Here is a 57,671-nt window from a genome sequence, read left to right on the forward strand (position 1 = left end):
GACTGGCAGGTGTAATTTGCCGCAGACGTACATCACTTTGGTGACCAGCTCGACAATCAATGCCAGTTCCAGGCCGGTCTCGCGCACCGTTTTCGGTTGCGGCGGCATTCTGATCATGTCGTCCTGCCCATTCTCTTCCGCTGACGATTGCGCTTCGATCATTTGTCGCTCCCGATCACTGTTTCTGGATGTCACGAATTGATTTTAGCCACGCGTTTTTTGTTGCCTTTGACCCAAAGCAAGCAATGCCTGACCGCAAACTCAGCTGTGGCGCAGGACCATCACTGTCAGCGTGCCGGCACTGATTGCCAGCGCATACGGCATGCCGCCAACACTGATGGGCGCCGCTTCCGGCGCCAGCCGCACACCACCCAAACGCATCACGATCGGCAGCATCAAGGCCCGCACGTTGGCAAACGCGGCACGGCTGCGGCGCCTGGCCAGTACGATGACCAGCGCCATTAACCCGCCATAACAATAGGTGGCCAGGCTGCACTGACAAACCAGCGATGGCCCGACGAAGGCGCCAACGGTGGCCATCAACTTGACGTCGCCGGCGGCCATGCCACCGGCAAGGTAAAGGGGAAGAAACATGATCAGGCCCACGGCAAAGCCCGGCAGATAACTGGTGACGAGCGCGGCGGGATGGCCGGAGGCCAGCTGCAGGATCAAGGCCACCAGCAAACCCAGCGCCAGCAGGCGGTTTGGAATGCGGCGCTGGCGCAGGTCGAAGGCGCTGGCGCCGAGCAGCAGGAGGGCAAGGGCCAGATCGGACAAGAGGATGGTGGACATGGCGAACCTTCCGATGACAGGCAAAAAAATGAGCTTCCGGGGCGGGCCCGCCCGGGAAGCTCGACTTATTTATTTATGGCAGGGCATCGGCAATTTTTTGGAACGCGCCGTCGACCTTGCCACCCAGCACGCCGACGACGGTGACGATCACAGCCGCGATCAGAGCGGCGATCATGCCGTACTCCAAAGCGGTCACGCCATCCTCGTCAGCCATGAAGGACTGAACAGCCGAGACAAATTTGCTCATGACAAACTCCTTAAGTGTGGATAAGAGACAAACCCTGACGTAGCCTGGAACTGCCCGGGAAAGCAGCTACTCCATTGGAAAAACCAGCTTCGGTCGTCCCGTTGCTGCGCCATTGAGACCACTATAGGGGTGGCAAAACGGCGTGAACTTGAGACGAAACAACCTTTCTCCAGAGCACTACTTCGGGCTTGATCCAGGCAGACAAAGTAAAAAATTTCTCGCCTCATGCCTGCGGGGCAGCGGTCAAGGTAGAATCAGGGGAATAAACGTGGGATTTGTCGCACTTATTGCCAAATATGCAATACGCATGAGGATTTCGCCAGGCGAAGGCAGTGGACGACGCAAGTACAGGTAGATTACATTTCAAAGAACGACATGGATTCCCTTCTTAAACACATGGTGGACATGACTGGCCACCGCGATCACACGATGCTCGACATCTCGGTGATCTCGGCCGTCCAGGAATTGGCAGGGGCGTCGCAGACGCGCGTGCTGACCATTGTCAGTGTGCGAGGAAAGAAGTTTGTGCGTTCCCGGGCCATCATTTGCGCCGGGGAAGCAGCCCGCATGGAAGACCATCCTGACGCCAATTCGGTGGGCGACCCGATTGAATCCTTCCCGGAATTAAATACCTGCATCATCGAGCAAACCGCCAGCGCGACCGCACTGTCGCACGATGGCCGCTCTACCCTGTGGCTGCCGATCTGGATTGGCGACAAGGCCGACACCTGCCTCGAAATCGTGCACAACTCCCCTTACCACCCGGATACCATCCAGGTGATTGGCGGTATTGTCAGTGTGTATCGCAACTTCCAGAACTTGCTCGACTACAGCGAGCGCGACTCGCTGACGGGCTTGCTCAACCGCAAGACCTTCGATGACCAGCTGACCAAGATGCTGCAAGCGTCCACGGCCGAGCCAGAGGCGCCTTTGCCTGGACAGCCCGAGCGGCGCCAGCCTGCGGATGAAAACAAGCAATGGCTGGCGGTCGTGGACGTGGACCATTTCAAGGCCGTCAACGACAAGTTCGGCCACCTGTATGGCGACGAAGTGCTGATTCTGATCGCCAACCTGATGACGTCCTCGTTCCGCTCCCAGGACCGCGTGTTCCGCTTTGGCGGTGAGGAATTCGTGGTGCTGCTGCGCTCGACGACGCTGGATAACGCGCAGAAAATCATCGACCGCTTCCGCACCAATGTGGAAAGCCACGTGTTTCCGCAAGTTGGGCAGGTGACGGTCAGCGTGGGGTTTGTGTCGATCAGCCCGTACGAGTCGCCGGTGAACATTCTGGGCCGTGCCGACCAGGCGCTGTATTACGCCAAGAGCCATGGCCGCAACCAGGCCTGCCATTATGATCAGCTGGTGTCAGGCGGGATGCTGGAAGCGGCTGCATCGAACGATACGGCCGAGTTCTTCTAAGAACGGTTCAGCTTTGCAAAGCTGAACTCCTTAGTCGATCACAAGAAACTTCATCGGTGCAGCAGGGGCGCCTGCGGAACGGTTCAGCTTTGCAAAGCTGAACTCCTTAGTCGATCACAAGGAATTTCATCGCGTCGACATTCCACTTCTGCGGCGATTCCGGCCGCACAATCTTGTCACCGCCGCCAAAGCCCAACGCCTTGGACAAATCCACGGTTTGCGGCTTGACGTAGGTATTGCGCTTGGTGTCGAAGAACACGTTCACCTTTGGCGCCAGCAAATTGGTTTCGTGCGGCTCAATCACCACGCCCAGCCGGCCTGATTCCAGCATCACCATGGTGCCCACTGGATAGATCCCCACGCAGCGCATGAATTCCTGGGCGAACACAGGATTGAAGTGGAACTTGCTCCACTCATAAATTTTGCGCAAGGCTTCCGCCGCCGAGACACCCTTGTGATAGCAGCGGTCGGCCGTAATCGCGTCATACACATCGACAATGGCTGCCATCTGCGCCAGCTCGCTGATGCTGCCCTCACCTTGCTTGTCGGGATACCCGCTGGCGTCGCGCCGCTCATGGTGGTGCAAGGTGATGTCGAGCGGAATGGGGCCGACCTCGGGCGACCTCAGCAAGATGTCATAGCCATCGCGTGGATGCTTCTTGACGATGTCGAATTCTTCATCCGTCAGCCGCCCGGGCTTGTTCAGAATGTGGTCCGGGATCAGTGCCTTGCCTGTGTCGTGCAGCAGGCCGCCCAGCCCGGCCTGGTAAGTCGTTTCGGCATCCATCTTGCGCGAACGGCAGAAGGCAACCAGCAAGGTGCAGACACTGACGGAATGCAGGAAAGTGTAGTCATCCTTGTTCTTGATGCGCAGCATGCCGGTCAGGGCGCCGGGGTTGCGTAGAATTGATTCGGTGATGCTCTCGACCACGGGTGACACCTGGTCCAGCTCGATTGCCTTGCCCAGCCGCGCATCCTGCATCACCGTACGCACCAGACCCGAAGCCTGATGCCGGATCTGCGCCGCACGGCGCAATTCCTCCCCCAGCGACACGCGCGTGACGATCACGGGCTGTATGGCAATCTGCACCAGCTCGGATTCAAGCTGCGCATTTGATTCTTCCAGCGTGGGGGCATCCTGCACATCGAGACCCTTGTCGCTGTCGATCACCACATCGTGGATACCGGCATCGATGATCTTGCGGATTTCGTCATCCTTGGTGATCAGGAAGCGCTGACGGATGAACGGATGGGTCATCCAGTCACAACTCAGATCGTGGATGTACATACCTACTAGTAGTTGCGACGAATCGACTTTTTTCAGCATGTCATGCCCGGCTGTGCTTTAATCACTGCAACGTGAAGAGTGCGTTTCTTTTAAGAACTTTAAGTTTCCATTTTACATTAAAAATTAGTGTTGATCCTCAGCGACAACATTAGCACGAACTTCCATGGAATTACGCCAGCTCCGCTATTTTGTTGCCATTGTCGACCACGGTTCCTTATCCAAGGCGGCCCTGGTATTGCATGTTGCGCAGCCGGCCCTGACCCAGCAATTGCGTCAGCTGGAAGAAGAGCTGGGCGCCCAGCTGCTGCACCGCTCCGCCCAGGGCGTGCTCAGCACGGACGCTGGCAAGGTATTTTATGAACACGCGCAGGCCATCCTGAAGCAGGTCAGCGACGCGCGTTCCGCAGTGACCCAGTCGGCCACGCGCCCGTCCGGCAGCGTCACGCTGGGGCTGCCGCACAGCATTTCTGGCGCGCTGGCCCTGCCCTTGCTGATGGCCGCCCGCGCCAACTATCCTGAGATTACCCTGCAGCTGACGGAAGAACTGTCGGGCAACCTGCTGGAACAACTGAAATCGGGCCGCATCAATCTGGCTGTGCTGTTCGACGATGGTCAGCTCAGCCCGTTTGCAAGTACACCGCTGGTGGAAGAGACACTGATGTTCATTTGCCGTGCCGGTTCGCGCCCTGCCCCTGAACATGGTGAAGTGCGGCTGGCCGAAGCGCTGGCCACAACCTTGATTTTGCCGGCCCAGCAGCAAGGCGTGCGCCCCCGCATCGAAAGCGTGGCCCGTGGCGCTGGCCTGGCGCTGGGCCCGGTCATCGAAATCAACTCGATTGCGATTTTGAAGTCGGCATTGCTGGCAGACATGGGCGCCACCATCCTGCCGCTGGCCCCCTTGCTGACCGAGGTCGGCAGCGGCGCCCTGCAGGCCTGGCCCATCAGCGATCCGCCAATCGCCCGCAGCGTCACCCTGTGCGCCTCCAAGAACATTCCACTGACCAATGCGGCCGCTGCCGTCAGCCGGCTGGTGCATCAGGTGACGCGCGATCTGTGCGACAGCGGCACCTGGATCGGCGCAAGATTGCCTGATTAAAAGGCAGCAAGCTGAGCCGGCCCGGCAGGCCATCGTTTTTTCTTATACCCCTATCCCGAATCGCTATTTCCCCTTCTGGCGACAAGGACATACACTCCACGCCTCAGGTAAAACCCGCGTGGTCTGCCTGTAAAATAGTCGTACCCACGACGCCCTGCCCTGCCATTCCGGCGCCTACCCGGCGCCCTCGTGACGGGGGAAATTCCCGAATACCCTTTGGAGCCTCACCATGCCAGATACCACGGCGACCCAACCTGTCAGCGCGCAGGATGTCTCGAACCGCCTGACCACCGTCAGCCTCGACGATAAATACACTGCGACTTCAGGCAATATTTTCCTCTCAGGTATCCAGGCGCTGGTGCGCCTCCCGATGATGCAGCGCGAGCGTGACCTTGCCGCCGGGCTCAACACGGCCGGTTTCATCTCCGGCTATCGCGGCTCCCCACTGGGCGGGCTGGACGAGAACCTGTGGAAAGCCAAGGGCCACCTTGAAGCCCACCACGTGCAGTTCGTCCCCGGCGTCAACGAAGACCTGGCCGCCACGGCCGTGTGGGGTTCGCAGACGGTGGACCTGATCGGCCCGGCCAAGTACGACGGCGTGTTTGCCATGTGGTACGGCAAAGGCCCGGGCGTGGACCGTTGCGGCGACGTTTTCAAGCACATGAACCATGCGGGCACGGCCAAGCATGGCGGCGTGCTGCTGATCGCGGGCGACGACCACGGCGCTTACTCGTCGACGCTGCCACACCAGTCCGACCACATCTTCTCGGCTTGCATGGTGCCGCTGCTGTACCCATGCAATGTGCAGGAGTATCTGGATCTGGGCGTGCATGGCTGGGCCATGTCGCGCTTTTCGGGCTGCACGGTCGCCTTCAAGGCGCTGGCCGACACGGTCGAATCGAGCGCCTCGGTGGACGCCAATCCGCACCGCGTGCAAGTGAAAATCCCGAAAGATTTTGTGATGCCAGAAGGCGGCCTGAATGCCCGCCTCTCGTCCGACCCGCTGGGACTGCAGGCGCGCAAGCAGGAAGCGCTGATGCAGGACTACAAAATCTACGCCGCGCTGGCTTATGCGCGCGAGAACAAGCTCAATCACACCACGATCGACAGCGCCAACGCCAAGCTGGGCATCATCGCTTCGGGCAAATCCTACCTGGACGTGCTGGAAGCGCTGGAAGAACTGGGCATCGACGAAAAAATGGCAGCCGACGTCGGCCTGCGCCTGTTCAAGGTCGCCATGCCATGGCCACTGGAGCCGGACAGCGTGCGCGAATTTGCCCAGGGCCTGGATGAAATCCTGGTGGTGGAGGAAAAGCGCCAGATCGTCGAATATCAGCTCAAGGAGCAGCTGTACAACTGGCGCGACGACGTACGCCCACGCGTGATCGGCAAGTTCGACGAAAAAGGCGAATGGGTCGCGCCGCGCGGCGAATGGCTGCTCACTTCCAAGGCCGACTTCTCGGTCTCGCAAGTGGCGCGCGTGATCGCCTCGCGCGTGTCGCGCCTGATCACCGATGAAAAAACCTGCGACCTGATCAAGGCCCGCCTGACCTTCCTGGACGCGAAAGACGCGGTCCTGAAAAAGGCCATCAACACGCCGTTCCGTCCTGCCTTCTACTGCTCCGGCTGCCCGCACAATACCTCGACCAAGGTCCCGGAAGGCAGCTTCGCGCTGGCCGGTATTGGCTGCCACGTGATGGCAACCGCGATCTACCCCGAGATGAACAAGCTGACCACCCACATGGGCGGCGAAGGCGCGCCATGGATCGGCCAGCAGGCGTTCTCCAAGGTGCCGCACGTGTTCCAGAATCTGGGCGACGGCACCTACTTCCACTCCGGTTACCTGGCCATCCGCGCCACCGTGGCGGCCAAGGTCAACATGACCTACAAAATTCTGTACAACGATGCCGTGGCCATGACGGGCGGCCAGCCGGTGGACGGCCAGACTTCGGTGCCGATGATCGCCCAGCAGATGGCTGCCGAAGGGGTCAAGCGCATCGCGCTGGTGACGGAAGATCTGTCGCGCTACACCGACCGCAGCGCACTGCCAACCATCGTCAGCCTGCACGACCGCAAGGAGATGGATGCCGTGCAGCGTGAGCTGCGCGAAGTCGAAGGCGTGTCGGTCATCATTTACGACCAGACCTGCGCCGCCGAAAAACGCCGCCGCCGCAAAAAAGGCGAGTTCCCCGACCCGAACAAGCGCATGGTCATCAACGACGCTGTCTGCGAAGGCTGTGGCGACTGCGGCATTCAGTCGAACTGCGTCTCGATTCTGCCAAAGGAAACGGAATTCGGGCGCAAGCGCACCATTGACCAGTCGTCCTGCAACAAGGACTACTCGTGCGTGAAGGGCTTCTGCCCATCGTTCGTCACGGTCGAAGGCGGCTCCCTGAAAAAGACCCGCACTGGCGTCACCAAGAATAACCAGGATGACGGCTTTGGCGCGCTGCCCGAGCCGAAACTGCCAAGCATCGAGCAGCCATACAACATTCTGATCAACGGCATCGGCGGCACCGGCGTGATTACCGTTGGCGCGCTGATGGGCATGGCCGCCCACCTCGAAGGCAAGGGCGCGTCGGTGCTGGACATGACCGGCATGTCGCAGAAAAACGGCTCCGTCACCTCGCACGTGAAGGTGGCACGTTCGCCGGCCCACCTGCGCGCGCAGCGCATCGCCACTGGCGAGGCCGACCTGATTCTCGGCTGCGACATGCTGACCGCAGGCGCGCAGGATGCAATTTCCAAAATGCGTCCGGGCCGCACCCTGGCCGTGGTCAATCTGCACGAGCAGCCACCAGGCACCTTCGCCCAGAACGCCGACTGGCAGTATCCGGTGGAAGACGTGCGCGCGCTGATCGTGGAATCGGTGGGCGGACCTGATGCGGCCGACTTCATCGACGCCACCAAGCTGGCCACCGCGCTGATGGGCGACTCGATTGCCGCCAACCTGTTCATGCTCGGTTACGCATGGCAGAAAGGCCGCATTCCCTTGAGCGAAGCGGCGCTGCTGCGTGCGATCGAGCTGAATGGCGTTGGGATTGAATCGAACAAGAAGAGCTTCCTGTGGGGCCGCCGCGCCGCCGTCGATCTGAAGCGCGTGGAAAAAGTCGCCACGCCGACCCAGGCCATCGTGGTGCAGATGCCGCAGTCGCTGGAAAACGTGATCAAGAAGCGCGTCGAATTCCTGACCGCGTACCAGGATGCTGCCTACGCTGCGCGTTACGAAGATCTGGTGGCCAAGGTGCGCAAGGCCGAAACGGCCCAGGGCCTGGGCAACAAGCTCTCGACCGCCGTGGCCAAGTACTACTTCAAGCTGATGGCGTACAAGGATGAATACGAAGTGGCGCGTCTGTACACCGACGGCAAATTCGTCGAGCAGCTGCAGTCCCAGTTCGAAGGCAACTTCTCGGTCAAGTTCAACCTGGCGCCGCCACTGCTGGCCAAGAAGGATGCCAAAGGCCACCTGGTCAAGGCGGAATTCGGTTCGTGGATGTGGAGCGCGTTCAAGCTGCTGGCCAAGTTCAAGGGCCTGCGCGGTGGCGCACTCGATATTTTTGGCTACACTGAAGAGCGCAAGATGGAGCGCGCGCTGATTGTGGAATATCGCGAGATGGTTGAAGGTCTGATTGCCGGTCTGAGCGCCGAGAATCACGCGACGGCCGTGGAGCTGGCCAATCTGCCGGAGCAGATTCGCGGGTTTGGCCACGTCAAAGAGAAGAATGTGGCGGCATTCCGGGTTGCCAAAGCGCGCTTGCTCGGCGGCGCCTCCAACCAGCACGCAGCCTAAACACATCGCCCTCGCGGAGGCGGGGGCCTATAGCGTACCGAACAACTTCGGTGACGTGGAATGGGCCCCCGCCTTCGCGAGGGCGATGTGGTGGTTTGCTTGACGTTAACGTAAACGTCATATACCGTACCAGTACGATTTCGCAAGGAACATCATGAACGACCTGACTCCCGCCGCCAAACTGAACGTCCCCGATCAACCGAAGCTGGCCAACAAGGTCCGCTTCGTCACCGCGGCCTCGCTGTTCGACGGCCACGACGCCTCGATCAACATCATGCGCCGCATTTTGCAGTCGAACGGCGTGGAAGTGGTCCACCTGGGCCACAACCGCTCGGTCGACGAAGTGGTCACCGCCGCGCTGGCCGAAGACGTACAAGGCATCGCCATCTCCAGCTATCAGGGTGGCCACGTCGAATACTTCAAGTACATGATCGACCTGCTCAAGCAGCGCGGCGGCGCCCACATCAAGGTGTTCGGCGGCGGCGGCGGCGTGATTGTGCCGGACGAAATCGCCGATCTGCATGCCTATGGCGTGACCCGCATCTTCAGTCCGGAAGATGGCCAGCGTATGGGCCTGGTCGGCATGATCCAGTCGATGATTCAGGCTTGCGACATCGATCTGTCGACCTATTCCCCAACCACGTTGGCGCCGCTGCAAACGGGCGACGTGGCTTCGCGCCACCGTCCATTGGCCCAGCTGATCACCGCGCTGGAAAACGAAAAAGCCTCGCCGGAACTGCGCAAGGCCATCTTTGACGCGGCCGAAGGCTTGTCCGTGCCGACGCTGGGCATCACCGGCACCGGCGGCGCCGGCAAATCCTCGCTGACTGATGAACTGATCCGCCGCATCCGCCTGGACCAGGGCGACACGGTCAACATCGCCATCATTTCGATTGATCCGTCGCGGCGCAAGTCGGGCGGCGCGCTGCTGGGCGACCGCATTCGCATGAACGCGATCAATCCCTGGAATGGCGAGGCGCGCGTGTTCATGCGCTCGCTGGCCACGCGCGAAGCCGGATCCGAAATTTCGCAGGCGCTGCCGGACGTGATCGCCGCCTGCAAAGTGGCCGGCTTTGATCTGGTGATCGTTGAAACCTCCGGCATTGGCCAGGGCGACGCGGCCATCGTGCCGCACGTGGATGTGTCGATGTACGTGATGACGCCGGAATTTGGCGCAGCCTCGCAGCTGGAAAAAATCGACATGCTCGATTTTGCCGACTTCATCGCGATTAATAAATTCGACCGCAAGGGCTCGCAGGACGCCTTGCGCGACGTGGCCAAGCAGTACCAGCGCAACCGCGAAATGTGGAGCAAGCGGCCGGAAGAAATGCCGGTGTTCGGCACCCAGGCTTCGCGCTTCAATGACGATGGCGTGACCGCGCTGTATCAGGGCCTGCTGCCCAAGCTGGCCGAATTCGGCCTCAAGACACGGCCGGGCAAGCTGCCAGCATCGGATATCCGCTTCTCCAGTGGCAAGCACGTGATCGTGCCACCCGCACGCGCGCGCTACCTGGCCGAAATTGCCGACACCGTGCGCGGCTATCACAAAAACACCAGCAAGCAGGTCAAGCTGGCGCGCGAGCGCCAGCAGCTGCAGGAAGCCAAGCGTATGCTGGCTGCGGCATCCAAGTCGGCCGATTTTGACGATCTGATCACCGAGCGCGATCATGCGCTGGACGCCAACGCCAAGAAGCTGCTGGCCATGTGGCCGGACATGCAGGCCGCTTACGCTGGCGACGATTATGTGGTCAAGATCCGCGACAAGGAAATCCGCACCCGCCTGATCCAGCACACCCTGTCGGGCACCAAGATCCGCAAGGTGGCACTGCCCAAGTATGAAGACCACGGCGAAGTGCTGCGCTTCCTGATGCTGGAAAACGTGCCAGGTTCGTTCCCGTTCACGGCCGGCGTGTTCGCGTTCAAGCGCGAAGGCGAAGACCCGACCCGCATGTTTGCCGGTGAAGGTGACTCGTTCCGCACCAACCGCCGCTTCAAACTGGTTTCAGAAGGCATGGACGCCAAGCGTTTGTCGACCGCGTTTGACTCGGTGACGCTGTACGGTGCCGATCCGGCACTGCGGCCCGACATTTACGGCAAAGTGGGCAACTCGGGCGTGTCGATCGCCACGCTGGACGACATGAAGGTGCTGTATGACGGCTTCAACCTGTGCAGCCCGTCGACGTCGGTCTCGATGACGATCAACGGCCCGGCGCCAACCATTCTGGCGATGTTCATGAATACCGCTATCGATCAGCAGATCGTGCGCTTCGAAGAAGAAAACAAGCGCCAGCCAACCGCGGACGAAAGCGCGAAGATTCGCGCCTGGGTCCTGCAGAACGTGCGCGGCACGGTGCAGGCCGACATTCTGAAGGAAGACCAGGGGCAGAACACCTGCATCTTCTCGACCGAGTTCTCGCTCAAGGTGATGGGCGACATTCAGGAATACTTCGTCCACCACCAGGTACGCAACTTCTATTCGGTGTCGATCTCGGGTTACCATATTGCCGAAGCAGGTGCGAACCCGATTTCGCAGCTGGCGTTCACCCTGTCGAACGGCTTCACATTCGTGGAAGCGTATCTGGCGCGCGGCATGCACATTGACGATTTCGCGCCCAACCTGTCGTTCTTCTTCAGTAACGGCATGGATCCGGAATACACGGTGCTGGGCCGGGTGGCACGCCGCCTGTGGGCCGTGGCCATGCGCGACAAGTATGGTGCCAATGACCGCAGCCAGAAGCTCAAGTACCACATCCAGACGTCGGGCCGTTCGCTGCACGCGCAGGAAATCGACTTCAACGATATCCGCACCACGCTGCAGGCGCTGATCGCGATCTACGACAACTGCAACAGCCTGCACACCAACGCCTACGATGAAGCGATCACCACGCCGACGGATGAATCGGTCCGGCGCGCGCTGGCAATCCAGCTGATCATCAACCGCGAATGGGGCCTGGCCAAGAACGAAAATCCGAACCAGGGTTCGTTCATCATCGATGAACTGACCGACCTGGTGGAAGAAGCGGTGCTGCAGGAGTTTGAGCGCATCGCTGAACGGGGCGGCGTGCTGGGGGCGATGGAAACCGGTTACCAGCGCGGCAAGATTCAGGAAGAGTCGATGCTGTACGAGCACCAGAAGCACGACGGCACGCTGCCGATCATTGGCGTGAACACCTTCCGCAATCCGAAAGCCAACGACACGCCACAGAAGATCGAACTGGCGCGCTCCACCGACGATGAAAAGCAGTCGCAGCTCACGCGTCTGGAAGACTTCCATCAGCGCCACGCGGCACAAGCGCCGCAAGCGCTGGCAGCGCTGCAGCAAGCCGCCATTGACAATGCCAATGTGTTTGAGAAGCTGATGGATGCGGTGCGTGTCTGCTCGCTGGGTCAGATCACCACGGCCTTGTTCGAGGTGGGTGGGCAGTACCGCCGCAATATGTAATCACCAACCACATCGCCCTCGCGAAGGCGGGGGCCCATACCACTTTGCCGAATTCGGTAACGTGCTATGGGTCCCCGCCTGCGCGAGGACGATGTTATCACTGCTCTCCGTTCTTAATCCCGGCACGGCCCGGTACTGGCACCCTCCAGCAACACCGGCTGCCACAGCGCATGCTGGCTGGCCGGTGCCGCCCCACCCACAACCGCCGTTAGCATCTCGATCAGCTTGGCACCTGCCTGGTCAATATCGGGCAGGTCAACCGTGGTCAGCCGCGCACCGAGCAGGGAATCCTCAATCCCGCCCCACACGATCACCGACATCTCGCGCCCAATATCGATGCCCGCATCAAGCAAGGCGCGCACCGCGCCCACCGCGGACAGATGATTGTCCACAATCACCGCGCTGGGGCGCGGACTGGTCGCCAGCAGCTGCTGCATGGCCTGGTAGCCCGAACGTCGGTCATGGGTATTGTCAACGCGGTAGTGCGGCGCGGGCGGCAGATCGGCGCGCCGCAGGCAATCGCTGAAACTGTCGCTGCGCTGGCGCGCAAAATTGAGGGTAAGCGGCGCACTGATCAGAGCGATGCGCGTGTGCCCCAGCGCCAGCAAATGCTCGCAGGCCAGACGCATGCCGGCCTCATTATCGTAATCGAACCAGGCGTAGGGAGATTTGGATTCCGTGCGTCCATGGGCGACGAAGGGAAACCCCTTTTTGGCCAGGAAAGCGATACGGTCGTCATGCACGCGCGTGCGCCCCACCACCAGCGCATCAACGCGGCGCGCCCGCACCATTTGTTCGTAGGAAGGCAGTTCGTTCTCGGCCGAGACGGGCACGATGATCAGGTTCTTGCCGCTTTTTTCCAGGGCCGAGGACATGCCGCTGACCACGTTGAGGAACATGGGATCGCCCAGGTCGCTGGAGTGCAAGGGATAGATGATGCCGAACACATTCGAGCGGCCCACGGCCAGGCCGCGTGCCATGGGGTTGGCTTCGTACCCGACTTCGCGCGCCGCGGCCAGGACCCGCTCGCGGGTACGCGCATTCACTTCCGGATAACCGTTCAGCGCACGGCTGACGGTGGTTTTGGATACGCCGAGTGCATCGGCAAGACTCTTGAGGTTCATGGCGTCGATCTGCAGGGCGGTGAGGCGAACCTGCGATTATAGCAACGTCATTACAACCTATGGACAAAGTGTAAAGATCCGCGGCGCAAGGCCGCGGTGGGATACCTGCAATGGGACCTGCGCGACCGGCTTAGTCGACGATCCATGTGTACTTGACCTTGGCCCAGGTCGCTGCAGACTGGTCGCTCGCTGGCTTGAACTTGCAGCTGGCGCCAGCGCGGATGGAGGCACGGTCTACGCGCGGGTAGCCGCTCGATTCGACCAGTTTGGAATCGAGGATTTTGCCATCGGCGCCAACCAGGAATGCCACCACGACATTGCCGCTGTCGCCTTCATTGAGCCAGCGGGCCGGGAATTCAGGCTGCGTGCAATCTTTTGGGTCGACAGTGGCGGACATGGCCAGCGGCGCGGCCAGGGTCAACAACAGGGCGGAAGCGAGTGCGCTGAAATGCTTGGTGGACAACATGAGAACCTCCTGAGATCGGGATAGATTCCTGGAGCGGGCGCCGGAACCAGCTGCTGAACGGCCAGCAGATGGATCCACAATACTGCGTTGCACCATTTTTTCTAAATTTATTATTCCAATGCCAGATATACCTGGAAATCATAACTAGTTGCCTTGCACCAACAAATTGCATACGCTTTTTGTATACCTGTTATGCAATCCTTTTTACGGTGCGGAATTAACGCCTGACAAGCCCTGACGCGCTAAAAGGGGTCAGCAAGCGGCCTTCCCGCACGTCCTCAGGGCGCCGTTGCGATTTCACCACGGCAAGAAGAATTGGATGACTCCGCCACACAATCGACCTGTTTCCACCAGTGCGTGAAGGCTTGCGGCTGCTTCAAATCCAGTGCCTGGCCCATTTCGGGCGTGGTCATCGGCACTTTTCCTGCCTCGGCCAAGGCCGCAATGCGGTCAAACGGCTCGCGCCAGGCGTGCATGCCCAGGTCGAAAGTGCCGTTGTGCACCGGCATTAGCCACTTGCCCTTGAGGTCGATGAACGCTTGCAGCGTTTCTTCTGGCTGCATGTGGACGTCGGGCCACAGCTTGTCGTAGGCACCGGTCTCGAGCATGGTGACATCGAAGGGGCCGTATTTCTCGCCAATGGCTTTGAAGCCATCGAAGTAGCCGGTGTCGCCACTGAAAAACACATTCAAGTCCTGATACTGGATCACCCAGGAAGCCCACAGGGTCGAGTTGCGGTCGCTCAGACTACGGCCCGAGAAGTGCTGGGCCGGCGTGGCAACAAACTTCACGCCCCGCACTTCCGTCGATTCCCACCAGTCAAGCTGTTCGATTTTCGCCGCGCCAATGCCCCATTTGATGAGTCGGTCGCCGACGCCCAGCGGGGTCAGAAAACGCTCCGTCTTGGCGGCCAGCTGCAAAATGGAAGCGTGATCCAGATGGTCGTAATGGTCGTGCGACAAGATCACGGCCTTGATCGGGGGCAGGTCTTCAATGCTGATCGGGCTCTTGTGAAAACGCGCGGGGCCGGCCCATTGCACCGGCGAAGCTCGTTCAGAGAAGACAGGATCAGTCAGGAAAAACTCGTTATGGATCTTCAGCAGCAGGGTCGAGTGGCCCAGGCGGAACAAGGTATTGTTCGGCGCTGCGACAAGTTGGGCGCGAGTGAGTACTTGCACCGGGATCGTACCAGAGGGTACCGTGTCCGGATTTTTGCCGGTGGCAAAGGTCCACATGAGCTTGAGCTGCTCGCCCATGCTCAATTCCTTCATCTGCACCGGGTTGCGGAATTTGCCGTCGCTATATTGCGGCGACACATGGGGCTGGACACCATTGGCGGCGAGTGTGGAATAGGTCATGGTCGAAATGATCCCAAGTAAAAGGAGACTGAAAAGGAGGCGCTTCATGGCTTGCCTGTCTAGAATGTACACTACACAGTGTAGTTTCAATTTTTGGAAAAGTAAACTACGCGGTGTAAAATATCTGCATGAATGCTCCTCAACGCCTGACCGACCGCAAACGCCTTGCCATCCTCGAAGCGGCAGCTGACCAGTTCCGCCGCTTTGGTTTCGAGGCCACCAGCATGGACAAGATTGCCGCCATGGCCGGGGTGTCCAAGCGCACGGTGTACAACCATTTCCCCAGCAAGGATGAGTTGTTCGCGGAAACGCTGATGCAGTTGTTCCACAGCAGCGCGGCAGCCCTGGACCTGCCCTACCGCAAGGACGTACCGCTACGCGAGCAATTGCTGGCGATGATGCGCTTGAAAGTGGGCATGCTGGCGGACCGCAATTTCCTGGACCTGGCGCGGGTGGCGATTGCCGAAGCGGTGGTGGCGCCCGAGCGGGCGCGTCCGATCATTGCGCGCATCAACGAGCGCGAGGAAGGCGTGACGACCTGGATCCGCGCCGCGCAGGCCGACGGCAGACTCAAGCCGGGCGATCCTCTGTTTGCCGCCACCTTGCTCCATGGTCAGGTGAAAGCCATGGCGTTCTGGCCGCAGGTGACCATGGGCGCGCCACCGCTGGCGCCTGAACTGATGGCGCCGCTGGTGGATGCGGCCGTCAGCATGTTTCTCGCTTACTTCGCGAACGACACCGCATAAATCGGTGGCAGCGTGGTTGACACGGTATGCCAGTGGTCGCCACCATCCTCGGTGGCCCAGAGGCCGCCGCTGGTCGACGCCATCAGCAATTGCTTGCCGTCGGGCGAAACGGCCAGGCCATGCCGATAGACCAGATCGTAACAATCCTGCTGGGGCAAGCCTTCGCGCAGGGCAGTGAAGGTCTTTCCACCATCCGTGGTACGGGTGACCGCCATGGCGCTGTCGACGGGAATGCGGCGCTGGTCGGCTTCGGCCGGGGCGAACCAGGCGGTGTTGCCGTCCTGCGGATGCACGGCCACGGCAAAGCCAAAGGTTGACACCGGCACCTGGCGCAACTCCTGCCACTGACGCCCGCCATTTTCAGAATGCCAAATGCCATTGTGATGCTGACACCACAGCCGGTCGGGCGTGCCTTCTGCGCGCACCACGCGGTGGGGATCCTGGACCGCTTCGTTTTCATTGAGCTCGGGCGGCATGTAGTCGGCCCGCATGCCGGTGGCCGACACCGTCCAGCTGGCGCCGCCATCCTCGGTGCGCCAGACCCCGCCGCAAGAGACCGCCACCAGTACATGGTCGCTATTGCGCGGGTCGACGCTGATGCTGTGAATGCCGGGCACGTCGTAGCCGCCGCCAAACCATTCGGCCCGCTGCGGCACGTCCCACAGGGCGCGCACCAGTTGCCAGGAGTCGCCCCGGTCGCTGGAACGGAACAAGCCGCCAGGCAAGGTGCCGGCCCACAGCACGCCGGGCTGGTCCGCACCGCCGGTTTCCAGCGACCAGATCAGCTTGTTTTTCCATTCGACTGAGTCGCTGCTGTCCTGCGGTTTGAGAGGATAGGCTGGTGCCGCGATTTCTGTCCAGCTGGTGCTGCCCTTGTCGCGCCGATGCAGCTTGACGCCGAAATGGCCCAGGTTGAGCGCGGCATACAAGGTGCCATCGCGCCCGTCTTCCAGAGCGATCGAGACCGGGTCGCCCAGGAAATGGCGGGCGCCGATCTGCCAGCGGCCAGCATGGCGGTCGAGCTCGAACAAGCCCTTGCGGGTGGATAGGTATGCGCGATCGCTCATGTCAACCTCCAGAAAGTGCCTGCAATATATAGACTTGGGAATCGGGCGCCAGCGCATCGGTCAAGTGCACGCGCTCGCTGGCGCGGCGTCCGTCAATGAAGATGGCGACGTTTTCGCGCAGATGGCCCTGCTCGTCCAGCACATACCCGCGCAGCACGGGGTTGAGGGCAAAGGCCGCTTCCAGGCCCGCGCGCAGATCGGCAGCGCCGGTCTCGACCTGCGGTACGGTGGTGAAGCGGGCAAGCTGCTGGGTAAAGAAAAGGCGCGCCATATGCGGTCCCGGCTTGGTAAAAGCTCAGGAATTTTATCCCGGATCGACGTGCGTGTCGCCACCCTGGCCTAAAATGGGGCGTCCCAATCATCGAAAGAGCGCCATGCCGATCAAACCGGACGAACTCGCTGCGCTGATGCTGGAAGTGGAGTTGGAAGACCCGATCGACTTTGCCGACCTGCCCTTTGGCGAAGCCGAATTGCGCCAGCTGGTTGCATCCCACCTGTGCGACATGGCAGCCGCCATGGAAAACTTCAGCACCGAGGACCGTCTCATGACACTGCTGGCCGTGTCGGCCAAGCTGGTGCTGGAAAACCTGGTGCTGCATCTGCAACTGCTGCGCCGCCATGGCTTGCCGGTCAGCGACAGCGTCGAAGAACTGCTCAGCCGGCTGCGCAAGCCCGGCTGAACTCAGATGCCCCGCTCGGCCAGGCGACCCAGCATGGCCAACAGCACCGTGCCAACCGTCTCGCAGCAAGTCTGGGCGCGGCGGCGCGCGGCAGCGGCGATATTCTGGCGCGGAGCGGCTGCAAACAGACCGCGTTCCGCGATGCGGCGCAAGTTGTCGGCGTGCCAGTGACGTTCAAGCGGGGTGGCAAAGTCACCCTTGCCCAGCAACTCGTCGAGCGGCAGGCGCGCGATGGCTGCAGCGGCTTCGCTATCGGGCAAGCGGGTGCGCAAGTCGCTGACGCGCGCGCCCAGACGGGACAAGTAGGCGCGCGCATTGCCCAGGGCCCGGTTACACACGGCGGCTGTGTGGCGCGGCACGATGCGGGTGCGGCCCTGGTCGAGCAAACGAACCAGCTTGTCGTCGGCCTGCTCGGGCGATAAGGGGCCCAGTACCGCGATATTGCCCACAATACTGTCACCGACAAATTGCAGATCCGCGCTTGGCACGTCCACATACAAGCCGTCATCGCGTTGCTGCAGCGCCAGGGTATGGCGGCCCCATTGCAGTTGGGCGGGTGCGTGGTGCGGGTGCACCAGCTGGGCATCGGGAAACAGCGCCGCGGCGGCGGCATGCGCGCCACGTGCGTCAGTCAGGACAATCGTGGTGACCTGCTTGCCTAGCGTGCCTTCCAGATAGTCGCGCAAATCGATGGCGTCGTACTGGCTGGCCAGCGCATCGACCAGCAACACACGCTCGCCATCGATGAACGCGGTGGCCAGGGCGGCCAGGCTGTCGCCACGAAACAGCAGGATGTCGGCACTAAGATAGTCGATGCGCATGATGGGCTTTCGTGAGTGGGTATGCAGCCATCTTAGGAAGTGGCCAGTGCGCCGACAAACGAAAGCTTCTCCGCTTCAGATGAATGAAACTAATCTGATAGACTGCTTGCATTCCATTCCGACCCGACCTTTACCATGGCCGCCCGTCCCAACCCGCCCCTGATTGCCGCCCGCAGCTTCGAGGCAGCGGCCCGCCACGCCAGCTTTCTGAAAGCGGCCGACGAGCTCAATGTGACGCCCACCGCCATCAGCCATCAGGTAAAAAAACTGGAGCAATACCTGGGGCAGGCGCTGTTCGTGCGGCTCAACCGCGCGGTGCAGCTGACGGCCGAGGGGGCAGCGCTGGCAGCGACCCTGCACACCCTGTTCGCCAGCCTGGATCAGGCGCTTGATCCGCGCCGGCGCGCGGCGCGCAGCACCATCGTGATCAGTGCCATGCCTTCGCTGGCCGGCAAGTGGCTGGCGCCGCGGCTGGGCGAGTTCGAGGCGCTCTACCCGCAGTGGCGCGTGCTGATCGATGTGGAAGACAAGCTGGTCGACTTCAAGAGCAGCAATATCGACATGGCCTTGCGCTACGGCCCCGGCAAGTACCCGGGCTTGCATGCGCGGCGCTGGATGGGCGCGACCATCGTGCCGGTGTGCAGCCCTGCCCTGCTGCAACGTACCCGTCTACGCCAGCCTGCCGACCTGCGCCGCCATAACCTGATCCACAACACCACGGCAGCGCGGCGCGTGCGCCCGCCCGAGTGGGAAGAGTGGCTCGCTGCCCATGGCGTGGAGGGCGTCGACGCCACGGCCGGCCCCCTGTTTACCAGCACCTACATGGCACTGGAAGCGGCCCAGGCTGGCCATGGGGTCACGCTGGCGCCAGCCCCGCTGGTCGAACGCGACCTGGCCGATGGGCGCCTGGTCAAGCCACTGGCGCTGGAGATGGCCAATCCCTGGTCGTTCTGGATTGTGTGCCCGCGCCAGAACCTGCAGGATGAAAAAATCAAGGCCCTGACCGCCTGGCTGCTGCAGCAAGCCAGGACCTGAGCGCCGCCCCCGCCTAGTGCAGTTGCTGGGGCTTGAGGACCACCTTGATGCAATCTTCCTGCTTGTGCTTGAAGATTTCGTAGGCGTGCGCCGCCTCGTCCAGCGCCATGTGGTGGCTGATGATGGCGGCCGGATCGATCTCGCCTGCCACCACGCGCTCCAGCAGCGGCTGCATGTAGCGCTGCACATGGCACTGCCCCGTGCGGATGGTGAGCGAGCGGTTCATCACGGAGCCGAACGGGATCTTGTCGCTGAAGCCGCCATACACGCCGGGTACTGACACGACCCCGCCATTGCGGCAGCTCATCATCGCTTGGCGCAGGGCTGTCGGCCGGTCGGATTCAAGCCGCATGGCTTGCTTGATGCGGTCGTAGGCGTAAGCCACGCCAGCGCCATGCGCTTCCATGCCAACGGCATCGATGCAGGCATCGGGGCCGCGTCCGCCCGTCATGTAGCGCAGGGCGTCGGGTACATCGACCTGGTCGAAGTTGAGCGGCTCGGCCCGCGTGAGTCGGGCCGCCAGCGCCAGCCGCTCGGGGTAATGGTCGATCGCGATGACCCGTTCAGCGCCCAGCAGGAAGGCGCTCTGGATGGCGAACTGGCCCACCGGACCGCAGCCCCACACGGCCACGGTGGCGCCGGGCTGGATGTCGCAGGCTTCGGCCGCCATGTAGCCGGTGGGCAGAATATCGGACAGGAACAAGACTTTGTCGTCCGGCAGATCGGGCGGCACCACCAGCGGGCCCACATCGGCGTACGGCACACGCGCGTACTCGGCCTGCCCGCCCGCGTAGCCGCCGGTCAGGTGCGAATAGCCAAAAATGCCGCCCGTGCTGTGGCCCCACATGGCTTCGGCCAGATGGGCGTTGGGGTTGGAGTTTTCGCACACGGAAAACAGCTTCTGCTCGCAGAAGAAGCAGCGCCCGCATGCAATGGGGAACGGGACCACGACCCGGTCGCCCACCTTGAGGCGCTTGACGCCGGCCCCTGTTTCCACCACCTCGCCCATGAATTCGTGACCCAGAATGTCGCCCTGCTCCATGGTGGGCACAAAGCCGTTATACAGGTGCAGATCGGAGCCGCAGATGGCGGTGGAGGTAATGCGTACGATGGCGTCACCGGGATTGAGAATGGTGGGGTCGGGCACCTGGTCGACCCGCACATCCCTGGCGCCATGCCAGACTGCCGCTCTCATGGTTCGACTCCTTTGCGAAACAGGCTGGCCTTGAAGGTACGCTTGCCTTCCGGCTGGCCTTTGGTGGTGGCGATTTCGCCGGTTTCAATGAGTTGCTTGAAGCGGCGCAGATCCGCGCGCACCTGCACCAGCGGCTCTTCGCCGAACAGGCGTGCAATCAGCGCACCGGCGCGCCCTGCGGGGGGCCGGTAGCGCAGGTCGACCGCGAGCAGGGTGCCCTGCCCGCCCGGCCCCGCGTCAAAGCGGACTGTGCCTGCATTGTCGACGTCGGCACCTGGCACCGACTGCCAGGCCAGCAAGGCGCCCGGCTCGTCCTGGGTGATGTCGGCTTCCCACTCGACCCGGGTACCGGCCGGGCCGCGCGCGCACCAGTGCGAACGGCGCGCATCGAGCACGGTGACCGATTCCAGGTGCTGCATGAAGCTGGGCAGGCGCTCCAGCTCGCGCCAGAAGGCGTAGCAGGTCTGCGGGGTCTGGTTGATGTGCAGGGTTTCGCGCACCTCCAGCGTGCCGCCCGCGCCAGCCAACGCCTGATGCGAAGGCGTCAGCCGCGGCGGATTGCCGGCGCGCAGATCGAGCGCGGACAAGGCGCCCAGCGCCAGCGTGGTGGAGACCAGACGGCGCCGGTCGCTGGCCGGGTGCAAGGCCGCCACGCCCAGCAGGCTCAGGTCCATGGCGTCGCCCGCCACGCGCACCCAGCGCCATGCTTGATTGTCGGGCTGGCGCAGCAAGCCCACGCCGCTGGCGATTTCGCGCAGGCCCAGAGCACGCATGAGCAGCGGCCACTCGGGCAAGCCGGCCGTGCGTGCCACGGCGCGCGGTGCCAGCAGGCTGGCCACGCCGAGGCCGACGCTGATCCAGCCCAGCGCCAGGCCTAGCTGCTGCTCGCGCGGTGCCGCGCGGCCCGGCCGCGGCGCCTGCGTGGAAGGACCGGCTGCTTCAGTTGCCGGGGGGGCGGCATCGGCCGCGTGCCAGGGGCCGGGCCGGACTTGCCGGGCCGCCAGATGTTCGCCAGCTTGGTTCATCACACCTCCTGCACACAAAATAGGGATGCAATTTAGTCCCTGCGGCAGGCCGCATGTTCCCGTCAAGACGCAATATTCACGATCCGAGCGCCGCCACTTTGCGCGCGCACAAACGAAATCAGCTTGCGGCACAAATACGACGGGCAGGCGCTGGCGTACGCGCACGTCATCAATAATGTTGCTTTTTAGCCAGCATTCATGTCACTATGCTAGCTTGGCGGCGGCCTTCGGGCGCGCCCATTTTCAGAGACGACATCACAAGGACTACGACATGCCGCGCAACGCACACAAGCTGACCCTCACCGCCGCCGTGGTATCCGGCGCCATTTTGCTGGGCGCGGGCATCAGCGGCTGCAACCGCTCGCAGTCGGCCGACACGCTGGTGGCCGAAGCGAAGGCGTATCAGCAAAAAGGCGACAACAAATCGGCCCTGATCCAGCTCAAGAACGCTGCGGCCAAGAGCCCGGAAGACGCTGCGATCCGCCTGGCGCTGGCGCAGCTGTACATCGATACCGGCGACGCCGTATCGGCCGAGAAAGAATTCCGCAAGGCGGGCACGCTGGGGGCCACCCCGGCCCAGCACTTGCCAGGCCTGGCCCAGGCACTGCTGGCCCAGGGCCAGTACAAGAAAGTGATTGAAGAAACCGAAGCCGGCGTCGCCAGCGCCGATCCGACCCTGCTGGTGTCGCGCGGCAATGCTTACCTGGCGCTGGAACAGAAAGACCTGGCCCTGGCCAGCTTCGACAAGGTGCTCGCGGCCCAGCCCAACAGTGGCGCGGCCCTGCTGGGCAAGGCCGGACTGGCGTTTGCCAACAATGACATGGAAGGCGGCCAGCGTCTGGCCGAAGAAGCGACCCAGAAAGACCCCAAGAATCCGGACGTCTGGATGTACCAAGGCATGCTGGCCGGCCGCATGGGCAAGCCGGACGTGGCCCTGGCCGCCTACGACAAGGTGCTGGCGATCAAGCCCGATCACCGCAGCGCCCACATTGAAAAGGCGTACCTGGAAATCGGCATGGGCAAGTTCGATGCCGCCAAGGCCGACGTCGAGGTGGCGCGCAAGGCCAACCCCGGCAGCCTGATCGTGACCTACACCCAGGCGCTGCTCGACTTCACCCAGGGCAAAAATGAAGTGGCAATGGAATCGGTGCAGAAAGTCTTGCGCGGCGCCCCGGAACACATGCCCAGCATCTTGCTGGCCGGCGCCATCCATCTGAACCTGGGCCAGCTGGAACAGGCAGAACAGAACCTCAAGAAGTACCTGGAAAAATACCCCAACACCCTGTATGCGCGCAAACTGCTGGCCACGGCCCAGTTGCGCGCCGCCCATCCAAGCGAAGCCGCTGCCACCTTGGCGCCCGCGCTCAAGGACCCGTCCGAAGACGCCCAGCTGCTGGCGCTGGCCGGCGAATCGTTCATGCAGGCGCGCGACTACGACAAGGCCGCCGAATATTTTGAAAAGGCCTCCGGACTGTCGCCCAAGTCGGCGGCGCTGCGCACCTCGCTGGGTTTGAGCAAAGTGGGCCAGGGCGACAAGGAACAGGGCCTGGCCGACATGGAACAGGCGGCCGCGCTTGATCCGAAGTCGCAGCAGGCCGGCATTGCGCTGGTCCGCACCGCGCTTGGTCTGAAGCAATACGACAAGGCGCTCAAGGCAGTGCAGGCGCTGGAACAGCAGCAGCCCGACAACGCCATCGTGCAAAACCTGAAAGGCGGGGTGTACCTGGCCAAGAGCGATACGGCCTCGGCCCGCGCCGCCTTCATGAAGTCGGCCCAGCTGCAGCCGAACTACTTCCCGTCGGTGGCCAACCTGGCCCAGCTTGACCTGAGCGAGCAAAAGCCGGCCGATGCCAAAAAGCGCCTGGAAGCCTTCCTCACGCTCGACAAAAAACATATTGGCGCCATGACGGCGCTGGCTGAACTGGCCATGATGCAAGGTCAGAAGGCCGAGGCCACCACCTGGCTCGAACGCGCCAGCAATGAAAATCCGGAGGTGCCGGAAGCGGCCATGCGCCTGTCCACCCAATACCTGAAGACCGGCGAGAAGGCCAAGGCGCTGACCCTGGTGCGCAAGCTGCAGACGGCCAATCCGACCAACCCGGACCTGATTGATCACCTGGGCCAGGCCCAGATCGCCAACAACGATGCCACCGGCGCCCTGGAGTCGTACAGCAAGCTGGTGGCCATTGTGCCGAAGTCGGCCAAGGCCCATCTGCGTCTGGCCTCGGTGCAAACCCTGCTCAAGAACGAAACCGCCGCTGCCGAATCCATCAAGCACGCGCTGGCGCTGGAACCGAACAGCGTGCAGGCACGGTTGGCCGAGATCGATCAGATGTTGCGCAAAGGGAAAAGCGATGATGCCCTGAGCGCGGCCCGCAAACTGCAGAAGGACAATCCGAACTCGCCAGTGGCGTTCCTGATTGAAGGCGACATCCTGCTGTCCCAGAAAAAGCCGGAACCGGCAGCGCGCGCCTACGAACAAGCGTACAACCTGGGCAAGTCGGCCCAGCTGCTGGTCAAGCTGGCCGCCACCCAGCGCATGCTGGGCAAGAACCGGGAAGCCGATGCGCGCCTCGCTGCATTCTTGAAGGACAACCCGGGTGAGCCCTTGGCCGCGATGTACTCGGCTGAATCAATGATGTCGGCCAAGCAGTTCAAGTCAGCCATTGCCCAGTTCGAAACCATCCTCAAGCGCTATCCGGACAATGTGGTCGCGCTCAACAATCTCGCCTTTGCTTACCAGCAAGATAAAGACGCGCGTGCCCTGGCCACCGCTGAAAAAGCCTTCAAGCTGGCACCGCAAAATCCGGCTGTGGCCGACACCCTGGCCTGGATCCTGATTGAACAGGGCGACACCAAGCGCGCCATTCCTGTTTTGGAACAAGCATTGTCCCGTGCGCCAGATGCGAACGATCTTCGTTACCATCTGGCATTTGGTTTACACAAAGCAGGGGACAAGGCGAAGGCACGCAAGGAAGTCGAAAAAGCATTGGCTAGCGGCAAGGATTTCCCGCTGGCCGATGACGCGCGCGCCCTCTTGAAACAACTGTAGGACAGCGCTGGTCACGCCGCGCGGTGCAAGCTGCGCGGGTGATGAGATTCCATTGATGCACCAGTTTTACGGCTGAGTTCGTGCGCCGTGCTTTTCGCAAGGAAGTAGGTTATTCTTTGCAAAATGCTACGTGGTTGGATACGAACAAGAACAATAGCCCGCCCTTAAACTTGCGCACTGGAATAACATCATGCTGTTATTTGACAGGCTGTTCGGCAAGCGTGACATCCTCATCCCCTACTTCGATTTCAGCAAGGTACTGCGCGGAAATATGGAGTCCTTCATTCTGAAGGAAATCTATCGTCTGCGTTACGAGGTGTACTGCCTCGAATGTGCCTATCTGGAAGCGAAGGATTTCGACGAAGGTCTGGAAACCGACGAGTTCGACGATTGCTCGATTCACTTTGCCGCGTACACGCTCGACCGCAACATCGTCGGCACAGTGCGGCTGGTGATGCCACCGGAAGGCCAGGATTATCCCTTCCAGGGGCATTGCAAAGTATTCGACGACTTCACGTTTCCAGCCCATGCCCAGGCGGGGGAAATTTCCCGCCTGGTCGTCAGGAAAACCTTCCGCCGCCGCCGCGGCGATTCGATGGAAGGCATCTCCAAAGACTTTGTGGAAAAAGGCACCACAGCCAGCATCAAACCGCCAGCGGCGTCGCACGATAAGCGCGGCAACAGTCCGCTGTTATTGCTGGGTATGTACCGGGAAATGTACCGCCACAGCCGCGCCAACGGAATTCGATTCTGGTACGCGGCGATGGAGCGGTCACTGGCGCGTTCGCTCGAGAAGATGGGGTTCAAGTTTCTGCCGATTGGTCCGCAGGTTGATTATTACGGACCGGTCACGCCGCACATGGTGGACCTCAACGATCTGAACGATCGACTCCAGAAGGACAATAAATTCCTGGCCGCGTGGTTCAACGATGAGCCGATTCCGATCTGGGTAATGATTCGTACCCTGGCCGGCAACGTGCTCGTCAAGCGCACCAAACGCAAACAGTAAGGTGCGCATTGGACGAAGAGTGTATGAATGGAATACGTATTTCCCGCCCTTGACTACAAAGCGTTTTTGTCCCGAGCCGAATTCGGCTCTCATGAAGAAACTGTTGACCACGTCAACCGCCAGATTTTCCGCTCCTACCAGGGGCAGAAACCAGGCGAAGTGCCGCATGAATTGTTCAAGCTGCGCTATGACGTGTATTGCATCGAACGGGCCTTTCTGAATGCCGACGATGCGGTCGATGGCATGGAGTTCGACGACTTCGATGATCGTTCGACCCATTTCGCCGCGTTCACGATGGATGAGACACTGATCGGGACAGTGCGTCTTGTCACGCCCCGTCCGCTGCAGCCGTTTCCGTTCCAGCTCCACTGCACCACCTTCCCGGATTTCCGCATGCCCACGCACCACCAGTGCGGCGAGATTTCGCGCCTGGCGGTCAAGCGCACGCACCGCCGCCGGCGTGCCGACAGCGTGCTCGGCATTCCCGGCTTTTCGCCGCTGCGCGCGCAGCCGCTGGTCCTCAACCCGGACCTGGAACGGCGCAGCAGCAATTCGCCGATGCTGCTGCTGGGGATGTACCGCGAGATGTACCGGCACAGCCGCGCCAAGGGGATCCGCTACTGGTTTGCCGCGATGGAGCGTTCGCTCGCCTATTCGCTGGAAAAGATGGGATTCCGCTTCCGCGCCATTGGCCCGGTCTCGGATTACTACGGCGAAGTGACGCCTTATCTGCTGGACCTGGGCGCGCTGGCGCCCGAGCTGGCCGCCAGCAATCCCCCGCTCGGGGCCTGGATGGAAGAAAAGCCGCTGGTGTTTGCCAAGCCGCGCAGCAAACACGTGCGGGTCAGGACGGGCGCGCCCAAGGGCTTACTTGCTGATATCGATTAATTTGGTGACGTGGTTGCGGAAACTGTGCGCCACCATCTGCGGCGAGGCCGGCACCGGCATGCCAGCCAGTAAGTCGTGCATCATCGACACGGCCAGCGCCGCCACCGTGAAGCTGCCCACCGAAATTTGCGAGGCCGGGCAGGGCCGCCCATCTTCCATGATGGTCAGCGCCTTGGCCACCTGCTCGACCACCTGGCGGTCGAGGTGGGCGCCAATGCGGCCCATGATCTTGCCGAACACGGCCGCATAACTGGCATCGCCCTCGCTGCTGGCCAGCGCAATATCGTTCTGAATGATCTGCGCCAGCGAGGCCTTGGAGTCGGCCGGGAAATACAGCACGCCCGCGCCAAAGCCGATCGACAGCGCCGTAAACACCCCCTTGCCCTGGGCCTGGGCCGTGGTGTGCAGGGCAAGAATCGCTTCCAGATCCAGAAAATCGATGGTGTCGAAAATAATGTCCACCTGGGTCACCAGGGCCACCGCATTGGTTTGATCGAGATTGGCTTGCACCGCCTCGACCTGGGCTTGCGGATTGATGCGCAAGATGTGCTTCTTCAGGGCCTGGACCTTGGGCGTGCCGATATCGTCGAAATCGTAGAACTGGCGGTTCAGATTGTGGGCATCGACCGTGTCACCGTCAATCAGTACAAAATGCTGGAACCCCATGCGCGTGGCGGCAATGGCAGTCGAGGCGCCCAGCCCGCAGCCCGCGATCAGGAGCCGGGTTTCCCGGATCTTGCTCTGGGTGGTGGCATCAACATAACCAGTATTGCGGGTGACAAAGGTATCGTAATTGAACGCTGCGCTCATGATGGTCCTCGCTTGGTGGAAGGGTTTGCCAGCTGTGCCTGCTCGAGCATAGTAGAACAAAATGGGCCGCCGCGCGATTGCAAACATGACATCACTTTCCGCTGTCGGCGTTTCTTACACCTCCTACCCGGTGTATGCGAGAGGAATGTAGGCATAGTCTTACTAAATAGAGGAAAACGACAATTTTCCATTCTAGCTGGAAAGTTAAACGTGCCGCCTCTTGCCATTTTCATTGCATTTATTTACACACTGCAAGTTCTAGATAACTGCACAGAAAGCAATGTCGAATTTTCTTACAGGACTTGTCTTTATTGCAAAATAGCATCCATGGAAAATGCCGGGAAAAATCCATCCCTCCTATGAGATTGCGCAATATGCGCGTTGCATAGGCCATCTGGCACGGGGTTTGCTTACAAGGAGGGAACGCTACATAAACAACTCAGCGCCTTCAACGAATCGGAGAGTAATAATATGAATATCAAGAAAATCGCAATGGCAGTAACGCTGGGCCTGGCTTCCTTCGCCGCAGCAGCTGATCCAATCACCAGCGTCACTGGCGCCCTGGAAATCAAACTGGGCGGTCTGACCACCGAGTCGAACCGTACCGCTGGCACCAATGAATCGACCTGGGGCGTTGGCTACCTGAGCACGATCAGCTCGTTCAACACCGACTCGTCGTGGACCGCAGGCGCCACCGACGGCTACCTGTACTACATGATCTACGGTATTGCTGACCAGTCGATCATCGCCAACAACACCAATGGCTTCGACATCTACAACATCGGCGCCACCGGCGGCGTTGCTGACGGCAAGATCCACCTGGATCTGTACTACTCGCCAACCAAGATCAAGGCAATTGACCAGTTCAAGAACGCCAATCCAGGCGACCGCACCGGCTTCGATTCGTACTCGGCCTTCGCTGGTCTGGGCCCAGCTTTCCTGAAGCTGACCTTCGGCCAAGGCATCCAGTCGGTTGACCGTCCAGAAACCGTCGGTATCGACGAGTCGCTGGCGACCATGGTGCAGGACGTGAACGCACAAACCCTGCCAGCTTCGGGCAGCGGCCGCTTCTTCCTGGACGTTGTCGGCGGTACCGATGCGATCCACTGGGATACCAACACCCGCGCTGGCGGCCACGACATGAGCGGCAACTTCACGCTGCGTCCTAACTTCGGCGCTGACAACAACCCGAACTGCACCCAGGCACAAGCCCTGGCAGGCATCTGCTTCGCTGGTCTGATCAACGATCCGATCCTGACCGCACGCGCTGTTCCTGAGCCAGCATCGCTGGCCCTGTTCGGCCTGGGCCTGGTTGGTCTGGCAGGTCTGCGTCGTCGCAAAAGCGCGAAGTAATTCCCGCTAGCGTCAGATTGAAAAGCCGCCGGGTGCAAACCCGGCGGCTTTTTTTACGTCTTGGGCGGAGAAATAAAGGCTTTGTGGAACAGGTGGCGCGCCAGCAGCAGAGGCGGCATGCGCAGCCAGTTGCCGCGAATGTACAAGGCCTTGCGCGCCGCCGCATCACCGGGACGGGCGCAACTGGCGTGCATGGGCAGCAGTGCGCGCAGGAACAGCGCGTCCATCAGGGCCCGCAGCGGCTGCACCGGGCCGGCCTTGGCCAGCGCCGCGGTGACGGCCGCCGGCACCGCCGTGCCCAGCAGGCGGGCCGTGTAACGCAAGGCATAGAACAAGGGCCGCGCCAGTTCGAGTTCGTAGGCGCGCGCGGCCAAGCCCTCCCAGAAGCCGGGCTGCCCGCCAAACTCCGTCAACAGGCGATGCAAGTCGAGCAAGTCGCGCAAACCCTTGTCGAACTCGCCGTCGTAGAACAGATGGGTGGCGCTGTGAATCACCATGTCGGCCGGCGCCAGTACCAGCACGCCGCTTTGGCCCGGCACCGGCAGCGCGCTGGCGCGCAGTTTGGCTGGATCGGGCCGGGCGCGCGCGGTGAGCGGCAAGATGGCGTGGTGCACATCGATCACGCTGCCGCGCTGCACATGCTGCATTGGGGGAATTTCGTGCATCCAGACGCGGTAATAGCGCTGGTCGTAGGCGTCGTGATGGTGGGACATCCAGCCAGCCAGCATCAAGGCCGGCTCGACTTCGTCAATCCGCTCTTTTGGCACCAGGATATCGATATCGGAAAACAGGCGGCCACGGCTGGCAGCCAGGCCGCTGACCGCATAGGCAGCGCCCTTGAGCAATATCAGCGGCACATCCAGCTGAGCCAGCGCGGCGCGGATGCGCGTCACTTCCCATTGCACCCCGGCGCCATGGCGGCGCAGCAGCGACGCGGCCCACTCCAGATGGCGGCGCGGCGCGGCCGGCACCGCGTGCAGCACGCGGTATTGCTCGGCCAGCCCGTGCAGGGTGGCTGTCAGATTTGCCGCCAGCGCCTGGCGCAGCAGGAGATCCCATTCACTGAGCGTGAGCGCGCCCATGCGCTGGGGTTCGCGCAGCACTTCCAGCAGCAAAGGCTCGGTGTCGGATTCAGGCACGGGTGCAGTCAAGGGGTCGGGGGCGCCAGCTGCGCGAAGGTAGCCATCGCATCATCGAGTGCACTGTAGCAGAAACGGAAGCTGCGGCTGCCCTCGATCAAGCCGGCCAGGGCCGCAAAGCCCTGCTCGGCCAGCAGACTGTAATTGAAGGCATTCTGCGCCACATCCATCATGGCCTGACCCTGGGCAATGGGGGTGAGCACGGGCGCGGAACCGGCCACGTATTGCGGGAACACGATCCAGGCGGCACGCACCGCGTCGGCCGCGCGCGCCACGCTTTCGGCCGGCGCCCGGACATGGGCCACCGTGCCCTTGTTGGTATCGGCCACCGGACGGCTAAACACGGCATCGGGCGCATAGCCGCGGATCACTTCGATCGAGGCGTTTTTCAGACTGATGGGGCGCGGCAGCGGTTCGATCAGGCCGTCGGACAGGCGCACCATGGTCAGTTCGTCCGACAGCAAACGCCAGCCGCGGCTGACCAGCGCGGCGCACAAGGTGCTTTTGCCCGAGCCAGGCGGGGCCGGCAGGATGGCGGCGTGGCCGCCCCGCTCCACCACGGCGGCATGGATGATCAGGTAATCGTGGGCCCGGCTCGACACGCACCAGTTCATGGCCCATTCAAACATGGGAAAGGCCTGGTCGACCGGCAAGGGTTTGAACGGTGTATGGCCATCGTGGTCAAACAGGACCTGGCGCCCGGCAAAGCGGCGCAGCCCGGTCGAATGCATCATGTTGACCTGAAAATCCGTGAACGGCGCATCTGCCAGCAGCGGATAGGCGCCGTACAGCAGGCCAATGCCATCGGCCACGTGGCCGATGTCCGAGCGCAGGCGCGTCACAAAGGCGCCGGTGCGCAGGCAGATGCCAGGGCCGGCCAGGCGGGCGCGCAAGGTGGCCGGGTCGAGCGCGCCAACGGTCAGCATGGGAGGAGTTCAATCAAAAACAGCGCGGCCAGCTGGTCCAGTACGGCGCCGGCCTGCTCGTCAAAGGCGGCGTCGCGTGCGCTGTCATGGGCAGCGGCGAGCGCGTCCAGCAGACGGGCAGCGGGCGCCGGCCCCTGCTGCAGCAAGCTGAGCAGATGGGCCGCGCTGTCGCCCAGCAGATGGGTGTCGCCAGAAAGATCGTTGTACACGACGACCTGGTCGTCGAACTGCCGGAAGCGCAAGGCCTGGCCCGGCATCAGCCGCCACATGCCCAGCGCTCAGGACATGGTGGCAGACAGGTAGTCGACCAGCTGGCTGCCGCTCCATGCCTTTTTGGCCCCGGCCGGCGTGTAGGTGCCGTAGGTGTTGTACTGGGCCCAGATATCGAGCACGGCTTGCGGCGTGAGGAAGGTGATGCGGCCCGACAGCACGTTCAGGTAGGTGGCCAGAATGTGCATGGCCACATTGTTTTTGTCGGCTTTTTGCTTGTTCAGAATTTGCATGCAGCTGATGGTGCTGAGCGGGCCGGAACAATAGAAATGCTGGGAAAACTTGTCGCTGGTCTTGACCTGGGCTGGCCAGGCGCTCGGATGGTTCTTCCAGTAGCCTGGCGAAACGCCGTTGCAAACCACGTTCGGACGCTGGCTGTTCAAGTCGCCCGACAAGGCGCCCGACGGCGACTTGCACACCAGGGCAGCCATGGCATGGTTACTGGCCACGGTCATGACCACACCGGATACGCCCAGTCCGGCCAGACGGCGGCGGGAAGCGCCCGCAGGCGACAATGGCGGAATCGCTGCTGGCGCCGCGGGGGCGACGGCATTTCCGTCTTGATGTTCTTGGTTAACCATGGCGCTGGTTCCTAAATGATGCAACCGTTCGGGTTACAGAGAAATACAGATCTGTCCAAAGACAGAACAAACTTTTCCAATAAGGAAGCAAATATCATTCCACGTAGTTACATGCCCAAATGCATTTGATATAAATCAAACACTTATGGTGTGGTCCCGCGAAACCGGGTGAGCTTGTCCTTATGACAAGCACCCCGGCCTGTAAAGTCCACCGACAACTCTATGTCTTAGAAGAAACTTTCAGGGATCACCAGCACGTCGCCCGGGCGCATGGCCGTGTTGGCCGAGATATCGCCTTCCTTGATCAAGTCATTCAGGCGCACTGGCATCTTCTGCAGTTTGCCATCGACTTTACGGATGATACTCGCGTTGTTGCCAGAAGCAAACTCCGTCACACCGCCCACGGCAATCAGCACATCCATCAAGGACATGTCGCGGCGGTAAGGCAGCGCCTGCGGACGGGCAGCCTGGCCAATCACGCGGATCTGCTCGCCATAGGTGCCGGTGAAGCCGGTCACCACCACGGTGACCACAGGTTGCTGAATGAACTTGGCCAGCGCTTTTTCGATGTCGCGCGCCAATTCAGTCGATGTTTTGCCGGAGGCTTGCAAGTCTTCCACCAGCGGGGTGGTGATCTTGCCATCGGGACGCACCGGCACCGACATCGACACTTCCGGATTGCGCCAGACAATGATGTTGACGTTGTCGCCAGGGCCAATCAGGTAGTCGTGCAGCGGCGCTGCGGTCATGTCGCCGGCCACCAGTTCGCCTTTGGTGGCGCAACCGCCCAGAGCCAGCGCCGACAGGGCCAGCGCGCAGCAGGCCAGGCGCTGCAACATATGTGTCATCTTGTTCTTCATGATTCGGATTTCCTCAGTGCGAGTGCGGCGGATGCCGCGCTGTCGGGTTGTTTTCAAGACAAACTGCTTACTCTTTAATAATTGTCTTTTAAATACTAAATGCGCCATTGTAAACCAAGAAAACCACCTGCACGGGGCGGCGACGGACAATTATTTTGCACGCGTGTCTTTACGCTGCAATAAATCGCGGGCATGGTTGGCAGGCACGGCATAGGTGATCCCGCTCGGGTCGGTGATCGCGCTTTCCTTCAAGCCCTTCACGAACACCATGTTAATGATGCCGTAGACGGTGCCGCTGGCCGGGTCATACACGGGGCTGCCACTGTTGCCGGGATAGGCGGTGGCATCGAGCTGGAAGATCGGAAAGCCATCCCTTTGCAAGGCTGCAATCGCGCCGGGTTTGAGCTTGCCCGAGGTGAGCGAGGGCATCACCACGGGCGTGATGGCGGACAACAGCGCGCGGTGGGTGACCGGGTGCAAACCGAGCATCATGCCGAGCGGGTACCCAGTGAAGGCCAGCTCGCGTCCTTCCTGCATCTGGCCCGAATCACCCAGTTGCAGGGCGGGCAGCGGCTTGCCGGAAATGGCCAGGTGGGCCAGGTCGTGCTCGCGGTCAATGCTGACCACGACAGCTGGGCGGAATTCAAAGTTGACGCCGTGGCCAATCGAGATGCCCAGCGTTTCCATGTTGTTGGTGTCGAGCACGGATGGGACCACATGCGCGTTGGTAATGATCTGCAAGCCGTCGCCCGTGGCGAAACCGGTGCCATTGAAACGCACGGCCGGGCTGCGGGTTTTCTGGAAACTGCCGACGCCGACCACCGATTGCTTGACCTGGGCAATGGTGGTGGGAAAGTCAGCGGCCAGCCCGGGCACGATGGCACCGATTGAGCAAAAAAGCAACACTATTGATTGTCGGAATGACATCGAGGTCTCCCTGCTGGACAAGTTGAAAAGTTTTGTAATTTTCACATTATATATAGCGTTTTGTCTTAAGCAACAATACAATGTGCATGGGTCCGAAACCGGCCCGCGCGGCCGCCCTTCCCGGCCTAGGGGACGATTCATTTGAATGCATGAGCTGCACAAAAAATGTGTATCATGCGACATTTATGCTGTTAATTAAACAACGGAGTTGCGTTGTGCAGGACGGCGGTACAGCACCGCACCGAAGGCCGTGGCTGGCTTGTCACACTTTTCCATAATGCAATTGCAATTGCAATGTTTGCAAGCGATGATAGCCAGCCCGGCCCCACTTTTTGCGCACCAGCGCTCCGACAGATTCTTATGATGGCGAGATCGACGAGATGGCAGAACTGACAGCCGTATTACTTACCTTTTTAAAGGCGATCGGCAAGTACCGCTGGTACGCCGTGGTGATTTCCTGGACCGTGGCCGTGATTGGCTGGTTCGTGGTGTATTCCCTGCCCAACGACTACCAGGCCTCGGCGCGGGTGTACGTCGATACCCAGAGCGTGCTCAAGCCGCTGCTGTCGAACATGGCCACCTTGCCCAATCTGGACCAGCAAGTCATGTTCATGCGGCGCACCCTGATCAGTCGTCCGAACGTCGAACGCGTCATGCGCATGGTCGACCTGGACGTCAAATCGACCACCCCCAAGCAGCACGAAAAACAGGTCGACGAGCTGATCGAGAAGATCAAGATCACTGGCACCGAACGCGACGATATCTACACCATCTCGTACAACAATCCAAACCCGAAACTGGGCAAGGATGTGGTGCAGTCGCTGCTGACCATCTTCGTCGAAGGCAGTTTTGGCGGGAAGAAACAGGATTCCGACAAGGCCATCCAGTTCATTGATGATCAGATCAAGTCGTATGAAGAAAAGCTGACCGCCGCCGAAAACGAGCTGAAGGACTTCAAGATCAAGAACATGGGCATGCTGCCACGCGGCAACACGGACTACACGGCCAGCATGGTCGAGATCACCGACAAGCTCAACCAGGCACGTTTGGAACTGGTCGAAGCCGAGCAGAGCCGCAATGCCATCAAGCGCCAGATTGGCGACAGTGGTTCCGGCAAGCCAGGCAGCATTGCCAATCCAGAACTGGACGCACGCATTACCCAGGTCAACAAGCAGCTCGACGCCCTGCGCATGCAATTTACCGAAGAGCATCCGGACATCGTTGGCGCCAAGCGCCTGCTGGCCCAGCTGGAAGAAAAGAAAAAGGAAGATGCCCGTACCCGCGTGCCTGGCAACGATCCTGGCGTCAACTACAGCCCCATGCTGCAACAGATGAAAGTGTCGCTGTCGGAAGCCGAATCGCGCGTGGCGGCACTGCGCGCCCGGGTCGACGAATTCTCCTCGCGTGCCCAGCGCCTGAAATTGCAGAGCACGACAGCGCCAGAGATTGAAGCACAATTGTCGCAGCTCAACCGTGACTATGCTGTAAACAAGGAAAACTATCAGAAGCTGGTAGAGAAGCGCGAATCGGCCAAGCTGTCCGGCGACATCAGTTCCGCCACCGACATGCTGACCTTCCGCGTGATCGACCCGCCAACCGCGCCCATCACGCCGGCTGGCCCCAACCGTCCACGCCTGTTCTCGGTCGTGTTCGTGGTGGCCCTGGCCTGTGGCCTCGGTGTGGCATTGCTGATGAGCCAGTTCCGTCCGACCTTCCTGAGCCAGGCTTCCCTGCGCGAAGTGACGGGCGTGCCGATTCTGGGCAGCATCAGCATGAACTGGACGCCGGAACAGCAATCGCGCCATAAAAAGCGCCTGTACGGTCTGGCGGCGTCGGTATTCATGTTGTTTGGTACATACGGCGCCGTGATGGCGGCCATACTGATCAGGCCTTCGGTCTGACCGACGATCACGGGAGAACTTTGTGAGCATCATCGAAAAAGCAGCAAAACGGATGGACGAAAAGCGCGAGGCAGCCGCGCTGCACGCGCCTGTTGACGGCGCTGCACCGGCCCCAGCCGCGGCCACCGCCGCAGCAGTGCCTGCACCAGCACCTGCAGCACCGGCAGCAGCGACCGGTCCGGCAGCAGCGCCCGCCATGGCGGCCCCGGCCCCGGCCGAAGCGCCGCGCGCCCGCGCTGCCACCAAGCGGGTCGAGCTGGACCTGAACCACATGCGCGACTCGGGCATGGTCACCGCCGCGGGCGGACGCACCACCCTGGTGGAAGACTTCCGCATCATCAAGCGGCCCCTGATCAAGCGCGCCTTTGCCGCGCGCAACCCGGGCGACAAGCCAGGCAACCTGATCATGATCACCAGCTCGCTGCCGGGTGAAGGCAAGACCTATTGCGCCATCAATCTGGCCATGAGCATTGCCATGGAGCTGGACCACACGGTCTTGCTGGTCGATGCCGACGTGGCGCGTCCTTCAGTGCTGCGCGTGCTTGGCCTGCCAGCCCAGCGCGGCTTGATGGACCTGCTGCTCGACGACAAGATCGACATGGCTGACGTCATGCTGCGCACCAACGTTGACACGCTCAGCCTGCTGCCCGCCGGCACCAGCAACGCGCGCGCCACCGAACTGCTGGCCAGCCACACCATGAGCCAGTTCGTCACCGAAATTGCCAACCGCTACCCGGACCGGATCGTCATCTTCGATTCGCCGCCGCTGCTGCTCACCAGCGAAGCGCACGTGCTGGCCAGCCACATGGGCCAGATCGTGGTTGTGGTGGAATCGGAAACCACCACCCAGCATGCGGTCAAGGAATCGCTGCGCCAGCTCGAAGGCTGCAGCAACGTCAATCTCATCTACAACAAGACGCGTGAATTCCCCGGTGTCGAAGAAACTTATGACTATCACTACGGCTAAGCTGGCACAGGCGGTTGCGCACGCCTATGCCCGCCCACTGGCCGTGCCGCTGGCGCTCACTGCGCTGCTGCTGGGTCAGGGCGCGCGCGCGGCCGACGCGCCGCCCCTGATGCCGGAAGCGCCCGTGGCCCCGCTCACCCCGGGCGAAGCTGAAACCGGCTTGAGCAAGTGGGCGCCGCTGGCCGGCCGTGACGTGCCGACTGCCAGCTTCCCTCTGGCCGCACCGCTGCTGCGCAAGGAGAAATTTTTCACGCCCACGCTGGATTTGCGCCAAAGCTATTCCGACAATGTGGCCCTGCGTCCTGATGGTCTGGAGCGCGGCAGTTTCGTCAGCGAAATTGCACCTGGTTTCCGCGTCAAGCACACGGGTCCGCGCCTGGCCCTGAACGGCCAGTACGAGTTTCATTATTACAAAATGTCGGACAGCGACATCCCGGGCGTGCGCCGTTCTTCACGCATGCTGCGCGCCGACGGCAAGGCCGAACTGGTCAACGAATTGCTGTACATGGATGCCAACGCCGGCATCGCGAACCAGAGCATTTCCGCCTTCGCCCAGACGCGCAGCGGCAGCCCCTACACCACGGCCAACCAGACCGAAGTGCGCAGCTGGCGCATCAGCCCCTACCTGGTGCACCGCTTTGGCAGCACCGCCAGCGGCGAGCTGCGCTATGCCCGCGACGCGGTCGACTCGGGCACCAGCGGTCTGGGCAATACCGATGGCGACACGCTCTCGCTGCGCTTGAACAGCGGCCCCAGCTTCAAGAAATTCAGCTGGAACCTGACTGCCAGCCAGCAGGAAATCAGGGACACGGAACGCAACGATTCCACCATCAAGACCACCAACCTGGGCATGGCCTATCAGCTCGGCCACACCTTCAATGTGCTGGCCGGCGTGGGCTACGATGACTACGATTACCAGGCCCTGGGCGGCAGCACAGCCGGGCGCGCCTGGAATGCGGGCCTGGGCTGGACGCCCAGCCGGCGCACCAGCATCCAGGCCACCCTGGGCCACCGTTATTACGGCCCCAGCCGCACCCTGAACGCCACCCATCGCAGCCGCCGCACGGTGTGGAGCATCAAATACGACGACACTGTTACCACCACGCGCGCCAACTTCATCATCCCAAGCGCGGTCGACACTGCCACCTTGCTGGACGGCTTGTTCCTGGGCACCTTCCCGGATCCGGCCGAGCGCGCCCGCGCGGTGGACGCCTACATCCGCGCTGCCGGTCTGCCGCCTTCGATTGCTGACAATATCAATTTCTTCAGCAACCGTTACATGCTCCAGAAACAATTGCGCGCTACCATGGCATTTCGCGGTGGGCGCAGCGGTGCCGTGGTCAGTCTGTTCCACCTGCGGCGCGATGCGCTGTCAGTGCGCGCCACCGACAGCGAACTGCTGGGCAGCTCGCTCAATACCATTAACGACAACGTCAAGCAAGCCGGGATCGAAACCCAGTTCAGCTATCGGCTGAGCGGGCGCACCAACCTGAACCTGGTGGCAAATGTCACCAACAATGAATCGCTGACCACGGCACTGCAGACGCGTACCCATGCCCTGCGCCTGAGCGCAAACCACCAGCTGGGCGCGAGAATGGTCGGCACGGTCGAACTGCGTCACATTCGCGGCAACGCGGCGGTGCAGATCGACAATCCGTACACCGAAAATGCGGTGGCGGCATCCATTTCAATGCAGCTATAGCGGAGTCGAATCGCGATGTATGAATCATTCTACGGGCTCAGCGCCAAACCATTCCGGCTGCGCCCCGATCCCCACTTCTTTTTCGGAAGCAAGGGACACAAGCGCGCCATGGCTTACCTCGAGTACGGCCTGTCGCAAGGCGAAGGCTTCATCGTCATCACTGGCGAAGTCGGGGCCGGCAAGACCACGCTGGTGCGCAACCTGTTCAACAAGCTCTCGTCCGAGCAAATTGTCGCTGCCCACATCGTCAACACCCACCTCGATTCGGATGATACCTTGCGCATGGTCGTGTCGGCCTTCGGCTTGCCATACGAAAACGTCAGCAAGGCCGATCTGCTGACCCGCCTGGAACAATTCCTGCGCGCCTCCGACCAGCAAGGCCGGCGCGCCCTGCTGGTGGTCGATGAAGCGCAAAACCTGAAGCCGGGCACGGTGGAAGAGTTGCGCATGCTGTCGAATTTCCAGACCGATGACAAATGCCTGCTGCAAACCTTCCTGATTGGCCAGCCGGAATTTCGCGGCACCCTGCACAGCCCCGGCATGCAGCAGTTGCGCCAGCGCGTCATTGCCAGCTACCACCTGGGTCCCATGGATGCGGAAGAAACCCGTCTCTATATTGAACACCGTCTGAGCACGGTCGGCTGGAAGGGCGACCCGCGCTTTTCCGATGGCGCCCACGATGCGATTTTCGCCTACACAGGCGGCATTCCGCGCAAGGTCAACACCCTGTGCGACCGCATCCTGCTGATGGGCTTCCTGGAAGACATGCATGCCTTCGAGGAAAGCGACGTGGCCAACGTGATTGGCGACATTGCCGAAGAGTTCGAAGTGCCCCTGAGCGCCGCGCCCGCACCGGCCCCGGCCGCCAGCCCGGCACCGCGCCGCGCCCAGCCCGATGCCGAGCTGGACGGCGACGAACTGCCCCTGTCCGACACCAGCCCCTTGCTCGACGAGCGCATGATGCGCCTGGAAAAATCGGTGGTCTCGGTGCTGAACATCCTGAAAAAAATCGTGGCCACGCCGGCCGGGGCGAATTCGCCCCTTAACCACAATAACGACTAATGATCCTCGCTCCTGCACGATCCCGCGCCCCGGGCGCGCCGATTCCGAACGCCATGACCTGCGACGTGGAAGATTACTTCCAGGTATCCGCCTTCGCGCCCCACATCGACCGCGCCAGCTGGCCCACGCGCGAATGCCGGGTCGAAGCGAACATCGACCGCATCCTGGCGCTCATGGCTGACGGCAACGTCAAAGCCACCTTCTTTACCTTGGGCTGGATTGCCGAGCGCTATCCCGCCATGGTGCGCCGCATTGTCGACGGCGGCCACGAACTGGCAAGCCACGGCTATGGCCACTTGCGCGCTTCCGACCAGGATCTGGCTGCCTTCACTGAAGACATCACCAGCAGCAAGAAAATGCTGGAAGACATAGGCGGCCAGCAAGTGCGCGGCTACCGCGCGCCCAGTTTTTCGATTGGCACCGGCAATCTGTGGGCGCTGGACGCCCTGCTGGCCGCCGGCTACCGCTACAGCTCCAGCATTTATCCGATCAAGCACGACCATTACGGCATGCCGGACGCGCCCCGCTTCGCGTTTTATCCGAACGGGACTGACGGTTTGCTGGAAGTGCCGATCACCACGGTCCGCATGGGCCAGCGCAACCTGCCGGCCGGCGGCGGCGGCTATTTCCGCCTGCTGCCCTACGCCCTGTCGCGCTGGATGATGGCCAAGGTCAACGACGACGATCAGGAATCGGCCATTTTCTACTTCCACCCGTGGGAAATTGATCCGGGCCAGCCGCGCCCGGAAGGCGTGGACCTCAAGTCGCGCTTCCGCCACTACGTCAATCTGGACCGCATGGAAGGGCGCATCAAGGCCCTGACCCGCGATTTTGCGTGGGACCGCATGGACAACATTTTCCTGGGCCGCGCATGAGCACCATGACCGATACCGTTCTGGCGCAAGCCGGCGCTGCCGCTGCCAGCCCCGCCGTCCTGAAACTGCTGACCCCGGCCGAGTATGCCCGCTGGGACGCCTTTGTCGACGCCACGCCCGACGCCACCTTCTTCCACAAGGCTGGCTGGCAAACCGTGATCGAGCGCGTCTACGGCCACAAGACCTGGTTCTATTATGTGGAGCAGGACGGCCGCATCGTCGGCATCTTGCCGCTGGCACAAATGAAGAGCCGCCTGTTCGGCCACTGGCTCGGTTCGCTGCCGTTTTGCGTGCTGGGCGGCGCCATCGCCAGCACCGAGTCCGCACGCACCATGCTCGACGCCGCCGCCGACAAGCTGGCGCGCGAACTGCAGGTCGGCCATCTGGAATACCGCCAGCTGGTGCGGGCCCATCCCAACGACCCCAACTGGCATACCAAGGAACTGTACGTCACCTTCCGCAAAGCCATTTCCGCGGACGATGAAGAAAACCTCAACGCCATCCCGCGCAAGCAGCGCGCCATGGTGCGCAAGGGCATCAAGCTGGGCCTGACGGGCGAAATCGACCAGGGCGTGGACCGCTTCTTCACCTGCTACGCCACGAGCGTGCACCGCCTGGGCACGCCCGTGTTTCCGAAGTCGTATTTCAAAGTGATCAAGGAAGTCTTTGGCGAAGCCTGCGAAATCCGCGTGATCGTGCGCGAAGGCGAGCTGATTGCTGCCGTAATGAGCTTCTACTTCCGCGACGAAGTGCTGCCTTACTACGGCGGCGGCATGCCCGCTGCGCGCGAAACCGCCGGCAACGACTTCATGTACTGGAACCTGATGCAGGCGGCCGCCGCACGTGGCGCACGCATCTTCGACTTTGGCCGCAGCAAGCTGGGCACCGGCGCCTTCGACTTCAAAAAGAACTGGGGCTTCGAGCCCACCCCGCTGGAATACGAATACCGTTTGTACGCGGCCACCGAGCTGCCGGACAACAATCCGCTCAACCCGAAATACCAGCTCTTCATCAAGATGTGGAAAAAGATGCCGATCGGATTGGCCAATTTCCTCGGCCCGTTCATCGTCCGGAGCCTGGGCTGATCGTGGAAAACCTGCTCCTGCTGATCCACCGGATTCCCTACCCGCCCAACAAGGGCGACAAGATCCGCTCCTACCATTTGCTCAAGCATCTGGCGCAGCACTACCACGTGCATCTGGCCACCTTTGTCGACGACGAAGACGACTGGCAGCACGTGCCAACGGTGCAAGCCATGTGCACCAGCAGCCATTTCGGCAAGCTCAACCCGCTGAGCGGCAAGCTGCGCAGCCTGGCCGCGCTGACGTCAAAGCGCTCGCTCTCGTTCGACTACTACCGTAGCAGCGCCATGCAAGCCTGGGTCGACCAGACCATGGCGGCCCACAAGATCGAGCGCGTGCTGGTGTTTTCCTCGCCCATGGCGCAGTACGCCGAAGCGTATCCGGCCGCGCGCCGCGTGGTTGATTTCTGCGATGTCGACTCCGACAAGTGGCGCCAGTACGCCAGCCAGAAGCCATGGCCCATGAGCTGGCTGTACCGGCGCGAAGCGGACACCCTGCTGACCTACGAACGCCACGTGGCCGCTACCTGCGACGCCTCGCTGTTTGTGTCCGATCCGGAAGCGGAATTGTTCCGCACCCTGGCGCCCGAAAGCGCGGCCAAGATCGGCTACTTCAACAACGGCGTCGACACCGACTATTTTTCGCCCGAGCGCACTTACGCGCGGCCCTACGCTGCCGGCGAGCGCGCCCTGGTATTCACCGGCGCCATGGACTACTGGCCCAACATCGACGCGGTGCAGTGGTTCGCCAACGAGATTTTCCCGCCCCTGTTCAAGGCCAATCCGGCGCTGCGCTTTTACATTGTGGGCGCGCGTCCCACGCCGGCTGTCAGCGCCCTGGGCCAGCTGCCTGGCGTGACCGTGACCGGCACCGTGCCCGATGTGCGGCCGTACATTCATCACGCCGAAGTCACCGTAGCGCCGCTGCGCATCGCTCGCGGCATCCAGAACAAGGTGCTCGAGGCGATGGCCATGGCGCGCCCGATGGTGGTCTCGCCCCAGGCGCTGGAAGGCATTGACGCCATTCCCGGCAGCGAATTGCTGCTGGCCGATGGCGCCGACGCCTTCATTGCCACCTTGTCGGCCCTGGTGGCCACCCCCAACGCCGCCCTTGGCAGCGCCGCCCGCAGCAAGGTTGAACGCCAGTACAGCTGGCCGAGCAATCTGGCGCGCATCGAAGCGAGACTCGAATGCTCCTGAACGACAATCCCGCGCTGGCCGGTTCCGCCACGCCGCCGGTGCCTGCCCTGTCTGCGGCCACCCTGGCCATGATCGTGCTGGCCATCCTGGCGCCCTTCCTGTTTTACTTTGACACGGCGCGCTCGATCGTCGAGGTGTGGAACAGCTCCGAGACCTTCGCCCACGGCTACATCATTGCCCCCATCAGTCTGTGGCTGATCTGGCGCCGGCGCGCCAACTTCCGCGCCCTGCCGCCGGGACCATGCTGGCCCGCGCTGCTGCTGTTGCTGGCGCTGGGCGCCGGCTGGCTGGTGGCGCGCATGGGCGAAGTGCAGGTGGTGCAGCAGTATGCTTTTGTCGCCATGCTGCCCGTGATTGCGCTGGCCATTCTGGGGCGCCGCCTGGCCGGCTCGCTGGCCTTTCCCCTCCTGTTCCTGCTGTTCGCGGTGCCCTTTGGCGAAATCTTCATTGGCCCGCTGATTGAATTTACCGCCGACTTCACCATCTGGGCGGTGCAGGCCACCGGCATTCCGGTCCTGCGCAACGGCACCCATTTCGAACTCCCGACCGGCAACTGGTCGGTGGTGGAAGCCTGCAGTGGCGTGCGCTATCTGATTTCCTCGGTCACCATCGGCAGCCTGTACGCCTACCTGACCTACCGTTCGACCCTGCGCCGGGCCGTGTTCATTGCCGCCTCGATCGTGGTGCCCGTGATCGCCAACGGCATGCGCGCCTACCTGATCGTCATGATCGGCCACACCAGCAATATGGAACTGGCCACCGGCGTGGACCACCTGATCTACGGCTGGATCTTCTTTGGCATCGTCATGTTCATCATGTTCTGGGTGGGCAGCTACTGGCGCCAGGATACCGACGCCGAAAGCGCCGCCCTGCCGCCGGCGCGCGCTGCCGACGCTACGGCACCGGCCGCCATCGCCAAAATGCTGCTGGCGGTGCTTGCCGCCTGCGCGCTGTGGCCGGCGTTCGCCTATTACAGCGACCGCGCCACGCATAATCCGAAACCGGTGGCCCTGGCGCCGATCACTCTCGGCGGCGAAGCTGCCGGCGCATTCTCAAGCTGGGTACCGAGCTTCATGCCGGCCGATGCAGGCTTCAACAGCGTGGTGCAAAGCCAAGGCGGCAAGCCGGTGGCACTGACCATTCTGTACTACCGCAACCAGACCCGCGACAAGGCCTTGATCAGTTCCGTCAACCGCCTGGCTGCCGAGAAGGACCCTTACCATGAGCTGGGCGGGGCAGTGCGCACCGAGCAAATTGACGGGCGCACCCTGACCGTGCGCGAAACGCGCATGCGCGGCGCGACCGGCACCTTCCTGGTCTGGCACTGGCTGCGCGTGGACGGCCACCCGGTCACCAACCCGTATGCGGGCAAACTGCGCCAGGCCGCCGCCAAGCTGATGCTGCGCGGTGACGACGGCGCTGCCATCATGCTCTCTTCGCCCTACAGCGAAGATCAGGAAGCCGCACGCACTGCCCTGCGCGCCTTCCTCAATACCAATCTGAAAGCGATCGACGCCGCGCTCGATACGACCGCCGCGAATTAATTCCATGCACATCATTATTTTCACGGCCAATCTGGATTTCAACGTGCGCTGGGGTGTCATCACCCTGGCCGAGCGTTTTCCGGATGCCCGCTTCACAATCGTTCAGCAGGTGGCGCACAAGCCGCTCAAGCGCCTGCTGCGCAACCAGGTGCGCAACCTGAGCCGCCACGGCTGGCGCTGGGTACCGTATCAGGGCGCCGAAATCGTCAGCCTGTTGCTGGGCCGTGGCCGTCAATCGCCCGTGGCCAGTCCGGACCGTCCGGGCCGCATGTACGGCTCGGCTGCGCTGGCCAGCCACCCGCGCATCGCCGTGCGCCAGTTCAGCGCCATCAACGGTCCCGAAGCCTGCGCCTTCGTGCAATCGCAGCAGGCGGACCTGGGCATTGCCCTGGGCGCGCCGATTCTGAAAAGCGCACTGTTCGAACTGCCCCGCCTGGGCACCATCAATCTGCACAAGGGTAAGCTGCCGGACTTTCGCGGCATGCCGCCGGCATTCTGGGAACTGCACGCAGGCGCGGCCAGCGTCGGCTGTACCGTGCACCGGGTGGCCGCTGGCCTGGATACCGGCGAGATTCTGCTCGCGCGCGAGGTCCCGGTCGACGCCTTTTCCACCGTGGCCGGCATGCAGATCAAACTGCACCGCGTCGGGGTGGAACTGGTGGCCGAAGCAGTGGCCGCGATTGTGGCCGGCACGGCGCAGTTCCGTGCCCAGCCTGCGGGCGGCAACACCAACACCCGGCCCACACTGGCGCTCGAAGCGCGCGTCAAGGCGCAGCTGGCCGCACGCGATCCTTCGCGTGGCAGTGCGCCCAAGCGCCTGGCCAAACATCTGATGTTCCGCAGTTATGCCCAGCTGCTGACCCCTGCCATCAATTACTGGCACGGCCTGACCGGCCAGCAGCGCGTTATCATTTTGCTGTACCACCGCGTCAGCGACCAGTTCCGCGACAACGTCACCATCGGCATCGAGCGCTTTGACCAGCACATGGCTTACCTGGCCGCCAACTGCCAGGTGGTGTCGCTGCGCCAGATCGTCGAAGGCGACATCGACCGCCATGCCAAAAAGCCGGTAATTGCGGTCTCGTTCGACGACGGCTATCTGGACAACTTCGAGCATGCGGCCCCGATACTGATCAAGCACCAGGTGCCGTGCACCTTCTTCATCAGCACCGAAAAAATCCGCGACAACAAGCCGTTTGACCACGACATGCGTGCGCTCGGCTTCGGCCTGGACAACATGAGCTGGGACCAGGTGCGCCAGATGCGCGACTGGGGCCTGCACTTTGGCAGCCACACGCGCAACCACGTCAACCTGGCCGAGATCGACGACGCCCTGGCGCACGAGGAACTGGCGGGCTCGCTGGCCGACATTCGCGCCGAACTGGGTCAGGAACAGGTCTACATCGCCTTCCCTTATGGACGCAAGAAGCACATCACGCCGGCGCGCATCGAGACCATGCGCGAACTCGGTTACGGGGCCTGCTTCTCCGCTTACGGCGGCTTGAATGACGCCAGCATGGACCGCTTTAACATTCGCAGGATCGGCGTCAACTGGGCCTTCGACCTGACCACGCTGCAGGCGCGCCTGCGCGGATGGGACAAGACCCAATGAGCGAACGTCCCCTGATTGTCCACCTGACCTATGTGCTTGACTTTGGCGGCCTCGAGACCCTCATCGTCGAAGCCATCAACAAGATGCCGGTCGACCAGTACCGCCACGCGATCATATGCCTGACCAAGTTCACCGACTTCCGCCACCGCATCACGCGCCCCGGTGTCGAAGTGATCGCGCTGGACAAGCAGCCCGGCCTGGGTCTGGGCACCCACGCCACCCTGTGGCGCCTGCTGCGCCGCCTGCGCCCGACCATTCTGCACACCTACAATCTGGCCTGCGCCGAATATGCGTTCACGGCCACCCTGGCCGGCGTGCCGGTGCGGGTGCACGCCGAACATGGCCGCGACGCGGCCGACCCGCAGGGCAAGAACCGCAAGCACCAGTTGCTGCGGCGCCTGCTGGCGCCCTTCATCGATTGCTATGTGGCCGTCTCGGACGACTTGCAGCAATGGCTGCTGCGCGAAGTCGGCATCGCACGCGACAAGGTCCTGCTGATCGACAATGGCGTCGATACCGCCCGCTTTGCACCCGCACCCGCGCCTGCCGCACCGTCGCTGTTCGGCTTTGCCGACGACAGCTTCGTCATTGGCACCGTGGGCCGGGTCCAGGACGTGAAGAACCACGCCTGCCTGATCGACGCCTTCATCGCCCTGCGCGCCCTGCTGCCCCACCAGCGCGATCGCATGAAGCTGGTCATCGTTGGCACCGGCCCTCTGCTTGGCGCGCTGGAACGGCAAGTCGCCGCGGCCGGACTGGGCGACGCGGTGCTGCTCACGGGCGCGCGCAATGACATTGCCCAGATCATGCAGTCGTTCTCGCTGTTTGCCATGTCCTCGATTGCCGAAGGCACGCCGGTCACCCTGCTTGAAGCCATGGCCAGCGGCTTGCCAGTGGTATCGACCCGTGTCGGTGGCATTCCCGACCTGGTACGCGAAAACCACACCGGCGCCCTGGTCCCATCCGGCGACCCGCAGGCCATGGCCAGCGCCCTGGCAGCCTACGTCGAAGACCCGGCGCTGGCGCGCCACCACGGCGCCGCCGCGCGCGCGCTGGTGGTCGGCAAATACAGTATCGACGCCATGCTGGCGGCCTACACGGCCCTGTATGCGCGCCTGTGCAAAAGTAAAACCCATTCAAAAGAAAACATCACACCATGTGCGGAATAGTCGGATTGTTTGATATGCGCGGTGGACGAGAGATCGACCGCGCCCTGCTGAACCGGATGAACGAGGCCCAGTTCCACCGCGGCCCGGTCGAAGGTGGCTTGCACCTTGAGCCCGGAGTTGGCTTTGGCCACCGGCGCCTGTCGATCATCGACCTGGCGTCCGGCCAGCAGCCGCTGTTCAACGAAGATCACAGCGTGGTGGTGGTATTCAACGGCGAGATCTACAACTTCCAGGCGCTGATGGCCGAGCTGCAGGGACTGGGCCACACCTTCCGCACCCATTGCGACACGGAGGTCATCGTGCACGCCTGGGAGCAGTGGGGCGAAGCCTGCGTGCCGCGCCTGCGCGGCATGTTCGCCTTCACCATCTGGGACCGCAACGCGCAAGTGCTGTTCATGGCGCGCGACCGCCTTGGCATCAAACCGATGCACTATGCCTTCCTGCCGGACGGCATGCTGGCCTTCGGTTCCGAACTCAAGACACTGCTATGCCTGCCCAACCTGTCGCGCGAAATTGATCCGCGCGCCGTGGAAGACTATTTCGCCTACGGCTATGTGCCCGAGCCGCGCACCATCTTCACCAGTGCGCTCAAGCTCGAACCTGGCCACACCCTGACGCTCAAGGTGGGCCAGAGCGCACCGGCGCCAAAAAAATATTGGGACGTGCCATTCACACCGCACGCCCCCATGCGCGACGAAGAGATGGAAGCCGAACTGGTAACGCGCCTGCGCGAAGCGGTATCGAGCCACCTGATTGCTGATGTACCGCTGGGCGCCTTTCTGTCGGGCGGAGTCGATTCCAGCGCGGTGGTGGCCATGATGGCCGGCCTGTCCAAGGAACCGGTCAACACCTGCTCGATCGCCTTCAATGATCCACGCTTTGACGAATCCGAATACGCCAGCCAGGTGGCGGCCCAGTACAAGACCGACCACCACCGCGAGACCGTGGAGTCCGACGACTACGGCCTGGTCGACACCCTGGCCAGCCTGTACGACGAACCCTATGCCGACAGTTCGGCCATTCCCACCTATCGCGTATGCGAACTGGCACGCAAGCGCGTGACGGTGGCGCTGTCGGGCGACGGCGGCGACGAAAACTTTGCCGGCTACCGGCGTCACCGCTTCGCCATGGGCGAAGAAAAAGTGCGTTCGATGCTGCCGCTGACAGTGCGCAAACCGCTGTTTGGCTTCCTGGGCAAAACCTACCCCAAGGCCGACTGGGCGCCGCGCATGTTCCGCGCCAAGACCACCTTTGAAGCACTGGCGCGCGATCTGGTCGAAGGCTACTTCCACGGCGTGTCGGTGCAGTCGGACCGCGTGCGTGACCAGCTGTTTTCGGGCAGCTTCCGCCAGCGCCTGCAAGGCTACCGTGCCATTGAAGTGATGCGTGCGCACGCGGCCAATGCGCCGACCGACGATCCGCTCTCGGTCATCCAGTACATCGACATGAAAACCTATCTGCCGGGCGACATTCTGACCAAGGTCGACCGCGCCAGCATGGCGCACGCGCTGGAAGTACGCGTGCCGCTGCTGGACCATCAATTCGTGGAATGGGTGTCCGGGCTGCCATCGTCATCCAAGCTGCGCAACGGCGAAGGCAAGCATATCTTCAAGAAGGCGCTCAAGCCCTTCCTGTCCGACGATATCCTGTACCGCAAAAAAATGGGCTTCACCATTCCGCTTGGCGACTGGCTGCGCGGACCCTTGCACGAATCGATGCGCAAGGCAGTTCTTAACCCGGTGCTTCTGGAGACCGGTATTTTCAATGAAAGCTATCTGAAGCAAATGATCGAACAACACCAAGCCGGCACCCAGGACCACGCCGTCACACTATGGTCGGTATTGATGTTCGAAGCATTCCTGCGCAAGAACGGCGCCTCGGCGGGAGCACACTGATGCGCATTCTGCACGTACTCGATCATTCGATCCCGCTGCACAGCGGCTACACCTTCCGCACCCGATCGATTCTGCGCGAGCAGCAGGCGCTGGGCTGGGAAACCTTCCACGTGACTGGCTCCAAGCAAGGCCCGACCGACGCACTGGAAGAAGACGTCGACGGGCTGCATTTCTACCGCACGCCAAAAGGCACGGGCGCGCTGTCCAAGCTGCCTGTGCTGAACCAGAAGGAAGTCATTGACGGCCTGACGCGCCGTCTTGAGCAGATCATCCCGCAAATCAAGCCCGATGTGCTGCACGCCCATTCGCCCAGCCTGAACGCGGTTGCCGCTTTGCGCGCCGGTAAAAAATTCGGCATCCCCGTGGTGTACGAAGTGCGCGCCTTCTGGGAAGACGCCGCTGTCGACCATGGCACCGCCAAGGAAAACGGCCTGCGCTACCGCCTGACACGCGCGCTGGAAACCTACGCCCTGAAAAACGCCAGCGCCGTGACCACCATCTGCGAAGGCCTGCGCAAAGACATCGTCGCGCGCGGCATTGCAGCCGACAAGGTCACGGTGATTCCGAACGCGGTTGACATCGACAAGTTCGCCGTGGGCGGCCTGGCCGACCTGGAACTGAAACGTTCACTGGGCCTGCAGGACATGCGCCTGATCGGCTTTATCGGCTCGTTCTATGCCTACGAAGGACTGGACGTCCTGCTGCGCGCGGTACCGGCCATGGTCGCGAAACAGCCCGATCTGCGCGTGCTGCTGGTCGGCGGCGGCCCCCAGGATGCGCAGCTGCGCCAGCTGGCCAAGGATCTGAAGATCGAAGACAAGGTGGTATTTACCGGCCGCGTGCCGCACGATCAGGTGGCGCGTTACTACGACCTGCTCGACGTCCTGGTCTACCCGCGCCTGTCGATGCGCCTGACTGACCTGGTCACGCCGCTCAAACCGCTCGAAGCGATGGCCCAGGGCCGCGTGCTGGCCGCCTCCGACGTGGGCGGGCACCTGGAACTGATCGAACATGGTAAAACCGGGGTGCTGTTCAAGTCGGACGATCCGCAATCGCTGGCCGAAAACGTGGGCGAGCTGCTCGCCGGCCAGCAGCAATGGCCAGCGCTGCGCGCGGCCGGGCGCCATTTTGTTGAAACGGAGCGCAACTGGCCAGTCAGCGTAGCCCGCTACAAGGCGATCTACGGCCGCCTGACGGGGCAGCAGACTGCATGAAGATTTTGACGTTCAGCACGCTGTTCCCGAACGCGGAAAAGCCCGGCCACGGCATTTTTGTCGAGACGCGCCTGCGCCACCTGGTCGCCAGCGGCCAGGTCGAAGCACGCGTGGTGGCACCCGTGCCCTGGTTCCCGTTCAAGCATCCGCGCTTTGGCAGCTACAGCGCGCACGCGCGTGCGCCGGCAGCCGAAATGCGCTCCGGCGTGCCGGTGCTGCACCCGCGTTACCCCGTGCTGCCGAAAATCGGCATGAACATGGCCCCGAAGCTGCTGGCCAATGCCGTGCGCCCGGTCATCGCGCGCATGATCGCCGAAGGCTTCGATTTCGACCTGATCGACGCCCATTACTTTTACCCTGATGGCGTGGCCGCAGCGCTGCTGGGCCAGTATTTCAACAAGCCGGTGGTGATCACGGCGCGCGGCTCCGACATCACCCTGATTCCCTCGTTTCCGAAGCCGCGTGCCCAGATCGACTGGGCCGCGCGCCAGGCTGCCGGCGTGATTACGGTGTGCGATGCGCTGCGCGATGAAGTGCTGCGCATGGGCGTCGATGGCGCCAAGGTTGTCTCGCTGCGTAACGGCGTCGACCTGCAGCTGTTCCAGCCGGTCGAGCGCGATGCAGTGCGCGCGCGCCTGGGTTTGAACGGCTTTACTTTGCTCGCGGTGGGCCACCTTGTGCCCGTCAAGGCGCAGGCGCTGGCCATTGGCGCCCTGGCCCAGCTGCCCGATGTGCAGCTGCTGCTGGCCGGGAATGGGCCTGACCGCGCCATGCTGGAACAACTGGCGCACAGCGAAGGCGTGGCCGGGCGCGTGCGCTTCCTGGGCGCGCTGCCGCAAAACCAGCTGCGCGACTATTATGGCGCCGCCGACGCCTTGGTGCTGCCGTCCGAGCGCGAAGGCTGGGCCAATGTGCTGCTCGAATCGATGGCATGCGGCACCCCCGTCATCGCCAGCCGCGTCTGGGGCACGCCCGAAGTGGTGGCGGCACCCGAGGCGGGTCTGCTCATGAGCGAACGCAGTGCGCGCGGCGTGGCCGACGCTGTCAATGCGCTACGCAGCGCCTACCCCGACCGCGCTGCCACGCGCCGCTATGCCGAGCGTTTCAGCTGGGACGCGACGACCGCTGGCCAGCTGGCCCTGTTCCGGCGCATACTGGCGAAAGAGGGAGTGCCAGAGCATGCCTGATGCCTTGAACGGTCTGCAGCAAAGCCTGATCCGCGGTGCCGGCAATTTGTTCGCCCGCAGCGGCAAGGGCAACGAGCGCCTGTGCGTGGTGAATTACCACCGCATCCTGGAGCACAAGGACCCGCTGCTCGAATCCGAGCCCGATGTGGCCACCTTCCGCTGGCAGATGGCCACACTGGCCAAGTGCTTCAACGTGCTGCCACTGCACGAGGCAATCGCCCTGCTGGGGACCGGACGCATGCCGCCACGCGCGGTCTGCATCACCTTCGACGACGGCTACCGCTCGGTGCACGATCTGGCGCTGCCGATTCTGAAGGAATACAAACTGCCAGCCACCGTGTTCGTCACCACCGGCTACATTGGTGGCGGCAGCATGTGGAACGACCGCATCATCGAAGCGGTGCAGAACCTGCCGGCCGGTCAGCTTGACCTGTCCGAACTGGGACTGGGCGCGTATTCGCTGGCCAGCCTGGGCGACCGCAAGCAAACTGTCGGCAAACTGACCGAAGCGTCCAAGTACCTGCCGCCCAAGGCGCGCCTGGAGCTGATCAAGCGGCTCGATGCGCTGGTGGGCGAAGACATCGACAACGGCTTGATGCTCACCCCGCAAATGGTCATCAACCTGGACCGCGCCGGCATCGAGATTGGCGCGCACACGATTTCGCATCCGATTCTCACCAGTCTGGACGACGACAGCTCGCGCGTGGAAATCGCAGGCGGTAAAAAGGACCTGGAAGCCATCATTGGCAAACCCGTGCGCCTGTTTGCTTACCCAAATGGTAAAGTTGGCAAGGATTTCGACCAGCGCCACACGCGCATGGCCGAAGAAGCAGGATTTACGGCCGCTTTCACCACCAGTGTGGGCGCCGTCACCAGCACCCACGACCGCTTCCAGCTGCCACGCAGCCGGCCGTGGGACAAGACGCCTTTCCTGTTCGCCCTGCGCCTGCTGCGCTGGCTGGCATGGGACGAGCGCTACGACCATGCGCATGACCAGTACCACACGCACGACCATACATCGACCCGTCCGGCGCTTGCGCCGCAAGACGGGCATGCGGGTAGAGAGCCCCACGGAAAACAACCAGTCATGAATAACAGAGTACTACTCACCGCATTTCACTTTCCGCCGCAGGCGGCCAGCAGTGGCATCCAGCGCACGCTGAGTTTTTCGCGCCATCTGGGCACCAATGGCTGGGAGCCGATGGTGCTGTCGGCCAGTCCGCGTGCCTACAGCGTGCAAAATCCATCGCAGCTGGCCAGCGTGCCGCAGCAGCTGGTGGTCCGGCGCGCCTTTGCGCTCGACACCAAGCGCCATATCGGCATCAAGGGCCGCTATCCCGAAGCACTGGCCCTGCCCGACCGCTGGATTTCGTGGTGGTTTGCGGCCGTGCCGACCGGCCTGTCGCTGATTCGCAAATACAAGCCGCAAGTGTTGTGGTCCACCTTCCCGATCGCGACCTCGCACCTGATCGCGCTTGCCCTGCACCGCATGACCGGTCTGCCCTGGGTGGCCGACTTCCGCGATCCCATGCTGCAAAGTTCGTATCCGGTGTCGCGCCCGCAGCGCAAGATCTACGCCTGGATCGAACGCGAAACCATCATGCGCTGCTCGGCGGCCGTGTTCACCACCCATAGCGCACGCGACTCCTACCGCGAGCGCTTTCCGATGCTGGCACCCGAGAAATTCCACGTGATCGAAAACGGCTACGACGAAGACGGTTTCGGCGACCAGGAACCGGTACCGACCAAACCGGGCACGCGCATCACGCTCATTCACAGCGGCGTGCTGTATCAGACCGGGCGCGACCCGTCCCCCTTCCTGCAAGCCATTGCTGCGCTCAAGGCCGGCGGCAAGGTCAGCGCCGACACGCTGCGCGTGGTCCTGCGCGCGCCAGGCGAGATCGACGAAGTCCAGGGCATGGTCGACAAATGCGGCGTGACCGACATTGTGGCTGTCGAGCCACCGGTGCCTTACCGCGCCGCCCTGTCCGAAATGCTGGCTGCCGACGCGCTGGTGGTGTTCCAGGGTACACCGTTCAACACCCAGATTCCTGCCAAGATCTACGAATACTTCCGTGCCCGTAAACCCATCCTCGGCCTGGTCGACACCAGCGGTGAAACCTGCCGCGTACTGCGCGCCGCCGGCTTTGACAGCGTGGCATCGATGGACAGCTGCGAGGCCATTCTGCCGGTGCTGGAACGCTTTCTGGACGAGGTGCGCAGCGAACGCGCCTACGTCGCCACCGAAGAACTGATCGCATCCTCGTCGCGCACCCACCGGGCAAGCCAGCTGGCGGCAGTGCTCAACCAGGCGGTCGGCAATGGCGTCTGAAGCAGACGTCGTCAGCGGGATCAAGTGGACGTCGGTATCAACCTTTGGCCGCCGCATCCTGTCGCTGCTGGTCAATATCATTCTGGCGCGCCTGCTGCTGCCGGAAGACTTTGGCCTGGTCGCCATGGCCGCCGTGGTGCTGGGCTTCATCGATATTTTCAAGGACCTGGGCACGGGCGCGGCGCTGATTCAGCGCAAGGAAGTCAGCGACGATCTGTTCTCCAGCATCTTCTGGTTTAACGTCGGCTTCGGCGTGCTCGCCACTGGGGTGACCATCGCCTGCGCGCCGCTGGTAGCGGCCTTCTACAAAGAGCCGCGCGTCACGCCGGTGCTGATGGCCATGTCGGTATCGTTCCTGCTGTCGGCCCTGACCATCGTGCACAATGGCCTGATGCAGCGCCAGATGCGCTTCATCACCCTGGCCAAGATCGAAGTGGCGGCAGCGGCTGTGTCGTACACGGTCGGCATTGGCGGCGCCCTGCTTGGCCATGGCGTATGGAGCCTGGTGTACCAGGTGGTGGCCAACAGCGCCGTGTTCCTGGTGCTGATCTGGTTCGTCAGCAGCTGGCGTCCACGCTTCATGTTCCACTGGGGCGAAGTGCGCTCGGTGATGAGCTACAGCCTGAATCTGGCAGTCTTCAACGTCTTCTTTTACTTCGCGCAAAACGTCGACAACTTCCTGATCGGGCGCTACCTGGGCAGTGAAGCGCTGGGCTACTACGACCTTGCCTACAAGCTGATGACCTTCCCGATGCAAGCCATTTCGGCCGTCTTCGGCAAAGTCATGCTGCCGTTTTACGCACGCGCACAGGACGATCTGCCACGCTTCCGCCAAGCCTTCCTGCGCTCGGCCGAGGCGATTGCCTTTATCACTTTCCCGCTCATGCTGGGATTGCTGGCCACGCGCGAGCCGTTCGTGATGACTGTGTTCGGTCCCAAATGGACGCCCGTGATCACCCTGCTGGCCCTGTTTGCACCAGTCGCCGCGATCCGCTCCATCACCACCACCACCGGATCGATCTTCATGGCGATGGGCCGCGCCGATCTGCAGCTGCGCTGGGGCGTGTTCACCAATCTGTTCGTGATCGCCGGTCTGGTCATCGGCCTGCAGTGGGGGATCATTGGCGTGGCAGCAGGCTTCACCATTGCCACCCTGCTGCTCAGCTACCATTATTTTGCCGTGCCGCTGCGGCTAATTGACATGCGGGTTGGCGCTGTCGTCGACGCTCTGCGCCCGACCACGATCTGCAGTCTGCTGATGTTCATCGTGATTTTTGGCGCCGATATGGCACTCAGGGGCCGCTTTGCACCAGGCGTGCTGCTGGTGGCTTACATCGCACTGGGCGCGGTGGCCTACACCGGCTTTACCTGGCTGTTCAACCGCAAGCTGCTGCTGGAATTCCTGCACACGGCAGGCATTCGCAAACAGGCAGCGTAAGCGTCAGACCAGTACTTCAGCTGCCTGCGGATGGCTGAGGAAGCTGGCGGGGCTGGCCGACAGGCCATAAGCGCCCGACTGGAACACCACCACCAGGTCGCCCACCTGGGCGTGGCCCAGGTCCATCTTGTCTGCCAGCAGATCAAGCGGTGTGCACAAGGGACCGACCACATAGGCCGGCGAATCGGGTTGTTGCGCAACGCGGTTGCCAATCACGACCGGATAGTTCTTGCGAATCACCTGGCCGAAGTTACCCGATGCTGCCAGGTGGTGATGCAGACCGCCATCCGTCACCAGGAACACCTGGCCGCGCGAGACCTTGCGGTCGATTACCCGGGCCACGTACACACCCGCTTCACCCACCAGATAGCGTCCCAGTTCAATGGCCAGCTGCGCCTGCGGCAGTGCGCTGGCGACCTGCTGCTGCAGCTGCGCCAAGTGGGCACCAATGGGGGCGATATCGAGCGCGGCTTCGCCAGGAAAGTACGGAATGCCAAAGCCGCCGCCGATATTCAGTGCGCGAATCGGCGCCGGTGCCTCGGCCGCCAGACGCAGTGCCAGTTCCACCGTCTGCGACTGGGCGTCGATGATGGCGTCGGCCTTCAGGCTTTGCGAGCCGCTGAAAATCTGAAAACCGCGAATCTCGATACCGGCGCCGTGCGCTAGCGCCAGCATGGCCGGCACCTGTTCGGCGTCGATGCCGAACTGTTTGGCACCGCCGCCCATCTTCATGCCCGATGAGCGCAATTCGAAGTCCGGATTGACCCGCAATACCGCCGCCGCGCCGACGCCGGATTGTTGCGACAGCGCGGCCAGTACGCGAATTTCGCGCTCCGATTCGATGTTAACGCACACCCCGGCAGCCAGTGCCTGCGACAGTTCGGCATCCGACTTGCAGGGACCGGCAAAGCTGATGCGGCCTGGTGCCATGCCGGTATCGAGCGCGACCTTCATTTCGCCGCCCGAGGCCACATCGAGGCCGTCAACCAGCGTGGCCATATGCTGCACCAGGGCCGGCATCGGGTTTGCCTTGATCGAAAAATGCAGCGCCACCTGCGGCGGCAGGTGGGCGCGCAAATGGGCCACCCGCTTGCTGAGCAGCGCGCGGTCATAGGCATAAAACGGCGTGCTGCCCACCCGCTGCGCCAGCCGCGTGAGCGGCATGCCGCCCACTTGCAGGCAGTCGTCAATGACAGGGAACTGGGTCTGCGGTGCGTGCACCGGCTTGGAACCGCTCATGGTGTGGGGGTACTTTCAAACAGCGTTGTATAGGAAAGGCGCAGCAGCTTGCGGTCGATCTTGCCGTTCGGGTTGCGCGGAAAGGTCCCGGCATGCAGCGCGATATGGGCCGGCACCATATAGGCAGGCAGGCGGCGCTGGCAGTGCTTGAGCAAGGCATCGGCATCGGTGCCGCTTGCCACTGCCAGCACGACGATGGCCTGCCCCAGCACGGGGTGCGGCACGCCAAACGCCACCACTTCACTGACCAGGCCTGTGGCGTGCACCACCTCTTCGATTTCGGTCGGGCTGATGCGGTAGCCAGAAACCTTGATCATTTCGTCGCTGCGGCCCACAAAATACAGGAAGCCTTCCGCATCCTGGCGCACAGTGTCGCCCGACCAGACGGCAATCTCCTGCAGCGGCAGCGCCGGGTCCTGGCCGGGCGCGGGTTTGAAGCGCTCGGCCGTTTTGGCGGGATCGTTCCAGTAACCCAGCGCGACCAGCGCGCCACGGTGCACCAGTTCACCCGGCTCGTTCGGATCGCAGCGGCTGCCATCCGCCCGCACCACCATGATTTCGGCATTGGGAATGGCGCGGCCCATCGAGTCCGGGCGGCGCGCCAGTTCCGACGGCGGCAGATAGGTCGAACGAAACGCTTCGGTCAGTCCGTACATGAGAAACAGGTCGGCATTGGGCAGCGCCGCGCGCAGGGCAGCAACGGTGGGCTGCGGCATGGCGCCGCCCGAATTGGTCAGATAGCGCAAGCTGCAGTTGGCAGGCCAGGCCAGCGGCGCCAGTTGCATCCACAAAGGGGGCACGGCGGCCAGGCCGGTAATGGCTTCTTCCTGCACCGCCTTGACGATATCGCGCGCAAACAGATGATTGATCAGGACCACGCTGGCGCCCGCATGGAAAGCGGTCGTCAGCTGGGACAGGCCGTAGTCAAAACTGAGCGGCAGCACGGCCAGGACCCGGTCGGCTGGTGTGAGCGCCAGATAGCTGGCCACGCTGACGGCGCCGGCCACCATGTTCCGGTGCGACAGCACCACGCCCTTGGGGTTGCCGGTGCTGCCCGATGTGTAGAGGATGGCGGCCATGTCGGTGTCGATCACCCGGTGCGGCTGTGCGCTACCCGCGCCTGCTTCCCACGGGCGGATCGTCAGGCCGGGCACCTGCGGGATGTCGGCCGGCGCGCCGGCCAGCAGCACGGTGCGCAGATCGGGGCAGCTGGCCAGCACTGGCAGCAACAGCCGCAGGCGCTCGACCGAGGTGACCAGGACACGCACGTTGCAGTCGGCCAGGATGTACGCCACCTGCTCGGCCTTGAGCAGGGGATTGACCGGCACAAAGACGGCACCGGCCAGGCTGGCGCCGAAGCAGGCAGCGACGGTTTCGATGCGCTTTTCCAGATACACGGCGACCCGTTCCGCGCGCCCGATGCCGGCGCCCAGCAGCGTCTGCGAAGCGTCCGCCACGGCCTGGGCCAGAGCGGCATAATCGAGCCGCGCGGCGCCGTAAGCGAGGGCCGGCGCGGCAGGCGTACGGCGCGCCGAACAGAAGATGAAGTCGTGAACCAGGTCGCTCATTAAAACCCTGTTTTTCGGGCACATCAAAGGTGTCATCTTAACACCTCGACCAACCGGGCTTGCACCGTTTATACTGAATGATGCTCACAACGATTGCCCCACCAGCCACAGGACGTCCACGGGTTCCGCTCGCACCAGTCCTGTCGCGCGCGTCGTTTGTTTCCGGCGGCTTGCCGCAGCCGCCCTCGGTGCTCGATGCCGGCGCCGTGCGCCTGGTTACCAGCGGGCGCATTGCAATTGCCCTCGCCTTGCGTGAAATGGGCATCCGCGCCGGCGATA

The 57,671-nt window shown here is 62.4% G+C and carries 48 protein-coding genes (2 of these 48 running past the window's edge); 27 read left to right on the plus strand and 21 right to left on the minus strand.

Features of this window, described 5'->3' with window-relative positions:
* From BUC24_RS19755 to BUC24_RS19765, 3 genes are all read right to left on the minus strand, one after another.
* A protein-coding gene (locus BUC24_RS19755; RefSeq protein WP_073220693.1) for a P-loop NTPase family protein crosses the window boundary here: on the minus strand, nt 1-162 show its beginning. 1,233 nt of this gene lie to the left of the window's left edge; the window shows 162 of its 1,395 coding nt (coding positions 1-162); it begins with the start codon at nt 160-162; the stop codon falls past the left edge of the window.
* A 99-nt stretch (nt 163-261) separates the two neighbouring features.
* Entirely contained in the window at nt 262-792 is a 531-nt protein-coding gene (locus BUC24_RS19760) for an A24 family peptidase (RefSeq protein ID WP_073220696.1), read from the minus strand.
* Between the two features lie 73 nt (nt 793-865).
* Nucleotides 866-1,039 carry a Flp family type IVb pilin gene (locus BUC24_RS19765; RefSeq protein ID WP_073220699.1) on the minus strand — a complete coding sequence of 58 codons (174 nt, stop codon included), beginning with the start codon at nt 1,037-1,039 and terminating at the stop codon, nt 866-868.
* A 375-nt stretch (nt 1,040-1,414) separates the two neighbouring features.
* Between BUC24_RS19765 and BUC24_RS19770 the strand changes: the two genes are divergently transcribed.
* Complete coding sequence (locus tag BUC24_RS19770) at nt 1,415-2,458, plus strand: GGDEF domain-containing protein (RefSeq protein WP_073220702.1); 1,044 nt, start codon at nt 1,415-1,417, stop codon at nt 2,456-2,458.
* Nucleotides 2,459-2,564: 106 nt separating this feature from the next.
* Here the strand turns inward: BUC24_RS19770 and BUC24_RS19775 are convergent, their stop codons facing one another.
* On the minus strand, nt 2,565-3,785 hold the full coding sequence (locus BUC24_RS19775) for an HD-GYP domain-containing protein (RefSeq protein ID WP_073220705.1): 1,221 nt from the start codon (nt 3,783-3,785) through the stop codon (nt 2,565-2,567).
* A gap of 124 nt (nt 3,786-3,909) precedes the next feature.
* On the opposite strand from BUC24_RS19775, the gene BUC24_RS19780 reads away from it, so the two are divergent.
* The 3 genes from BUC24_RS19780 to icmF all read left to right on the plus strand — a co-directional run bounded on the left by BUC24_RS19780 (nt 3,910) and on the right by icmF (nt 12,074).
* Nucleotides 3,910-4,842: a LysR substrate-binding domain-containing protein gene (locus BUC24_RS19780; RefSeq protein ID WP_073220707.1), complete on the plus strand. Its 933-nt coding sequence runs from the start codon at nt 3,910-3,912 to the stop codon at nt 4,840-4,842.
* A 229-nt stretch (nt 4,843-5,071) separates the two neighbouring features.
* On the plus strand, nt 5,072-8,632 hold the full coding sequence (locus BUC24_RS19785) for an indolepyruvate ferredoxin oxidoreductase family protein (RefSeq protein ID WP_073220710.1): 3,561 nt from the start codon (nt 5,072-5,074) through the stop codon (nt 8,630-8,632).
* 154 nt (nt 8,633-8,786) lie between these two features.
* On the plus strand, nt 8,787-12,074 hold the full coding sequence (icmF, locus tag BUC24_RS19790) for a fused isobutyryl-CoA mutase/GTPase IcmF (RefSeq protein WP_073220715.1): 3,288 nt from the start codon (nt 8,787-8,789) through the stop codon (nt 12,072-12,074).
* A gap of 113 nt (nt 12,075-12,187) precedes the next feature.
* Here icmF and BUC24_RS19795 read toward each other — a convergent pair whose 3' ends face one another.
* The 3 genes from BUC24_RS19795 to BUC24_RS19805 form a co-directional block, all read right to left on the minus strand.
* Complete coding sequence (locus BUC24_RS19795) at nt 12,188-13,198, minus strand: substrate-binding domain-containing protein (protein ID WP_073220719.1); 1,011 nt, start codon at nt 13,196-13,198, stop codon at nt 12,188-12,190.
* 130 nt (nt 13,199-13,328) lie between these two features.
* Complete coding sequence (locus BUC24_RS19800) at nt 13,329-13,664, minus strand: energy transducer TonB (protein WP_083599042.1); 336 nt, start codon at nt 13,662-13,664, stop codon at nt 13,329-13,331.
* Nucleotides 13,665-13,942: 278 nt separating this feature from the next.
* Nucleotides 13,943-15,022, minus strand: a complete 1,080-nt coding sequence (locus BUC24_RS19805) for an MBL fold metallo-hydrolase (protein ID WP_218606523.1) — start codon at nt 15,020-15,022, stop codon at nt 13,943-13,945.
* Between the two features lie 128 nt (nt 15,023-15,150).
* Here BUC24_RS19805 and BUC24_RS19810 point away from each other — a divergent pair, with 128 nt between their 5' ends.
* Nucleotides 15,151-15,768, plus strand: coding sequence for a TetR/AcrR family transcriptional regulator (locus BUC24_RS19810; protein ID WP_073220725.1), 618 nt, complete (start codon nt 15,151-15,153; stop codon nt 15,766-15,768).
* Here BUC24_RS19810 and BUC24_RS19815 read toward each other — a convergent pair.
* Both BUC24_RS19815 and BUC24_RS19820 read right to left on the minus strand, forming a co-directional pair.
* Nucleotides 15,744-16,835 carry a WD40/YVTN/BNR-like repeat-containing protein gene (locus BUC24_RS19815; protein ID WP_073220728.1) on the minus strand — a complete coding sequence of 364 codons (1,092 nt, stop codon included), beginning with the start codon at nt 16,833-16,835 and terminating at the stop codon, nt 15,744-15,746. The two genes, BUC24_RS19810 and BUC24_RS19815, sit on opposite strands and share 25 nt — an antisense overlap.
* Before the next feature lies 1 nt (nt 16,836).
* Nucleotides 16,837-17,106, minus strand: a complete 270-nt coding sequence (locus BUC24_RS19820) for a MoaD/ThiS family protein (protein WP_073220731.1) — start codon at nt 17,104-17,106, stop codon at nt 16,837-16,839.
* A gap of 103 nt (nt 17,107-17,209) precedes the next feature.
* Between BUC24_RS19820 and BUC24_RS19825 the strand changes: the two genes are divergently transcribed.
* The gene (locus tag BUC24_RS19825) at nt 17,210-17,515 is read left to right on the plus strand and encodes a hypothetical protein (protein ID WP_073220735.1); all 306 of its coding nucleotides are present in this window, start codon (nt 17,210-17,212) and stop codon (nt 17,513-17,515) included.
* A gap of 2 nt (nt 17,516-17,517) precedes the next feature.
* On the opposite strand, the gene BUC24_RS19830 is transcribed toward BUC24_RS19825, so the two are convergent.
* A complete protein-coding gene (locus BUC24_RS19830) occupies nt 17,518-18,336 on the minus strand; it encodes a hypothetical protein (protein ID WP_073220739.1) in 819 nt (272 codons plus the stop codon).
* A gap of 135 nt (nt 18,337-18,471) precedes the next feature.
* Between BUC24_RS19830 and gcvA the strand changes: the two genes are divergently transcribed.
* The gene (gene gcvA, locus BUC24_RS19835) at nt 18,472-19,371 is read left to right on the plus strand and encodes a transcriptional regulator GcvA (RefSeq protein ID WP_073220742.1); all 900 of its coding nucleotides are present in this window, start codon (nt 18,472-18,474) and stop codon (nt 19,369-19,371) included.
* A 13-nt stretch (nt 19,372-19,384) separates the two neighbouring features.
* Here gcvA and BUC24_RS19840 read toward each other — a convergent pair whose 3' ends face one another.
* Nucleotides 19,385-20,566, minus strand: coding sequence for a zinc-dependent alcohol dehydrogenase (locus tag BUC24_RS19840; RefSeq protein ID WP_073220745.1), 1,182 nt, complete (start codon nt 20,564-20,566; stop codon nt 19,385-19,387).
* Entirely contained in the window at nt 20,563-21,591 is a 1,029-nt protein-coding gene (locus tag BUC24_RS19845) for an SRPBCC family protein (protein ID WP_083599043.1), read from the minus strand. The genes BUC24_RS19840 and BUC24_RS19845 overlap by 4 nt, the downstream gene beginning before the upstream one ends.
* 271 nt (nt 21,592-21,862) lie before the next feature.
* On the opposite strand from BUC24_RS19845, the gene prsT reads away from it, so the two are divergent.
* The 3 genes from prsT (at nt 21,863) to BUC24_RS19860 (ending at nt 26,540) form a co-directional block, all read left to right on the plus strand.
* Entirely contained in the window at nt 21,863-24,643 is a 2,781-nt protein-coding gene (gene prsT / locus BUC24_RS19850) for an XrtA/PEP-CTERM system TPR-repeat protein PrsT (RefSeq protein ID WP_073220748.1), read from the plus strand.
* Nucleotides 24,644-24,833: 190 nt separating this feature from the next.
* Entirely contained in the window at nt 24,834-25,652 is an 819-nt protein-coding gene (locus tag BUC24_RS19855; RefSeq protein WP_073220751.1) for a PEP-CTERM/exosortase system-associated acyltransferase, read from the plus strand.
* Between the two features lie 27 nt (nt 25,653-25,679).
* Nucleotides 25,680-26,540 (plus strand): PEP-CTERM/exosortase system-associated acyltransferase, encoded by an 861-nt coding sequence (locus tag BUC24_RS19860; RefSeq protein ID WP_073220754.1) that lies wholly within the window; start codon nt 25,680-25,682, stop codon nt 26,538-26,540.
* On the opposite strand, the gene BUC24_RS19865 is transcribed toward BUC24_RS19860, so the two are convergent.
* The gene (locus tag BUC24_RS19865) at nt 26,520-27,350 is read right to left on the minus strand and encodes a ThiF family adenylyltransferase (protein ID WP_073220757.1); all 831 of its coding nucleotides are present in this window, start codon (nt 27,348-27,350) and stop codon (nt 26,520-26,522) included. The genes BUC24_RS19860 and BUC24_RS19865 overlap by 21 nt on opposite strands.
* A 471-nt stretch (nt 27,351-27,821) precedes the next feature.
* Here BUC24_RS19865 and BUC24_RS19870 point away from each other — a divergent pair, with 471 nt between their 5' ends.
* Nucleotides 27,822-28,703 carry a PEP-CTERM sorting domain-containing protein gene (locus BUC24_RS19870; RefSeq protein WP_073220761.1) on the plus strand — a complete coding sequence of 294 codons (882 nt, stop codon included), beginning with the start codon at nt 27,822-27,824 and terminating at the stop codon, nt 28,701-28,703.
* Nucleotides 28,704-28,756: 53 nt separating this feature from the next.
* On the opposite strand, the gene BUC24_RS19875 is transcribed toward BUC24_RS19870, so the two are convergent.
* From BUC24_RS19875 to BUC24_RS19900, 6 genes are all read right to left on the minus strand, one after another.
* Nucleotides 28,757-29,842 carry a nucleotidyltransferase domain-containing protein gene (locus BUC24_RS19875; protein ID WP_218606524.1) on the minus strand — a complete coding sequence of 362 codons (1,086 nt, stop codon included), beginning with the start codon at nt 29,840-29,842 and terminating at the stop codon, nt 28,757-28,759.
* 8 nt (nt 29,843-29,850) lie between these two features.
* The gene (locus BUC24_RS19880; RefSeq protein WP_073220765.1) at nt 29,851-30,768 is read right to left on the minus strand and encodes an HprK-related kinase A; all 918 of its coding nucleotides are present in this window, start codon (nt 30,766-30,768) and stop codon (nt 29,851-29,853) included.
* Nucleotides 30,762-31,037 (minus strand): HPr-rel-A system PqqD family peptide chaperone, encoded by a 276-nt coding sequence (locus BUC24_RS19885; protein WP_073220769.1) that lies wholly within the window; start codon nt 31,035-31,037, stop codon nt 30,762-30,764. Before BUC24_RS19885 ends, BUC24_RS19880 begins: the two co-directional genes overlap by 7 nt.
* A gap of 9 nt (nt 31,038-31,046) precedes the next feature.
* Entirely contained in the window at nt 31,047-31,619 is a 573-nt protein-coding gene (locus BUC24_RS19890; protein WP_073220772.1) for a hypothetical protein, read from the minus strand.
* Nucleotides 31,620-31,846: 227 nt separating this feature from the next.
* Nucleotides 31,847-32,479: an XrtA/PEP-CTERM system exopolysaccharide export protein gene (locus BUC24_RS19895; protein ID WP_073220775.1), complete on the minus strand. Its 633-nt coding sequence runs from the start codon at nt 32,477-32,479 to the stop codon at nt 31,847-31,849.
* A gap of 150 nt (nt 32,480-32,629) precedes the next feature.
* Nucleotides 32,630-33,385, minus strand: a complete 756-nt coding sequence (locus tag BUC24_RS19900) for a S1 family peptidase (protein ID WP_307188471.1) — start codon at nt 33,383-33,385, stop codon at nt 32,630-32,632.
* Between the two features lie 401 nt (nt 33,386-33,786).
* On the opposite strand from BUC24_RS19900, the gene BUC24_RS19905 reads away from it, so the two are divergent.
* The 15 genes from BUC24_RS19905 to BUC24_RS19980 are packed head-to-tail and all read left to right on the plus strand — an operon-like array spanning nt 33,787 to nt 54,585.
* Nucleotides 33,787-35,307, plus strand: coding sequence for an XrtA system polysaccharide chain length determinant (locus BUC24_RS19905; protein ID WP_073221602.1), 1,521 nt, complete (start codon nt 33,787-33,789; stop codon nt 35,305-35,307).
* 22 nt (nt 35,308-35,329) lie between these two features.
* Nucleotides 35,330-36,274, plus strand: coding sequence for an XrtA-associated tyrosine autokinase (locus BUC24_RS19910; RefSeq protein WP_073220782.1), 945 nt, complete (start codon nt 35,330-35,332; stop codon nt 36,272-36,274).
* Entirely contained in the window at nt 36,255-37,976 is a 1,722-nt protein-coding gene (locus BUC24_RS19915) for a TIGR03016 family PEP-CTERM system-associated outer membrane protein (RefSeq protein ID WP_073220784.1), read from the plus strand. The genes BUC24_RS19910 and BUC24_RS19915 overlap by 20 nt, the downstream gene beginning before the upstream one ends.
* Nucleotides 37,977-37,991: 15 nt before the next feature.
* Entirely contained in the window at nt 37,992-39,038 is a 1,047-nt protein-coding gene (locus BUC24_RS19920; protein ID WP_073220787.1) for an XrtA/PEP-CTERM system-associated ATPase, read from the plus strand.
* Nucleotides 39,038-39,913, plus strand: coding sequence for an XrtA system polysaccharide deacetylase (locus BUC24_RS19925; RefSeq protein WP_073220790.1), 876 nt, complete (start codon nt 39,038-39,040; stop codon nt 39,911-39,913). Before BUC24_RS19920 ends, BUC24_RS19925 begins: the two co-directional genes overlap by 1 nt.
* Nucleotides 39,910-40,998 carry a FemAB family XrtA/PEP-CTERM system-associated protein gene (locus BUC24_RS19930; RefSeq protein WP_073220793.1) on the plus strand — a complete coding sequence of 363 codons (1,089 nt, stop codon included), beginning with the start codon at nt 39,910-39,912 and terminating at the stop codon, nt 40,996-40,998. The genes BUC24_RS19925 and BUC24_RS19930 overlap by 4 nt, the downstream gene beginning before the upstream one ends.
* Nucleotides 40,999-41,000: 2 nt before the next feature.
* Entirely contained in the window at nt 41,001-42,194 is a 1,194-nt protein-coding gene (locus tag BUC24_RS19935; RefSeq protein WP_073220797.1) for a TIGR03087 family PEP-CTERM/XrtA system glycosyltransferase, read from the plus strand.
* Nucleotides 42,185-43,738, plus strand: coding sequence for an exosortase A (gene xrtA, locus BUC24_RS19940; RefSeq protein ID WP_073220800.1), 1,554 nt, complete (start codon nt 42,185-42,187; stop codon nt 43,736-43,738). The genes BUC24_RS19935 and xrtA overlap by 10 nt, the downstream gene beginning before the upstream one ends.
* Nucleotides 43,739-43,742: 4 nt before the next feature.
* Nucleotides 43,743-45,350: a polysaccharide deacetylase family protein gene (locus BUC24_RS19945; protein WP_073220804.1), complete on the plus strand. Its 1,608-nt coding sequence runs from the start codon at nt 43,743-43,745 to the stop codon at nt 45,348-45,350.
* On the plus strand, nt 45,347-46,519 hold the full coding sequence (locus BUC24_RS19950; RefSeq protein WP_229448451.1) for a TIGR03088 family PEP-CTERM/XrtA system glycosyltransferase: 1,173 nt from the start codon (nt 45,347-45,349) through the stop codon (nt 46,517-46,519). Before BUC24_RS19945 ends, BUC24_RS19950 begins: the two co-directional genes overlap by 4 nt.
* Nucleotides 46,507-48,414, plus strand: a complete 1,908-nt coding sequence (locus tag BUC24_RS19955) for an XrtA/PEP-CTERM system amidotransferase (RefSeq protein WP_073220809.1) — start codon at nt 46,507-46,509, stop codon at nt 48,412-48,414. Before BUC24_RS19950 ends, BUC24_RS19955 begins: the two co-directional genes overlap by 13 nt.
* Nucleotides 48,414-49,628, plus strand: coding sequence for a TIGR04063 family PEP-CTERM/XrtA system glycosyltransferase (locus BUC24_RS19960; protein ID WP_178372586.1), 1,215 nt, complete (start codon nt 48,414-48,416; stop codon nt 49,626-49,628). The genes BUC24_RS19955 and BUC24_RS19960 overlap by 1 nt, the downstream gene beginning before the upstream one ends.
* Nucleotides 49,625-50,815 (plus strand): glycosyltransferase family 4 protein, encoded by a 1,191-nt coding sequence (locus BUC24_RS19965; RefSeq protein ID WP_073220812.1) that lies wholly within the window; start codon nt 49,625-49,627, stop codon nt 50,813-50,815. Before BUC24_RS19960 ends, BUC24_RS19965 begins: the two co-directional genes overlap by 4 nt.
* The gene (locus tag BUC24_RS27360; protein WP_229448453.1) at nt 50,808-53,147 is read left to right on the plus strand and encodes a polysaccharide deacetylase family protein; all 2,340 of its coding nucleotides are present in this window, start codon (nt 50,808-50,810) and stop codon (nt 53,145-53,147) included. The genes BUC24_RS19965 and BUC24_RS27360 overlap by 8 nt, the downstream gene beginning before the upstream one ends.
* A complete protein-coding gene (locus BUC24_RS19980) occupies nt 53,137-54,585 on the plus strand; it encodes an MOP flippase family protein (RefSeq protein ID WP_073220815.1) in 1,449 nt (482 codons plus the stop codon). Before BUC24_RS27360 ends, BUC24_RS19980 begins: the two co-directional genes overlap by 11 nt.
* 3 nt (nt 54,586-54,588) lie before the next feature.
* Here the strand turns inward: BUC24_RS19980 and BUC24_RS19985 are convergent, their stop codons facing one another.
* Nucleotides 54,589-55,824 (minus strand): pyridoxal-dependent decarboxylase, exosortase A system-associated, encoded by a 1,236-nt coding sequence (locus BUC24_RS19985; protein ID WP_073220818.1) that lies wholly within the window; start codon nt 55,822-55,824, stop codon nt 54,589-54,591.
* On the minus strand, nt 55,821-57,392 hold the full coding sequence (locus BUC24_RS19990; RefSeq protein WP_073220820.1) for an acyl-CoA ligase (AMP-forming), exosortase A system-associated: 1,572 nt from the start codon (nt 57,390-57,392) through the stop codon (nt 55,821-55,823). The genes BUC24_RS19985 and BUC24_RS19990 overlap by 4 nt, the downstream gene beginning before the upstream one ends.
* Before the next feature lie 77 nt (nt 57,393-57,469).
* On the opposite strand from BUC24_RS19990, the gene BUC24_RS19995 reads away from it, so the two are divergent.
* Nucleotides 57,470-57,671, plus strand: the start of a protein-coding gene (locus tag BUC24_RS19995) for a DegT/DnrJ/EryC1/StrS family aminotransferase (RefSeq protein WP_229448456.1). Its footprint extends 989 nt past the window's final position; the window shows 202 of its 1,191 coding nt (coding positions 1-202); it begins with the start codon at nt 57,470-57,472; the stop codon falls past the right edge of the window.

It is taken from the genome of Massilia sp. CF038, assembly GCF_900129765.1.
Lineage (GTDB): Bacteria > Pseudomonadota > Gammaproteobacteria > Burkholderiales > Burkholderiaceae_D > Telluria_A.

Coding starts and splice junctions, on each gene's coding strand:
- BUC24_RS19825 (WP_073220735.1), top strand. CDS start 17,210: ATGCCGATCAAACCGGACGAACTCGCTGCGCTGATGCTGGAAGTGGAG.
- BUC24_RS19965 (WP_073220812.1), top strand. CDS start 49,625: ATGAAGATTTTGACGTTCAGCACGCTGTTCCCGAACGCGGAAAAGCCC.
- BUC24_RS27360 (WP_229448453.1), top strand. CDS start 50,808: ATGCCTGATGCCTTGAACGGTCTGCAGCAAAGCCTGATCCGCGGTGCC.
- BUC24_RS19830 (WP_073220739.1), bottom strand. CDS start 18,336: ATGCGCATCGACTATCTTAGTGCCGACATCCTGCTGTTTCGTGGCGAC.
- BUC24_RS19785 (WP_073220710.1), top strand. CDS start 5,072: ATGCCAGATACCACGGCGACCCAACCTGTCAGCGCGCAGGATGTCTCG.
- BUC24_RS19760 (WP_073220696.1), bottom strand. CDS start 792: ATGTCCACCATCCTCTTGTCCGATCTGGCCCTTGCCCTCCTGCTGCTC.
- BUC24_RS19840 (WP_073220745.1), bottom strand. CDS start 20,566: ATGAGAGCGGCAGTCTGGCATGGCGCCAGGGATGTGCGGGTCGACCAG.
- BUC24_RS19820 (WP_073220731.1), bottom strand. CDS start 17,106: ATGGCGCGCCTTTTCTTTACCCAGCAGCTTGCCCGCTTCACCACCGTA.
- BUC24_RS19915 (WP_073220784.1), top strand. CDS start 36,255: ATGACTATCACTACGGCTAAGCTGGCACAGGCGGTTGCGCACGCCTAT.
- gcvA (WP_073220742.1), top strand. CDS start 18,472: ATGGCCGCCCGTCCCAACCCGCCCCTGATTGCCGCCCGCAGCTTCGAG.
- BUC24_RS19960 (WP_178372586.1), top strand. CDS start 48,414: ATGCGCATTCTGCACGTACTCGATCATTCGATCCCGCTGCACAGCGGC.
- BUC24_RS19890 (WP_073220772.1), bottom strand. CDS start 31,619: ATGGTTAACCAAGAACATCAAGACGGAAATGCCGTCGCCCCCGCGGCG.
- BUC24_RS19855 (WP_073220751.1), top strand. CDS start 24,834: ATGCTGTTATTTGACAGGCTGTTCGGCAAGCGTGACATCCTCATCCCC.
- BUC24_RS19980 (WP_073220815.1), top strand. CDS start 53,137: ATGGCGTCTGAAGCAGACGTCGTCAGCGGGATCAAGTGGACGTCGGTA.
- BUC24_RS19895 (WP_073220775.1), bottom strand. CDS start 32,479: ATGAAGAACAAGATGACACATATGTTGCAGCGCCTGGCCTGCTGCGCG.
- BUC24_RS19775 (WP_073220705.1), bottom strand. CDS start 3,785: ATGCTGAAAAAAGTCGATTCGTCGCAACTACTAGTAGGTATGTACATC.
- BUC24_RS19865 (WP_073220757.1), bottom strand. CDS start 27,350: ATGAGCGCAGCGTTCAATTACGATACCTTTGTCACCCGCAATACTGGT.
- BUC24_RS19885 (WP_073220769.1), bottom strand. CDS start 31,037: ATGTGGCGGCTGATGCCGGGCCAGGCCTTGCGCTTCCGGCAGTTCGAC.
- icmF (WP_073220715.1), top strand. CDS start 8,787: ATGAACGACCTGACTCCCGCCGCCAAACTGAACGTCCCCGATCAACCG.
- BUC24_RS19770 (WP_073220702.1), top strand. CDS start 1,415: ATGGATTCCCTTCTTAAACACATGGTGGACATGACTGGCCACCGCGAT.
- BUC24_RS19950 (WP_229448451.1), top strand. CDS start 45,347: ATGAGCGAACGTCCCCTGATTGTCCACCTGACCTATGTGCTTGACTTT.
- xrtA (WP_073220800.1), top strand. CDS start 42,185: ATGCTCCTGAACGACAATCCCGCGCTGGCCGGTTCCGCCACGCCGCCG.
- BUC24_RS19925 (WP_073220790.1), top strand. CDS start 39,038: ATGATCCTCGCTCCTGCACGATCCCGCGCCCCGGGCGCGCCGATTCCG.
- BUC24_RS19955 (WP_073220809.1), top strand. CDS start 46,507: ATGTGCGGAATAGTCGGATTGTTTGATATGCGCGGTGGACGAGAGATC.
- BUC24_RS19815 (WP_073220728.1), bottom strand. CDS start 16,835: ATGAGCGATCGCGCATACCTATCCACCCGCAAGGGCTTGTTCGAGCTC.
- BUC24_RS19945 (WP_073220804.1), top strand. CDS start 43,743: ATGCACATCATTATTTTCACGGCCAATCTGGATTTCAACGTGCGCTGG.
- BUC24_RS19800 (WP_083599042.1), bottom strand. CDS start 13,664: ATGTTGTCCACCAAGCATTTCAGCGCACTCGCTTCCGCCCTGTTGTTG.
- BUC24_RS19920 (WP_073220787.1), top strand. CDS start 37,992: ATGTATGAATCATTCTACGGGCTCAGCGCCAAACCATTCCGGCTGCGC.
- BUC24_RS19985 (WP_073220818.1), bottom strand. CDS start 55,824: ATGAGCGGTTCCAAGCCGGTGCACGCACCGCAGACCCAGTTCCCTGTC.
- prsT (WP_073220748.1), top strand. CDS start 21,863: ATGCCGCGCAACGCACACAAGCTGACCCTCACCGCCGCCGTGGTATCC.
- BUC24_RS19795 (WP_073220719.1), bottom strand. CDS start 13,198: ATGAACCTCAAGAGTCTTGCCGATGCACTCGGCGTATCCAAAACCACC.
- BUC24_RS19845 (WP_083599043.1), bottom strand. CDS start 21,591: ATGAACCAAGCTGGCGAACATCTGGCGGCCCGGCAAGTCCGGCCCGGC.
- BUC24_RS19810 (WP_073220725.1), top strand. CDS start 15,151: ATGAATGCTCCTCAACGCCTGACCGACCGCAAACGCCTTGCCATCCTC.
- BUC24_RS19765 (WP_073220699.1), bottom strand. CDS start 1,039: ATGAGCAAATTTGTCTCGGCTGTTCAGTCCTTCATGGCTGACGAGGAT.
- BUC24_RS19905 (WP_073221602.1), top strand. CDS start 33,787: ATGGCAGAACTGACAGCCGTATTACTTACCTTTTTAAAGGCGATCGGC.
- BUC24_RS19870 (WP_073220761.1), top strand. CDS start 27,822: ATGAATATCAAGAAAATCGCAATGGCAGTAACGCTGGGCCTGGCTTCC.
- BUC24_RS19990 (WP_073220820.1), bottom strand. CDS start 57,392: ATGAGCGACCTGGTTCACGACTTCATCTTCTGTTCGGCGCGCCGTACG.
- BUC24_RS19930 (WP_073220793.1), top strand. CDS start 39,910: ATGAGCACCATGACCGATACCGTTCTGGCGCAAGCCGGCGCTGCCGCT.
- BUC24_RS19805 (WP_218606523.1), bottom strand. CDS start 15,022: ATGACCTATTCCACACTCGCCGCCAATGGTGTCCAGCCCCATGTGTCG.
- BUC24_RS19860 (WP_073220754.1), top strand. CDS start 25,680: ATGGAATACGTATTTCCCGCCCTTGACTACAAAGCGTTTTTGTCCCGA.
- BUC24_RS19880 (WP_073220765.1), bottom strand. CDS start 30,768: ATGCTGACCGTTGGCGCGCTCGACCCGGCCACCTTGCGCGCCCGCCTG.
- BUC24_RS19780 (WP_073220707.1), top strand. CDS start 3,910: ATGGAATTACGCCAGCTCCGCTATTTTGTTGCCATTGTCGACCACGGT.